We start from the raw sequence: 57671 nt of genomic DNA, 5'->3' as shown, positions 1-57671 counted from the left end.
GCGGCCCCGGCGCCACCAATGCGTCGGCCGGCATTCACATTGCCATGCAGGATTCGATACCCGTCATCCTGTTCATCGGCCAGGTCGCCAGCCACGCCAAGGAGCGCGAGGCTTTCCAGGAGGTCGACTACAAGCGCTTCTTCGGCGACATCGCCAAATGGGTGGTGGAGATCGACGATGCCGCGCGCATCCCCGAACTCGTCACCCGCGCCTTTGCTGTCGCGACATCGGGCCGCCCCGGCCCCGTCGTCGTCTCGCTGCCGGAGGACATGCTGACCAGTCTTGTCGACGCGCCCGCGGCCTTGCCGCACACGCCGGTCGAAACCCGGCCCGGCGAAGCCGAACTCGATGCTTTGGAAAAGCTTCTGGCCAAAGCCAAGCGTCCCTTCGTCATCCTCGGCGGCACACGCTGGGACGAGGAAGCGGTGGCACGTATGCGCACCATTGCCGAGGCCTGGTCGCTGCCGGTCGGCTGCTCCTTCCGCCGCCAGATGCTGTTCGACCATCTGCACCCGAACTATGCCGGCGATGTCGGCATCGGCATCAACCCGAAGCTGGCCACCGCCATCAAGCAGGCCGACCTGGTGCTGCTGATCGGCGGCCGCATGGGCGAGATGCCGTCCTCCGACTATACGCTGCTGAAGAGCCCTTACCCCGACCAGACGCTGGTCCATGTCCATGCCGATGCCGGCGAACTCGGCCGTGTCTACCGGCCGGCCCTGGCGATCAACGCTGCGCCGTCAGCCTTCGTCGAAGCCTTCGCCAAGCGCAAGCCAACCTCCACGCCAGCCTGGGCGGATGAGACAGCGAAAGCACACGCTGCCTACCTCGACTGGTCGACGCCTCCTGAGACCGGCCCCGGCACGGTCCAGATGGGGCCGATCATGAACTATCTGGAAAAGATCTTGCCCGATGACGCCATTTTCACCAACGGCGCCGGCAATTACGCCACCTGGGTGCACCGCTTCCACCGCTTCCGCCGCTTCGCCACCCAAGGCGCGCCGACCTCCGGTTCGATGGGTTACGGCACCCCGGCCGCGGTCGCCGCCAAGGCGCTCCATCCCGACCGCACCGTGATCGCCTTTGCCGGCGACGGCTGCTTCCTGATGAACGGACAGGAATTCGCCACCGCCGTGCAATACGACCTACCGATCATCGTCATCGTCGTCAACAACGGCATCTACGGCACCATCCGCATGCACCAGGAGCGCGACTATCCCGGCCGCGTCGTCGCCACCGATCTGAAGAACCCTGACTTTGCCGCTCTTGCCCGCGCCCATGGCGGCCACGGCGAGACGGTCGAGAACACGGCAGATTTTGCCCCTGCCTTCGAGCGGGCCCGCGCCAGCGGCAAGCCGGCGATCGTCGAAATCAGGCTCGATCCCGAGGCGATCACGCCGACGCGGACGATGACGCAGATCCGCGACAAGAGCTGAGTGCCGACAAAAGGTATAGGCCGAGTTGTCCGGCAGGACAGAGGGGGGTGCTGTCCCGCCGACTTTCGTCAGCAGTCAGACCGCTGCCAGCGCCTGCGTCAGGTCGGCGATAAGATCGTCCGGATGCTCGACGCCGATCGACAGCCTGACCGTGGTCTCCAGCACGCCGATGCGCTGGCGCACGTCGAAGGGAATGCCGGAGTGCGTCATCGCCGCCGGGTGGCTGGCGAGTGACTCCGTGCCGCCAAGGCTCACCGCCAGCTTGAATATTTGCAGCCCGTTGAGAAAGGCGAAGGCCGCCTTCTCTCCGCCCTTGATATCGAAAGAAAATGTCGAGCCGGCGCCGCTGCATTGCGCTTTGTAGGCCCGTCCCGCTGCCGTGTCCTCGCCCAGGAACGGCAGGTAATGCACCTTTCCCACCTTGGCGTGATCGCGCAGGAATTCAGCCACGAGCCGCGCATTGTCGTTGGCGCGCTCCATGCGGATCGACAGCGTTTCCAGCGAGCGGCCGAGCATCCAGCAGGAATGCGGATCGAGCTGCGTGCCGATTGCGCCGCGCAGCGCCTTGATTGGCTTGGTCACCGCCTTGCTGCCCATCGCCGCACCGGCGATCAGGTCGGAATGGCCGCCGACATATTTGGTCAGCGAATAGACGGAGACATCGGCGCCATGTTCGATCGGCCGCTGGAACACCGGGCCGAGCAGCGTGTTGTCGCAGACGATGATCGGCGTTGATCCTTGGCTTGCGCCGATCTCGTCGGCAAACTTCCGGATCAGTGCGATGTCGACCAGGCTGTTGGTCGGATTTGACGGCGTTTCGATGAGAATGACCGAGACACGCCCCTTCGCCACCGCTGCATCAGCAGCGGCCCGCACCGCCTTCTCGTCGACGCCGTCGGCGAAGCCGACAGCGCCGATGCCGAAGCCGGACAGCGTGCGCGTCAAAAGCGTCTCAGTGCCGCCGTAAAGCGGCTGCGAATGCAAGATGACATCGCCCGGACGGGCATAGGCGAGCAGCGTGGTGGCGATCGCCGACATGCCGGACGAGAACAGGATGCAGGCGTCCGTTCCCTCATAGACCGCCAGCCGGTCCTCGACGATCTCGGAGTTGGGATGATTGAAGCGCGAATAGACCAGGCCGGACGCCGTGCCGCTCGGCGGCTCCTTGCGGCCGGATGTGTAGTCGAAGAAGTCGCGCCCCTCCTCCGCCGATTTGAACACGAAGGTCGAGGTCAGGAACACCGGCGGCTTGACGGCGCCTTCCGACAGTTGCGGATCGAAGCCATAGCTCAACATCAACGTTTCCGGATGGAGCTTGTGGTTGCCGATGTGGGTTTTCGACGGGCGCGGCGCGGTCATGGCTTTTCCTGCGTTCTGGAGGAGTCTCGTCCAGCAATTTATGCGATCCCGGTCCACCAGTCCTTGCTATTTTCGGCCTCGCATGGCTGCATCCCGGCAACAAATTGCCGAGCGAGAGCAAAAGTGCAACAGAAGATAGCCGACGATTTCGACCGCAAGATCCTGCGCGAGCTGCAGGCCGACGCCCGCATCACCAACAATGAGCTTGCGGAGCGCATCGGCCTGTCGCCGTCGCCATGTTTGAGGAGGGTACGCCGGCTGGAGGAGGCCGGCATTATCCGGGGCTATACCACGCTGGTCGACCCGGCCGCCTTCGGCTGGAACATGGTCGCCATCGCCACCGTCCGGCTCAGCCGCCAGAACGAGGACGAGATCGTCATGTTCGAAGACGCCATCCGCGGTTGGGAAGAGGTACTGGAATGCCACCTCGTCACCGGGTCACGCGATTATGTGTTGAAAGTGGTGACCGGCAGCCTCGAACAGTACGAGCGCTTCATCAAGGAAAAGATCGCGCGGCTGAAATGCGTCGCGTCGATCGAGACCAGCTTCGTCATGAACACCATAAAGGAACGGCGCCTCTGACATTTGGTCAAAGGCGCCGCTCTCGAGGTCGAAATTGCCTGGCCAGGCTTATTTGATCGCCTTGTCGGTGATGGCTGTGGTGTAGGCGCCGGTCGGCGCCTTGGTGATGATCTTCTGGTCGAGCAGCGCCTTGGCGGTGCGCTCGTAGGTCGCCGGGTCGAGCTTGCCGTCGGCATTGTCGATCAGCTTGGCGACTTCGCTCATCATCCGCTTCTGGTGGTTTTCGTCCTGGCCACCGCCGTCCATGACAATGCCCGCGGCCTCGTCATTGTTGTCGATGGCATATTTCCAGCCCTTCATCGAGGCGCGCACGAAACGCACCATCTTGTCTTCGAAAGCCGGATCCTTGAGCTTGTCTTCCGAGGCATAGAGCCCGTCCTCAAGCAGGTCGTTGCCCATCGCCGAGTAGTTGAACACGGTGAGCTGGTCCGGCTTGTAGCCGGCATCGATCAGCTGCCAGTACTCGTTGTAGGTCATGACCGAAATGCAATCCGCCTGCTTCTGGATCAGCGGCTGCACGTCGAAGCTCTGCTTCAAAACCGTGACGCCGTCCGGGCCGCCTTCGGTCTTCAGGCCGAGCTTGTTCATCCAGGCGTAGAATGGATATTCGTTACCGAAGAACCAGACGCCCAGCGTGTGACCCTTGAAATCGGCTTCGGTCTTGATCGGGCCGTCCTTCGGGCAGACCAGCTCCATACCGGCCTTCTTGAACGGCTGGGCGATGTTGACCAGCGGCACGCCCTTTTCGCGCGCGGCGAGCGCCCCGCCCATCCAGTCGACGATGACGTCGGCGCCACCGCCGGCGATCACCTGCTCGGGTGCGATATCGGGACCGCCCGGCTTGATGTCGACGTCGAGGCCTTCTGCTTCATAAAAACCCTTGGCCTTGGCGACATAGTAGCCGGCAAACTGCGCCTGCGTGACCCATTTCAGCTGCAAGGTCACCTTGTCGGCGGCCATTGCCTGGAACGCGGCCAGCGACATCGCGCCGGCCAGCATCGGAATGATCAGTCTTTTCATGTTTTTACCCTCTGAAGTTAACACCCGAACCCACCGCCCTATCCACCACGGACAGAGGGATGCCAAAACGTGACGGCTCTCTCGACGAGAGCGACCACGCCATAAAAGACCGAACCCGCCAGTGCTGCAACTGCGATTTCGGCCCAGACCATGTCGATGTTCATCCGCCCGACCTCGGTCGAGATGCGAAAGCCCATGCCGACCACAGGCGTGCCGAAGAACTCGGCGACGATGGCGCCGATCAGCGCCAGCGTCGAGTTGATCTTGAGCGCGTTGAAGATGAAGGGCGCTGCCGCCGGCAGTCTGAGCTTCAAGAGTGTTGGCCAGTAGCCCGACGCATACGTGCGCATCAAATCGCGCTCCATATGGCCGGAGGCGGCAAGACCGGCAACCGTGTTCACCAGCATTGGGAAGAAGGTCATGATGATGACGACCGCGGCCTTGGACGGCCAGTCGAAGCCGAACCACATCACCATGATCGGCGCCACACCGATGATCGGCAGCGCCGAGACCATATTGCCGATCGGCAGCAGACCGCGGCGCAGGAACGGCACCCGGTCCGCGGCGATGGCCACCAGGAAGCCGGCGCCGCTCCCGACGATGTAGCCGAAGATCACCGCCTTGAAGATGGTCTGCCTGATATCGGCGCCGAGCACCGGCAGGGAACTGGCGATGCGCACACCGATGGCGCTCGGCGGCGGCAAAAGGATGAAGGGAATGCCGGCGCCACGCGTCACCGCTTCCCATATGATCAGGATCCAGGCGCCGAAGATCGCCGGGATGATGAGGCGCAGCGCCATCCGCGCCCCTTTTGCCATAGGCCGAAGCCCTGACAGCACCGCCACGCAGCGCCAGGCCAGCAGCCAGGCAGCGGCGAGCAGCAGGAAATACGGCGCCAATGCCTTGCCTTCGAAACCTGTAATGCCCGAGATCAGCATCCAGGCGACGAGATGAGCGCCGATGAACAGCACCGCAGCCTCGGCCAGCGGCGAAATTCTGATCATCGAGATCAGCCCTGCCAGCACGGCCAGGCCGATCATCGGGGTCTTTATTCCGAAATAGGGGTAGTCGAAGCTTGCCGTCGGGTCTGCAAGGGCGGCCGCTTCCGGCTTCGACATCGCACCGAGCGCGACGGCGACGAGGCACAGCGCAACGGCCAGCACGGCTTGCCAGGAGGGCTTCAGCCAGTTCATGCCGGCCTCCCGCCCATGGCGCGGTCAACGAGGCGCCCGGCTATGCCGACCACCATGACCAGAAGGGCCGCCACCACCGAGCCCGCCACAAGGGCGGACCAGATGTCGATGGACTGGCTGTAATAGGCACCTGCCAAAAGCTTGGCGCCGATGCCGGCGACAGCACCGGTCGGCAGTTCGCCGACAATGGCGCCGACCAGGCTCGCCGCCACCGCCACCTTCATCGAGGTGAACAGGAACGGCACCGAGGCCGGCACCCGCAGCTTCCAGAAGGTCTGCGAGACACTGGCATTGTAGGTGTGCATCAGGTCGAGATGCATGAGTTCGGGCGAGCGCAGGCCCTTCACCATGCCCACCGTCACCGGGAAGAACGACAGGTAGGTCGAGATCATCGCCTTTGGGATCAGACCGCTGATGCCGATCGCCCCCAGCACGACGATGATCATCGGCGCCACGGCCAGAATGGGAATCGTCTGGGAGGCGATGATCCACGGCATCAGGCTGCGGTCGAGCGTCGCCACATGCACGATGCCGACCGCGATGACCATGCCGAGCGCCGTGCCGAAGGCAAAGCCGAGCAACGTCGACGACAGGGTCACCCAGGCATTGTAGACGAGGCTTCGGCTCGATGTGATGGGCCGCAGGAAGGTGTTCTCGAAGAAGTTCACCGCCACCTGATGCGGCGCCGGCAGCGTCGGCTTGGGCTGCGACAGCGTCTTGCCGATGAATTCGACGGTGCCGTGGGTTTCCCCGGCGCGCCGGTCGAGGTCGCGCTGGAACGGCGCGTTGAGGATGACGGCGAAGACATACCAGAGCACCACCACGCCCAGGAGGATGGAGGTCACGGGGATGAGTTTTTCGCGGAAGGTGTCCATCAGGCGCGCTCCCCTTCTCCTCTCCCCGCCGGGAAGAGGGTGGCCGGAGCGAAGCGGAGGCCGACCACCTCCGCGTTCGTCATCCTAGGGCGGAGCGACACGAAGCGTCGTGCAGACCCTAGGATCCATTCCGTGACGTTGGCCGAGGGGTATAAGCGGTTGAGAATGTTCGCCTTCGCGGGCGCAGCGGCGTGTGCACCGTTTTGCACCGTTGCGGACCGTATAGGTAACGGTATGGATCCTAGGGTCTGCCCCGCGTCGCTTCGCTCCTTGCTTCGCCCTAGGATGACGAAGGCGTGGCGGCGACGTCCGCACTCATTCGCTACCCCCTCAATCATCATAGCTGTGCCCTGCCCGCAACCCATCGCGCACCCTGGCCGCGATCGCCAAAAATTCCGGCGTCTCGCGGATATCCAGTGGCCGCTCTTTTGGCAGCGTCGATTCGATGATGTCGGTAACCCGACCTGGGCGCGGCGACATGACGACGATGCGCGTCGACAGATACACCGCCTCGGGGATGGAATGGGTGACGAAGCAGATCGTCTTGTTGGTGCGCGCCCACAATTCCAGAAGCTGTTCATTGAGATGGTCGCGCACGATCTCGTCCAGCGCGCCGAAGGGCTCGTCCATCAGCAACAGGTCGGCGTCGAAGGCGAGCGCGCGGGCGATCGAAGCGCGCTGCTGCATGCCGCCGGAAAGCTGCCAAGGGTATTTCTTCTCGAAGCCGGAGAGGTTGACGAGCTCCATCGTGCGCTTGATGCGCTCGGCCTGCTCCGCTCTCGAAAGGCCGATGATCTCCAGCGGCAGCGCCACGTTACGCTCGATCGTGCGCCACGGGAAAAGGGCTGCCGCCTGGAAGACGTAGCCATAAGCGCGTTTCTCGCGCGCCTGTTCCGGCGTCATGCCGTTGACCGAGATCATGCCCGATGTCGGTTTTTCCAGATCGGCGATGACGCGCAGCAAGGTGGTCTTGCCGCAGCCCGATGGGCCGATGAAGGAGACGAACTCGCCCTTGCCGATGGTCAGGTCGACATTGGAGAGCGCCTCTACCGGACCGTCATTGGTCTGAAAGGTAAGGCCAAGTCTGCTTGCCGAGACGACGGCTGGCGATTGTCCCGTCATCGCTTGCTGCCTGCCTCTCGCAGCCGCCCAGGATGAAATGCCGTTGCATTCGCGTTGATGTTGCTTTCCACTCGTCCAATCCCACCCACTCGACGCCCGGAGCCTTGCCGATGTCGCCCAAACCCACTTGTCACCTTATCCGTCCTGAAAGCACTTATGAAGGCAAGCAGGGATTGACCTATTTTGCCGGCATTGCAGCCGAGACGGTCGGCTCGTCCGGCATCTGCATGCATCTGCTCACCCTGCCGCCCGGCGCCCGCGCCAAGGCGCATCTGCATGAAAGCCATGAGACGGCGATCTATGTGCTCTCGGGCGAGGTCCACACATGGTATGGCGACAGGCTCGAGAACCACATCGTCGTCAAGGCCGGCGACCTCTTCTACATCCCGGCCGGCGTACCGCATCTGCCGGCCAATATGAGCAACGCCCCGTCCTCGGCCGTCATCGCCCGCACCGATCCCAATGAACAGGAAAGCGTCGTCCTGTTGCCGGAGCTGGATGCGCTGGTGGCCTGACGCTGACGGGACTGCCGTCATTTGCACCGCGCCACTTCGCCCATGACATTGCCGTCCTCGTCGGCGACCGTCAGCTTCTTGGCGTTCTTGGCGCTGCGCTTGATGGTGAATTTGGTCGGCTCCTGTCCGTCTTCACCTTCGGCCTCGCATGTCGCCGTCACCACCAGCGAACCATCAGCCTGCGCTTGCTTCTCCGTGAAGGTGCAGGCGCTGGCGGCGGTGACCAATGCCTCGTCGGTCAAAAGCAGCATCCGATCGGCGGCGACTTCCTGGCCGTTGCGGTTGATGCAGCCATATTTGTCCCCATAGGGTTTCGTCAGGTCGATGCCTGCCGCAAGGGCCTGACCCGCAGCCAGAACGACTACCATCGCAACAGACGGCCCCAAACCGCGCGCGCTCATTCCCCCAGCTCCAACGTCACGAACACGGTTGCAACGGCCCCATTTCTTCAAGACCGGGAATGGTCACGAAGAACCCACCCTCGCCCTTGTTGGTGACCACAACGGTTTCAGCCGTCGTCCCCGCCTCGCCTTCGGCGGAACAGGTCGCATCAAGTGATTGCGTGCCCGGCGCCCACGTCAATTGCTGCGCGAACCGGCAGCCGCTGCCATAGGTCTCGATGCCCTCGGCGGTCAGCACGATATAATCGTCGCGGCCCTGAAAGCCGGCCTTTGCAAAGACACAACCGGCATCGTTGCCCCAGAAGCCCACCAGCCTCTCGGCCCCTGTTGCCGGACCAGCGACCACCATCGCCACGACCAGTGAAATGAGCGCCCCCGGGCTCCGCAACGTCAAACGCCTGTCGCCGGAATGCCGGTGCGTTCGACCTTGCGCGGCGCGGTGATGTCCTTCCAGGTCGATAGAGCCCGGTTGACCGCCGCGTTCGGCTCGCGGGCGACGAATTCGCCATGGCCGGGCTTGGCCTTGACCTCCGCTTCCTCGACCGACAATTCGCCGCGCGAAAAGACGAAGCGCGGCAGGCCGGTCACCTCAAAACCTTCGAAGACGTTGTAGTCGATCACCGATTGCTGCTTCTTCGAGGTGATGGTCTTCTTGGCGCTGGGGTCCCACACCACGATGTCGGCGTCCGCGCCTTCGACGATGGCGCCCTTCCTAGGATACATGTTGAGGATCTTGGCGATGTTGGTCGAAGTCACCGCGACGAACTCGTTCATCGTCAGCCGCCCGGTGTTGACGCCCGTCGTCCACAGCACGGGCAAGCGGTCTTCAAGCCCGCCAGTGCCGTTCGGGATCTTGGTGAAATCGCCGACGCCGTTGCGCTTCTGCTTGGTGGTGAAGGCGCAGTGGTCGGTCGCCACCACCTGCAGCGATCCCGCCTGCAGGCCGGCCCACAGCGAATCCTGGTGCAGCTTGTTGCGGAAGGGCGGACTCATGACGCGGCGCGCCGCATGGTCCCAATCCTTGTCGAAATACTCGCTTTCATCCAGCGTCAGATGCTGGATCAGCGGCTCGCCGAAAACCCGAATGCCCTTCTGGCGGGCGCGGCGGATGGCTTCGTGGCTCTGCTCGCAGGACACATGCACGACATAGAGCGGCACGCCGGCCATGTCGGCGATCATGATGGCGCGGTTGGTCGCCTCGCCCTCCACTTCCGGCGGCCGCGAATAGGCGTGTCCCTCGGGGCCATTATTGCCGGCGGCGAGCAGCTTTTGCGACAGCGCCGCAACCACGTCGCCATTCTCGGCATGAACAAGCGGCAGCGCGCCGAGATCGGCGCAGCGCTGGAACGACGCGTACATCTCGTCGTCGTCCACCATCAGCGCGCCCTTGTAGGCCATGAAATGCTTGAACGAGGTAATGCCTCTGTCGACGACGGTGGCCATCTCGTCGAACACCTGCTTGCCCCACCAGGTGATCGCCATGTGGAAGGAGTAGTCGCAGGCAGCCTTCGAGGTCTTGTTGTCCCACATCTGCAACGCTTCCAGCAGCGACTGCTGCGGCGCCGGCAGGCAGAAATCGACCACCATCGTGGTGCCACCGGAAAGGGCCGCACGCGTCCCGGACTCGAAATCGTCGGCCGAATAGGTGCCCATGAACGGCATTTCGAGATGGGTGTGCGGATCGATGCCGCCCGGCATGACGTAACAGCCGCTGGCGTCGAACTCATGGTCGCCATGCAGGTTCGAGCCGATGGCGACGATCTTGCCGTGCTGCATCAGCACATCGGCCTTCCAGGTGCGGTCGGCGGTGACGATGGTGCCGTTTCGGATGACTTTGGTCATTGTCGTGTTCCCTTGTTCTCTTCGCGCTTCTTGTGAGCGTCGTTTTGAATACAGATCTTAGTTCACGCCACGATCCCCGCTGTCTCTACCACCGCATGGAACAGCACGTCGGCGCCGGCGCCGGCCCATTCCTTGGTGATTTCCTCAGCCTCGTTGTGTGACAACCCGTCAACGCAGGGGCACATCACCATGGCGGTCGGCGCAACGCGGTTGATCCAGCAGGCGTCGTGGCCGGCGCCGGAGACGATGTTGCGGTGGGAATAGCCGAGCCGATCGGCGGCGTCGCGGATCGCCTTGACGCAGCCGGCATCGAAGGTGACCGGATCGAAAGCGCCGACCTGCTCGACCTTGTACTTGATGTCGAGCGCCTCACAGATTGTGTAGATGCCTTCGCGTATGCGCCCATCCATCGCGTCCAGCACTTCCTTCTCGGGCGAGCGGATGTCGATGGTGAAGACGGTGCGCCCGGCGATGATGTTGCGCGAGTTCGGAAACACCTCCATGTGGCCGACCGCGCCGACGGCGTCGGGCTGGTAGTCCATGGCGATCTCGTGCACCAGTTCGATGACCCGAGCCATGCCGAGCCCGGCATTACGGCGCTTGGGCATCGGGGTCGAGCCGGTATGCGCCTCCTTGCCGGTCAGCGTTACCTGCAGCCATTTCAGGCCCTGGCCGTGGGTGACGACGCCAATGTCGATGCCTTCGTCCTCGAGGATCGGCCCCTGCTCAATATGCAGTTCGAAGAAGGCGTGGATCTTGCGATCACCGACTTTCTCGGTGCCTTTCCAGCCGATGCGCTCCAGCTCCTCGCCAAATTTCCTGCCCTGTTTATCAGTGTGCTGATACACGTCCGCCTGATCGAGCACACCGGCGAACACGCCGGACGCCATCATAGCCGGGGCAAAGCGCGAGCCTTCCTCATTGGTCCAGTTGGTAACGACGATCGGATGCCTGGTCTGGATGCCGAGATCGTTAAGCGAGCGAATAATCTCCAGCCCGCCGAGCACGCCGAGCACGCCGTCATATTTGCCGCCGGTCGGCTGCGTGTCGAGATGGCTGCCGACATAAACCGGCGGCAGGCTGGGATCAGCGCCTTCCCGGCGGGCAAACATGGTGCCCATTTCGTCAAGCCCCATTTCGAGCCCGGCCGCCTCGCACCAGCGCTTGAACAGATGCCGTCCCTCGCCGTCCTCGTCGGTCACGGTCTGGCGATTGTTGCCGCCGGCAATACCGGGGCCGATCTTCGCCATCTGCATGATGGAATCCCACAAACGGTCTGAATTGATTCGCAGATTCTCGCCTGGGGCGGCCATGCTCTAAAACCTCATCGGTTGCGGGGCGGCGGCGTCCCCCTCCCCCTCGAGGGGAGGGTGGCCGCGAAGCGGTCGGGTGGGGTCGCCCGCGACGCGCGCGACCTTCTCTTTGACCACCTGCGCGACGTGCCAAGCGCTGTTTATGACATCGGGCTCGTCAACACGGAAGACTTCAAATCCGAGCGATCGCAGATAAGCATCGCGAACGGCATCGTGCCGACTACCCCTGTCGTGTTCGTGCATGTCGCCATCGACCTCAACGATCAGCTTCACCGCCAAGCAGGCAAAATCCACGATGTACGGGCCAATCGGGCACTGACGGCGAAACTTGATGCCGGCTGATTTCAGGTCCCGCAGTTCATACCACAGCAGCGATTCTCCCTTGGTCGCGTGAATTCGAAGCGCTCGCGCCTTTTGGCGCATTTCGAAGCTCACGCGGGTACGGGGCATCAGGAGCGGCCTCGGAACAAAAGAGCAGGTCGGCGTCCGGTCGCACCGACCCCACCCGACCGCTTCGCGGCCACCCTCCCCTCGAGGGGGAGGGCTATCCGCGCCCGGTTTGTCAATCGATCGCCCTCAGCACTTCTCTGACATGGTCGATCAATTCGTTGATCTGGCCCTTGGTGATGATCAGTGGCGGCGACAGCGCGATGATGTCGCCGGTGGTGCGGATCAGCGCGCCGCGCTCGAACGCCTTGACGAAGGCCGAGAAGGCCCGCTTGGTCGGGCTGCCGGCGATCGGCGCCAGTTCGATCGCGCCGATCAGGCCGATATTCCTGATGTCGATGACATGCGGCTCGTCCTTCAGCGAATGCAGCGCATCTTCCCAGTAGGGCGCCAGTTCCTCGCCGCGGGTCAGCAGGCCCTCTTCCTTGTAGGTGTCGAGCGTGCCGAGTGCCGCGGCGCACGCAATCGGATTGCCCGAATAGGTGTAGCCGTGGAAGAACTCGATCATGTGCTCGGGGCCGGTCATGAAGGCGTCGTGGATTTCCTTCTTCACGAACACCGCGCCCATCGGGATGACGCCGTTGGAGACGCCCTTGGCGGTGGTCATGATGTCGGGCGTGACGCCGAAATAATCCGCTGCGAACGGCGCGCCGAGACGGCCGAAACCGGTGATGACCTCGTCGAAGATCAGCAAAATGCCGTGCTTGGTGCAGATCTCGCGCAGTTTCTGCAGATAGCCCTTCGGCGGCAGGATGACGCCGGTGGAGCCGGCGACCGGTTCGACGATGACGGCGGCGATGGTCGAGGCGTCATGCAGGGCAACGATGCGCTCCAGCTCGTTGGCGAGTTCCGCGCCATATTCCGGCACGCCCTTGGAGAAGGCGTTCTTTTCCGGCAGATGCGTGTGCGGCATGTGGTCGACGCCGCCGAGCAGCGTGCCGAACATCTTGCGGTTGGTGACGATGCCGCCGACCGAGATGCCGCCGAAATTGACGCCGTGATAGCCGCGTTCGCGGCCGATCAGGCGGGTGCGCGCGCCCTCGCCCTTCACACGGTGATAGGCGATCGCCATCTTCAGCGCCGTTTCGACCGATTCCGAACCGGAATTGGTAAAGAAGACATGGTCCATGCCCTTGGGCGCGAGATCGACCAGGCGGTTGGCCAGCTCGAACACGATGGGGTGGCCCATCTGGAAGGCCGGCGCATAGTCGAGTTCGGCCGCCTGGTGCTGGATCGCCTCGGTGATCTTGGGACGGCAATGGCCGGCATTGACGCACCAGAGGCCGGCGGTGCCGTCGAGCACCTTGCGGCCGTCGCTGGTGGTGTAGTGCATGTCCTTGGCGGACACGAACATGCGCGGCGCCTGTTTGAACTGCCGGTTTGCCGTGAACGGCATCCAGAATGCGCTGAGATCGTTCGGCGTGACTTTCAGCCGGTTGGACATGACCAAGACTTCCCCTTGTAACCTGTTTCGGTGCGGCTAACGCTTGGTCTTTCCAAAGCTTGGTCTTTGCTGCGTTTTCATGCTACGCAAATTTTTGACCGATTGGACAAACGTTAGCACCGCCCTGTCGGCGGTCAAGGGATTACTAGCGGAAATGCGGCCTGCGAAGTGCGCTCCACGGGTAAGAGAAAAACTGGTCCAGAGAATTGGTCCAGATGAACCCTGCGGCCAAGGCTTGCAGGGGTGAGCGGCGCCATGGAAGGCTCAGCCCCTCGCCGCACCCGCATCCAGCAGGAAAAGCGCGAACTGATCCTGGAGGCAGCCCTCGAAGTCTTCTCCGCCAACGGCTTTCGCGGTTCGACCATCGACCAGATCGCCGAGGCCGCCGGGATGTCGAAGCCGAACCTGCTCTACTATTTCCGCCGCAAGGAAGACATCCACGAAACGCTGATGGAGCGGCTGCTGGCGACGTGGCTGGCGCCGCTACGTGAACTCGACGACATCGGCGACCCCCTGACCGAGCTCAGGAGCTACATCCGGCGCAAGCTCGAAATGGCGCGTGATTTTCCCAGGGAAAGCCGGCTGTTCGCCAACGAGATCCTGCAAGGCGCGCCGCGCATCATGCCGCTGCTGGCGGGTGAGCTGAAAACGCTGGTCGACGAGAAGGCCAACGTCATCAAGGGCTGGATGCGCGCAGGAAAAATCGCCCGCACCGATCCCTGGCACCTGATCTTTTCGATCTGGGCGACGACGCAGCACTATGCCGATTTCGATGTCCAGGTCCGCGCGGTGCTTGGGCCCGATCGCGGCGGCGACGGCCGCTTCGAGGATGCGGCGCGGTTTCTGGAGCAGTTGTTCATTGATGGGCTGAAGCCGAAGGGCTGACCTTGGGCGTCAGGCGCTGCGGCGCTCCGCCGACATCGCCTCAAGCAAATTCTGCAGCTTCTCGATCGAATTCTGTTCGGCCAGCGGCGTGTAGACGATCAGCTTCATGTCCGAGCCGTCGTCGATCGACAGGCTCATATGCTCGAACGTCATGGCGCCGGCGCTCGGATGTCGGACATGTTTCACCCCCGACAATCGGCGTGCCACGTCGCGTTGCGGCCACCAGTCGCGAAACTCCGGACTTGAGCGCGTCATAAGCACGATCAGCCGCTCGAAATCCGCATCGCCCACATAGCGGGCGCTTTCCGCCCGGAACGAGGCCAGCACGGTGCGCGCCAATTGCTCCCAGTCAACCAGCAGGCGCCGGTGATGCGGATTGGTGAACACCATGTGGACGATGTTGCGGGCGTCGCCCTCTAGCAGGCCATAATCACCGAACACCGCTACCGCCGCCGGATTCCAGGCCAGCACATCCCAGCGCCGCCCGACGACATAGGCCGGCTGCAGCACCAGGCTCTCCAGCATATGCATTAGCGGGCCATCGACCTTTTCCGGCGCAGCCACGCGGTTCTCCGGTTGCTGGCGGCCTGCCAGGATGAACAGATGCCGCCTTTCAACGGCGTCGAGGCGCAGCGCTTCGCTGAGCGCCGCTAGCACCTCCACCGAGGGTCTGACCTCGCGCCCCTGCTCTAGCCATGTGTACCAGGTGGTGCCGACGCCGGCGATCATCGCCACTTCCTCGCGACGCAAGCCTGGCGTGCGTCTCCGCAGGCCGGTCGCGATGCCGGTGGCGGACGGCGTCAATCTTTCGCGGCGCGAGCGCAGGAAGGCGCCAAGCTCGCGCCGGCGGCTGTCTTCAGCGGAGTGCGTGGGGGCATCCATGAGAGCTATTATAGCAGTATTGATACCAGGATAAAGTTTGAACTGTTTGGGCTGGGTCAGGCGCCCCATCTTCCATCCAGAGAGATGGAGGCTCTGAATATGGATCTGAAAGACAAGACAATCCTCATCACCGGTTCGACCGACGGCGTCGGCCGTGTCGTCGCGCAAAGGCTGGGCGCCGGCGGCGCGCGCGTGCTGGTGCATGGCCGTGACGCGGCTCGCGGCAAGGCAACCGTCGCAGAAATCGAATCCGCCGGCGGCAAGGCCGAGTTCCTCGCCGCCAACCTCGCCTCGCTAGCCGAGGTCCGCCGCCTTGCCGAGGCCGTACGCGCAAAAACCGACCGGCTCGACATCCTCATCAACAATGCCGGCATCGGCACGGCCGGCGCCAAGCGACAGCTCAGCGCCGACGGCTTCGAACTGCGCTTTGCGGTCAACTATCTCGCCGGTTTCCTGCTGACCTCGGAACTGCTGCCGCTGCTCAAGGCGAGTTCGCCGGCGCGCATCATCAACGTCGCTTCGGCCGGCCAGCAGGCGATCGATTTCGGCGATGTCATGCTGACACGTTCCTATGACGGCGTGCGCGCCTATTGCCAGAGCAAGCTGGCGCAGATCCTGTTCACCATCGACCTGGCCGGAGAGTTGAAAGGCAGCGGCGTCACCGTCAACGCTCTGCATCCAGCGAGCTACATGAACACCACCATGGTCCGCCAAGCCGGCGTGACGCCATGGAGCTCGGTCGAGACCGGCGCCGACGCCATTCTCAACCTCGCGACATCGCCCGCCCTGGAGGGCCGCAGTGGCCTCTATTTCGATGGCCTAAAGGAATCCCGCGCCGAAGCACAAGCCTATGACGCCAAGGCCAGACAGCAATTGCGAACCCTGAGCCTCGACTTCGTCGGCCAAGTCTCCGCAAAATCGAAGGAACAGCATTCATGACCGGCAAGATCGAACACACGGTCGTCATCGGCGGCTCATCCGGCATCGGCCTCGCAACGGCGCGAAAACTGCTGGGCCCAGGCATGAAGGTGACCATCACCGGACGAAGCCAGGACAAGCTCACCAGCGCCTGGAAGAGCCTCGGCGGCGCCGCCGAAAAAGCTGCCTTCGATGCTTCGAAGCCGGATGAAGTCCGCCATTTCTTTGGGGAACTCGGACCGTTCGATCACCTCGTGCTGGCTGCCAGCGGCGGCAAGGGACTTGGGCCGTTCGAAACCCTCGATCTCTCAGACATCGCCGGCGGCGTCGACGAGAAAGTCAGGCCGCAGCTGTCCTGCCTGCAGGCTGCCTTGCCGACGCTCAACAGATCGGGATCGGTCACTTTCATCTCGGCGGTGTCGGCACAATTGTCGGCGCCCGGCGTGGCTGGCATTGCCGCCGTCAACGGCATGCTGTTGACGGTGGTGCCGATCCTGGCGGTCGAACTGAAGCCGCTGCGCGTCAATGTCGTGGCGCCCGGCGTCATCGACACGCCGTGGTGGGATTTCCTGGCCGAAGACCAGCGGCAGGCGGTGTTCAGCGAATATGCCGGCAAAACCCCGGTGGGCAGGATCGGCCGCGCCGAAGACGTCGCCGGCGCAATCGCCTTTCTAGTCTCCAACGGCTTCATGACCGGCCAGGTGCTGACCTGCGACGGCGGCCTGCGCTACGCGGCGTGACCTTACAGCGACTGCGCGATCAGCGTGAGAAGGCCTCCGGCCAGTGCGACGTTGCCTACGAAACCGTTGATGCGCGACGCCCGGTCCGGGCCCTGATGGTCCCAGAAATTGTGGAACATCGGCGTGGCGACGATGAGAAACAGCAGCAGCACGGCGCAGGCGGTCGCAGTCCACAGGCCGGCCATCAACAGCGCGCCGGCAATGGTCTGCAGGACGATGCCGGCCCACAACGCCAATCTCGCCTGCGGCACGCCGCGCGCGGTCATCAGCCCTGTCAGGAAGGTCTCGTTCTGAACATTGCGCAGGCCGGCGCAAACGAAGGCGCCGCCGAGCAACAGGCGGCCGAGAAACAAAAAGGTCGAAGGCAAATCGACAGGCATGAAATCTTCCCCGTACTTAAGCATGAAACAGGTGGAGCGCCGCCCTTTCCACGGCGCTCCATGACTAACCGGACGGTCAGGCTGCTTTGGCAGCCGGCATCGGGTGAATGGCGTGGAACGGGATGCAGAGCCGGTTCCAGGTGTTGATCATGCCGATCGCGACCGACAGCTTGACCAGTTCCTCTTCCGAGAAGTGCTCTAGCGTGCGGGCATAGAGTTCGTCCGAAACGCCATTGTTGGCGATCAGGGTCGTTGCCTCGGTCCAAGCAAGCGCCGCGCGTTCGCGCTCGGAAAACAGCGGCGATTCCTTCCAGGCCGAAACCAGATAGAGCCGTGTCTCGGTTTCGCCATCGCGCCTCGCCTCGCGGCTATGCATCTCGACGCAGTAGGAGCAGCCATTGATCTGCGAGGCGCGGAGCTTGATCAAATGCAGCAGGCTCACTTCAAGCCCGCATTCGTCGACCGCCTTGTTGAGCGCCGACACGGCTTTCATGATCTCAGGCGCCTTGGCGAAGAATTGCAGTCTCTGTTTCATCGTCTTTCCTTTCACATCTGTTTGCGGGGGATTAAATCTGTTTGGTCGAAGCGGGTTTCTGCGGCCGCTGATGGCGCGCCACAAAGGCACAGCTGGCGGCAAACGATCGCGGATCGCCTTCGGCCTTGTAGTCAGCCACGATGTCGGACAACCGGGTTTCCGCGAGAGCGGCACGATAGGCACGCTCGGCTTTCAGCATCGCGGCATTGATGCCGCACGGCTTCACATAGGCCGAAGCATCGATCTTGACCGGGCCGCGCTGGCGGATCTCGCCGCAGCGGAAGGCCGGCTCGCGACCCTCGACCGCAAGCACGATATCGAGCAGCGTGATGCGCTCGGCCGGACGCGCCAGCCGGTAGCCGCCCGCCGGTCCCGGCACCGATTCCAGGATGCGCGCAGCAGTCAGCTGGTTCAGATGTTTCAGCAGATAGCTCGGCGACAGGCCGAAGGACTCTGCCAAAGCAGCACCCGGTATCGTGCTGTTGCCCTCCACGCTGGCCAGTGTGGCCGCGCAATGGATGGCCGCTTCTACACCCTCGCCCAGTTTCACGATGTTGCGCTCCTATTCATGGATATCTTTTATCCTAGATAAATTTTATCTGCAATTGGAAAATGAAAAACGGCGCTCGAAAGCGCCGCTTTTTTCTTCGACCCGTTCCCTACTCCGCAGCCACCTTGGCCATCGGGTTGTTCGGGTGCGTCGTCCAGTTGGCATAGACCGGCGACACCGGCTTGCCGGTGCGCTGGTCCATCACGCCGGCGGCCAGCGGCTCCATGGTGATGCAGTTCTCGACCGGGCAGACATTGACGCACAGATTGCAGCCGACGCATTCGGCCTCGATCACCTCGAAATGCCTGACGCCGTCGACCATGTTGGTGATTGCCTGGTGCGAAGTGTCCTCGCAGGCGATGTGGCAGCGGCCGCATTTGATGCAGGCGTCCTGGTCGATACGCGCCTTGGCGATGTAATTGAGGTTGAGATACTGCCAGTCGGTAACGTTGGGCGTGGCGCGGCCGACAATGTCGTTGAGCGAGGCGTGGCCTTTCTCGTCCATCCAGTTTTCGAGACCGGCGATCATCTCCTGCACGATCTTGAAGCCGTATGTCATCGCCGCCGTGCACACCTGCACATTGCCGGCGCCGAGCGCCATGAATTCAGCCGCATCGCGCCAGGTGGTGATGCCGCCAATGCCGGAGATCGGCAGGCCGCGCGTTTCCGGATCGCGGGCGATCTCGGCCACCATGTTCATGGCGATCGGCTTCACCGCCGGGCCGCAATAGCCGCCATGCGAGCCCTTGCCGTCGATGGTCGGCTGCGGCGCGAAACTGTCGAGGTCGACGCCGGTGATCGAGTTGATGGTGTTGATCAGCGACACCGCGTCGGTTCCGCCGGAGAGTGCGGCGCGCGCCGGCTTGCGCACATCTGTGATATTCGGCGTCAGCTTGGTGATGACAGGCATGCGGGTGTTGGCCTTGCACCAGCGCACTACCATTTCGATGTATTCAGGCACCTGGCCGACAGCCGCGCCCATGCCGCGTTCCGACATGCCGTGCGGGCAGCCGAAATTGAGCTCGATGCCGTCGGCTTCGGTCTCCTCGACCACCGGCAGGATCGCCTTCCAGCTTTCCTCGACGCATGGCACCATCAGTGAGACGACGATGGCGCGGTCGGGCCAGTCCTTCTTGACCTGTTTGATCTCGCGCAGATTGACCTGCAAATCGCGGTCGGTGATCAGCTCGATATTGTTGAGGCCGAGCAGGCGCCGGTCGGCCCCCCAAATCGCGCCATAACGCGGGCCGTTGACGTTGACCACCGGCGGACCTTCTTCGCCCAGCGTCTTCCACACGACGCCGCCCCAGCCCGCCTTGAAGGCGCGGATGACATTGTAGGCCTTGTCGGTCGGCGGCGCCGAAGCCAGCCAGAACGGATTGGGCGATTTGATGCCGACGAAATTGTTGCGGATGTCTGCCATGGGTCTTTCTCCTCTGGCCGTGGCGGGCTTACCGCCACCTTAAAGCGTTGCCTATCGGATCATTCCTCGCATCGAAGAAAAACCGATGGCGGTTCACCTTCGACCGTTACCGTGATCTGGTCCGGATCGCCCTTGCGCGCTTCCAGCCCGACCATTTTTTCATCCATGCGCACGGTCTCGTCCCCGTTGAGATAGACGCTGGCGCATGAAATCCTTGTCTCAACATGATCGCCGCTTGGCGGCCCGGATGTCCATTGGCAGATCGTGTGCTCGCTGAAGCCGACACCGGATGCCTCGACGGACATCCGCTCTTCACCCTTCGCGTCACACCATTGCGTATAGAGCCAATAGTCCGGTGAAGCCGCCGGCATTGCCGCGGTGCCGATGACGGCAGCGAGGATCGGCGCGATCATCGCAGTGCCCGGTTGATCAAGCGGGTCGGCTTTACCGAGGCCAACCAGAACGGATTGGGCGATTTGATGCCGACGAAATTGTTGCGGATGTCGGTCATAACTCTCTCCGCTAGCTACAGATCACAACAAGAGTCATCTGAACTGCTACAGGCTCACTCGAATCGTTTCGGACGACGACCTGCCACACATGGTCGCTAAACGGATAACTTGCCGATACAACCAACGCAGTAGGGTTGGCCGGCGGGATATCAAGCGCGTAACCTCCAGAGATGAGCTCCTCGTTCCCGCACCCAAGCATAGGAGAGAACGCCTCCCCTGCGCGAACGTCCGGTTGATCAAAATATCTGGTCACACGATGAGCCGCCGAGGCGTTGGCAGAAAACAGCAACAGGCTCGTGCTTAAAGCTCCAACGAACTTGACGACGTTAGGCATTCCAGCTTCCTCCAGCCAGTGCCCGGTTGATGCTCTCCGCCGCGTCGCGGCCTTGCGCGACGGCCGAGACCGTCAAATCGTCGCCGCCGAAGATGCAGTCGCCGCCGGCCCAGACATTGGCGAGCGAGGTGCGGCCTTCCGCATCGACCTTGATGCGGCCGGCTTCAAGATCGATCGAGGCGCCGCTTCCATTAAGCGCGGCCGGCACAAAGCTCTGGCCGATGGCCTTGAACACCTGGTCGGCGGTAAGCGTCAGCGTCTCGCCCGTGCCGGCAAGCCTGTCCCCGTTCATAGCGGTGTATTCGAGCTCGATGCCCGACACTTTGCCAGCCTCGGCGATGACCCGCTTCGGCTGCAGCCAGTGGCGGATGGTGACGCCGTTGGCCGCGGCCAGATCCTGCTCGAACTCGGAGGCGTTCATGTGCTCCTGGCCGCGCCGGTAGCAGATCGTCACCTCCTCGGCGCCGAGCAGCTTCGACTGCACCGCGGCATCGATCGCCGTCATGCCGCCGCCGATGACGACGACGCGCCGGCCGACCGGCAGGCTCGCGAGATCGCTGGCCTGGCGTAGCCCGGCGATGAACTCGACCGCATTGACAACGCCATCGGCGTCCTCGCCATCCGCGCGCAACGCATTCACGCCGCCTAGCCCCATGCCGAGGAAGACGGCATCGTAATTCAGGATCAGGTCCGACAGCTGGTAGTCGCGGCCGAGCGCCTTGCCGTTATGGATATCGATGCCGCCGATCCCCATGACATAGTCGACCTCGGCCTGGGCGAAATTGTCGATGCTCTTGTAGGCGGCGATGCCATATTCATTGAGGCCGCCGGCCTTCGGGCGGGCTTCCAGAATGGTGACGTCATGGCCCTGGCGGGCGAGCCGGTGGGCCGCGGCAAGACCGGCCGGTCCGGCGCCCACGACGGCGACCGACTTGCCGGTCGATTCAGCGCGCGGATAAAACTGCTTGTGCTCGGCCATGGCGACATCGGTGGCGTAGCGTTGCAGGCGGCCGATCTGCACCGGCTTGCCTTCCGCCACCTCGCGCACGCAGACCTCTTCGCAAAGCGTCTCGGTCGGGCAGACGCGGGCGCACATGCCACCCAGTATGTTCTGGTCGAAAATCGTCTTGGCCGAACCGATCGGGTTGCCGGTCGATATCTGGCGGATGAACAGCGGAATGTCGATCGAGGTCGGGCATGCATTCATGCACGGCGCGTCGTAGCAGAAATAGCAGCGATCGGATTCGACCAGCGCTTCGTGGTGATCGAGCGGCGGATGCAGATCGGAAAAATTCTCGGCGTACTGGTCGGCGGCAAGCCGGCCGCCGGCAATGCCGTCCTTGAACTGGCCTTCTGGCATCGTCAGTTCCCCATGTTTTCGTTTTGGGGAAGGCTAGCACGTTTTATTTTTTTATCAATTGGTCAATTTTCGACCCAAGTTGCTGAAAAGCCTAGCTGATAATATGATTTAGTTGCTCATGTTATGAGTGACGGTTGCGTCCTCAAAGAGGGGAGCGCGACAAGCTCCAAGTCGCGGCAAGCTGTTCCAGGCCAGCGCGAAATGATAGGGCGCTTGAGCACGATGCGCGGCTTTCATTCAACGGAGAAGGCGATGACCGATGATAGGGAGACGGCTCACCGGTGGGAGCCCGTGGGAGATTTACCTCCGGCTGCCTGTCAGGTGTGGCGTCTGCGAACCGACAATTACTTTGTGAAAAGGCCTTGGAGAGCGGCCCCGGAGAAGCGAGAATACTCAACCGGAGGAAGCGATGTCCAAGTTCCAAATGCAGATCGAGACCACGCACCCGATCCTGTTTCTCTCCGACGCATCGCCGAACGTGAGATTTCCCGACAACACAGGCCAGTCCTTTGCGACAGCGACGGCTAATTGCTTGTGTTTCTATGTGCTCTCCTATGTCGACGGAGCCTCGCTCGTCACCGTCAGTGACGAGAAATGTGATGCCCGGGGAAAAGAAATGTTCACCGGTGTTATCGAGGCTGCGACTGGCGTGCTAACCGTGAGCGACAGCGCTTCGTTCCACTATCTAAATATACCCGTTCCACCCGGTCCTGTGTCGGTCGAAATCTGGGCCGACGACGACAGGAACCCCGAATGGGTTTGGATCAAGCTCGGAGCAATCCAAAATCACTGAGCATCCGCCACCGTCGTTTATGGGTTCACGACCTAGTAGTGGACCTCAGGGAGTACCCCTGTGGATCGACCTGATCTCGTCGGCAACCAGTTGCTGCAGCCGCCACAGATTGCGGTCGCGGATGCCGAATTCCTCGAGGTGGCTGACGGTGTTGTAGAGATATTCCGCGCCCGAGCCGACATGGCCGCAGGCTCTGGCAAGCACCCCCGCCACCTTGTCCAGCGGCTGCCCGAGCGACGTTCCCCTGCCGGTCACCCCGACCCAGAAGCCGAGCGCCCGTATCCGGCCCTGCTCCGTGCGCACGGGAACCCACCGGACCGAGCTGACACTCTCATGGTCGTCGATCTCGCGCCGCAGCAGTCTTTCGATCTGCTGCGGCTTGTCGCCGTCGGGCAGGCGGTAGATGACGCCGTCGCATCGGCCGCCGCGTTCGAGCGCCATCATCAGCCCCGGCTGCGCGACGCTGCCGCGCCAGCGCACCATGTCGAGGCAGAAGGAGCGATGCCAGCCAAACGCAGTGGCGCGCTGGCGTTCGACGGACTCGAAAGCCGGCTTCCAGATCAGCGAGCCATAGGCGAACACCCATAACGGCCCCGCATCGGCTTCGTCGGAGAGCTGTAAGGCAAGCGTGCGAAAATCCTCGTCGTTCAGCTGCGTCCAGCTGCCGTCCGGCCCGGGATCGACCTCTTCGCGATGACACAGTGACACAAGCTCAGGCGTGAGCGACATAAGGCGCATGAAACGACTACCCCTCGTTTGCCCAAGGAAAGTCGAAAACCGCCGCACGTGCAAGGCGTCGAGCGGGACGAAGTGCGGAACGATGTGTCAACGCAGCCGTTGAACTTTCTCCGCTTCGCTGTCGGATTCGCGTCGCTGAAACGTCCTTTGATGGATCGGACGACGATCTATGCATGAAGGTGAGGAGACCGAGAATGCCGAAATCCCCAATGCCCTTCTTCTGGTACGAGTTGATGACCAGCGACCTCGATGCGGCGCAAGCGTTCTACACCACCGTGGTCGGCTGGCGGGCCGAGCCCTTCGACAAGGCGCCCGGCATGCCGCGCTATATCGTGGTGAACTCCGCCGAGCGTGGCGTCGGCGGGCTGATGACCCTGCCCGAGGAAGCAGCCAGGACGGGTCTGAAGCCGGCCTGGTTCGGCTATATCCACACCAGCGATACCGATGTCTCGACCGAGGCACTGAAAGCCGCCGGCGGGGCTGTTCACCGCGAACCCGACGACATTCCCGGCGTCGGCCGCTTCTCCGTCCTCGCCGACCCGCAAGGCGCCGCCTTCATGTTCCTGCAGCCCAATGGCCCCGACCAGCCCGTCCTTCCGGCAACGACGCCGGGCCATGTCGGCTGGCACGAGCTTTATGCGGCCGACCGCCAGAAGGCCTTCGATTTCTATTCAAGCCAGTTCGGCTGGACCGATGCCGGTAGCATGGACGTCGGCGAGATGGGCATCTATCAGACCTTCTCGGCCGGCCCTGAATCTGGCGGCGGCATCATGAACAAGCCGCAACAGCTGCCGGTGCCGGTCTGGCTGTTCTACTTCAATGTCGGCGCCATCGACGCAGCCGCCAAACGCGTCACCGACAATGGCGGCAAAATTGTCATGGGTCCGATGCCGGTGCCGACCGGCCAATGGATTGCCCAGTTCACCGATCCGCAAGGCGCTTATTTCGCGCTGATCGCGCCGGGCCGCTGATCCCCTCCGGTACTCGCCTGCACGGAACTGCTCTCATCGCGCCGCCGGTGCGATGAGAGGCGCGTCCGGGCGCGGTCACTCTGGCGCCAGCACCGCAACCTTGAGGTTCTCTTTCCTGGCGCCGCTGAGCTGGATCGTGGCTGCGCCAGGCGTCAGCTTGAAGCGCACGCTCTTGCGGATGCCGGGGCAGGTCTTCACGCCGCTGAAACCGGCTGATTTCACGGCCTGGCCATCCTGAATGACGTCGACCCAGGCCTCATCGGACAGGCTGATCTGGAGCTCTCCTTCCGTTGGCACGGCCACGTTTGCCGTCGCGCCGAACGTGCCGGCTGCCGGCGCGCGTTGCGGTGAGACCGTGAAGCTGACCGCATCGACCGGCTCCAGCGCCATATCCGCGGCTTCGCCGAAAGCAAGAGAGGCACCGGACTGCGCGGCGGGCGCTGCCGGAAACAGTTCCTGCTCGCGTGTCACCGGCCATTTGAAGGCATCGCAGCCAGCATCAGCGGCCATGGCGAAACTGGTGCTTGCGAGGATTGCGAACAGGCTGATGGCGACTTTTTTCATGGCGAAGGAACCCGTCTGGTTTGGAGTGTCTACACGCAGATATACAACCTTAACGAGATGTATGCAACCATAACGAGAGCAAATTTCGAAGTCAGACTGGAAATAATTGCAATCACCGATTGTTGATGACAGGCCATGGGAAGTGAATGGTCCAGCGTCGGGTGATGATTTATGGCCGGGCCACATGGTTGGAAAAATGGAGTTTAGATGAAGCTTTTTGACGGTCTCGCCAGATTTCAGCCGCAGGCACTCGGCGTCCTGCGCATCATCACAGCCCTGCAGTTCATCGAGCATGGCTCGCAGAAACTGTTCAATTTTCCGGTCAGCGCCGAGCCACACGCTCTTACCGGCCTGACGGCGACGGCAGGCATCCTGGAATTCGCCGGTGGCATCCTGCTGGCGCTCGGTCTGTTCACCCGCCCGGTCGCGTTCCTGCTGGCCGGCGAGATGGCCATCGCCTATTTCATGGCGCACTACCCGCGCGACTTCTTCCCGGTCAACAACAGCGGCGATGCCGCGATCTCCTTCTGCTTCATCTTCCTCTATCTGGTGTTTGCCGGCGCCGGCGCCTTCGCGCTCGACAACCGCCGCAGCACCTGACGCGCCTGATGCATGTCGCCCAAAAGTGCGCAGCGGTTTTGGGGTAACGACTTGCACAAAAAACGACTTGCACAAAACAAGAATCTGAAGCGCCTCGGCGAAGCCGAAGCGCCTCAGGCGCGCATTCGCTCGAAGTTCGCGTCAAAGAGCGGCGCTGCCTGAACGCGCGCCGCGTGGCGCTTGCCCAAAAGTTCGATTTCGAAGCCGTCGCTCTTGTCTGCGATCTCCTTCGGCACATAGCCGATGGCGACGGATTTCTTCGAGTGATGCGCATAGCCGCCCGACGTCACCCAGCCGCGCACCGCGCCATCGTACCAGATCGGCTCGTCGCCGATGACATCGGCATCGTCGGCATCGAGGATAAATGTGCGCAGCCTGAGCTTGCCGCCCTGCTTGCGCTCGGCAAGAGCGCCGGCCTTGCCGACGAAATCGGCATCCTTGCCATAGGCGACGAAACGGTCGAGCCCGGCCTCCAGCGGCCCGTAGATCGGCCGGTATTCGCGCGCCCATGAGCCGTAGTTTTTCTCCAGCCGCAGCGCATTGAGCGCGCGCGAGCCGAACAGGCCGAGGCCGAATTCCTCGCCTGCCGCCATCAACGCCTGGAAGGCAGCGCGCTGATATTCCGGCGCCACCCAGATCTCGTAGCCGAGATCGCCGGTGTAGCTGAGGCGGCCGACCAGGCACGGCGCCGTGCCGATGTCCATTTTCGCGACCGCCATGAAGGGGAATGCGGTGTTGGCGACATCCGCGCGGCTGACCTTCGCCAGCACCTCCCTCGCCTTGGGTCCGGCGATCGCCAGACCGGTCAGTTTCTGCCCCAGCGCCTCCATGCGCACTGAGCTATCCGCAGGTAAATGCGCCTCGAACCAGCGCATATGATACTGCTCGGCGATACCGGAGCCGGCGATGAACCACTCGGTCCCGTTGGAATTGGGGGCACCGATATTGGCCAGCGTGAAATCGCCGATGAGCTTGCCGTCATCCTTCAGCATCGGCGCCAGCGTCATGCGGCCTGGCTTGGGCAACTTGCAGGCGAAGATCCGGTCGAGCCAAGCGGCCGCCCCTTCTCCCGTCACCTTGTATTTGGCGAAGTTCGAAATCTCCGCCAGGCCGACGCTCTCACGAACCGTCGCGACCTCATTGGCGACATGGGAAAAATCGCTGGACCGCCGCCACGAGAACTCGTCCTTGACACCCTCGGGCGCAAACCAGAGCGGCACTTCCAGCCCATAGGACACGCCCCATTGCGCGCCCTTGGCCGACAGCAAATCGTAGATCGGCGTCGTCTTCAGCTGCCGCCCGGCGGGCAGCTCCTCATTGGGGAAACGGATCGAGAAGCGGCGCGAGTAGTTCTCGCGCACCTTGGCGTTGGTGTAGGCCATCGTCGCCCAGTCGCCGTAGCGCGCGACATCCATCGCCCAGATGTCGGCGCCGGGATCGCCCTCGATCATCCAGTTGGACAGCGCCAGGCCGACGCCGCCGCCTTGTGAAAAGCCCGCCATGACGCCGCAGGCGACCCAGAAGCCGGGAAGGCCACGCACCGGCCCAACCAGCGGATTGCCGTCCGGCGCGAAGGTGAAGGGCCCGTTGATGATCTGCTTGATGCCGGTCCTCTCGAAGGCCGGGAAATGCCTGAAGCCGACTTCGAGCGACGGCGCGATGCGGTCAATGTCCGGCTCCAGCAATTCATGGCCGAAATTCCATGGCGTCTGGAATTCGGACCAGACCTTATTGGCCTTCTCGTACGTGCCCATCAGCATGCCGCCGCGCTCCTGGCGCAGGTACAGCTCACCATCGAAATCGACGGCATGGATGATCTCGGTCCCGGTCTTGGCGTTCCACGCCGCCACCTCGGGCATATCCTCGGTGATCAGGTACATGTGCTCCATTGCCAGCACCGGCAGCTCCAGCCCGACCATGCGGCCGACCTCGCGCGCCCATAACCCGCCGGCATTGACGACATGCTCGGCCACCACTTCGCCCTTGTTGGTGACGACGCGCCACATGCCGTCGGGCCGGCGCACAATGTCCTCGACCTTGGTGAAGCGCTCGACCTCGGCGCCCAGTTTCCGCGCGGCCTTGGCATAGGCATGGGTCACGCCGGAGGGATCGAGATGGCCGTCCTCCTTGTTGCGGACGGCGCCGACGAATTGTTTCGGGTCGAGCAGCGGCATCAGCTCGGCCGCTTCATTGGCCGATATTTCTTCGAGCTCGATGCCGAGGTAACGCCCTTTGGCGACGACGCCGCGCAGCCAGTCGAGCCGCGCCTCGGTCGCCGCCAGAAGCACGCCGCCCGTCAGATGTACGCCGGTCGCCTGTCCCGACAGCTCCTCGATGTCCTTGTAGAGCGAGATCGTGTATTTCTGCAGCTTGGCGACGTTGGGGTCGCCATTGATCGTGTGCATGCCGCCGGCCGCATGCCAGGTCGAGCCCGAGGTCAGCTCGTCGCGCTCCAGCAGCACGACATCGGTCCAGCCATGGCGGGCCAGATGGAACAGCACCGAACACCCGACGACGCCACCGCCAATGACCACGACCTTTGCATGCGATTTCATGAGTTTTGCTCTGTTATCAATGAGTTGAGGAGATAAGGTGAATCAGAAAGGCAGCGCCGCGCGCCGACGCTGAAAAAGTCACGGCTCGCCCTGCCCGATCGCTTCCTTGCGCCTGGCCACATACGCCTCCAGCGCCTCGCGCACGGCGATATCCATTACCGGCTCGACATAATCTTCCAGCGCCTTCTTCCACAGCCGCGTCGCGCGCGCCGTGGTGTCGAGGCCGCCGGCTTCCTGCCAGGCCTCGTAATTCTGCCAGTTGGACAGCATCGGCTGGTAGAAGGCGGTGGCATAGCGTTCCAGCGTGTGCGGTTCGCCGAAGAAATGGCCGCCGGTCGGCACCGCGCCCAGCGCCTCGACAGCAAGCTCCGCCTCGTCGACGACGATCGGGCGCAGGAATTCCATCATGTGCTGGATCATCTCGACATCGATGATGAGCTTTTCGAACGATACCGTCAGCCCGCCCTCCTGCCAGCCGGCGGCGTGGTAGACGAGGTTGCCGTGGCCGAGCACAGCGCCCCACAGCGCCATCAGCGTCTCGTAGGCGCCTTGCGCGTCCGCCGCATTCGATGCCGACCCCGGTGTCGTGCGGTAGGGCAGATTGTAGCGCCGCGCCAATTGCCCCGAGGCGATATTGGCCTTGGTGTTCTCCGGCGTGCCGAAGGCCGGCGCGCCCGACTTCATGTCGACGTTGGAGGTGAAGGCGCCGTACATCACCGGCGCACCGGGGCGCACCAGTTGCGTCAGCACCACGCCGAACAGCGCCTCGGCGTTCTGCTGCGCCAGGGCGCCGGCGAGCGTCACCGGGCTCATCGCGCCCATCAACGTGAACGGCGTCACCGCCACCGACTGGCCGAACTCGGCCATGGTCATCAGCCCTTCGGCCATCATTTCGTCGAAACGCCGCGGCGAGTTGACCGAGATGATGGTGGCAATGCCGGGATCATCGCGCATCTCGTCCAGCGTCAGCCCGCGCGCGATTGCCATCATCTCGATGCCGTCCAGCGCCCGGCCTCGTCCGATCGCCGAGACATGGAAGGATTTGTCGGTCAGCGTCAGATTGGTGAAATAGGTATCCATGTGCCTGGTGTTCGCCGGCAGTTCCACCGGCGCGCAGACCTGGTTGCCGAGCATGTGGATGCAGTTGAAATGCTGAGCCAGCCGGGTCAGATCGGCATAGTCGTGCAAGTTTCCAGCGCGCCGGCCGCGCTCCGTGTCGTGCACATTGGGCGGCCCGGCGACGAGGGTGAAATTGATCGTGTTGCCGCCGAGATGAATGGTGTTGGCGGGGTTGCGCGGCGTCAGCCGGTAGCTGGACTGCGTGGTCTTCAGCGCCTCGGCGACAAGGCCCCGGTCGATGCGGACGTTCGCCGTTGCATGGTCGACCTTTGCGCCCGCCTTCTCGAACAGCGCCAGCGCCCGCTGAGACATCACCTCGATGCCGAAATTTTCCAGAATATGCATCGACGCCTGGTGGATCGTTTCGACCTGGTCGACTGAGAGCATCGCCATCGGCGGATAGGGATTGGTCACCCGCCGCAGTGGAAGTTGCGGGATGGCGGCGGGCCCCCGGTTGCTGGTTCGCTCCGCGCCGCGCTTTCGTCTTGGTTCATTCATGCCTGGCATCAGAGCGCCGGCATCCGGACATCGCTGTCAGAAATCCGCCCTTGGCGGACGCGATTTTAGCCAAGGCGGCATTTTTGAATTCTGACGGAGATAAAGGCGACGCGAAAGGTCGGAATAATGATACAGGCCCACTGAGCGCAGCCAGGCCGGCAAGCCGTTAAGAAACGCCGAAAGATTCCCTTTATGATTTCGGCCTATTCGTTTTCCAATGCGTAGTTCGAGTTTGAGTAAAATTGTAGCGGTTGGCGTGCTGCTGGCTTTGTCGGCCTGCGCGACGCCGCCCAACCATATCAACAATGTCTGCGCCGTCTTCGACCAGAACGACGGCTGGTTCGACAACTGGCAGTCGGCCGCCGAGCGCGCCTCGCAGAAATACGGCGTCCCCGTCCCCGTGCTGATGGCGACGGTGCGCAAGGAATCCGGCTTCAAGAGCAATGCCAGGCCGCCGCGTACCAAACTGCTCGGCTTCATTCCGTGGAAACATGTCTCGTCGGCCACCGGTTTCTCGCAGGCACTCGACGGCACCTGGTCGCAATATCAGAGCGAGACCGGCAGCTGGGCGGCGCGGCGGACCAAATTTGCCGATGCCGTCGATTTCGTCGGCTGGTATCATTCCAAGACATCAGACACGTTCGGCGTCGCCCGCAACGACACCTACAATCTCTACCTCGCCTATTATCTCGGCTGGACCGCCTACGGCCGTGGCAACCGTGGCGACGCCGGCGTGCAGGGCTACGCCAGGGCGACCGAAAAGATGGCCCGCGACTATGCCGAACAGCTGCGGCAATGCGGCAGCTGACGTTGCCAAGCGGTCTTGCAGCCACGCAGTTTGCGCTCGAAGCGGAACTCAGCCATTCATTCGCTTGGGATCAGGTGGAGGATCGACCTCCCTCCCCTTACCGCTGCCGTCGACAGCTTTCGGTCAAACGTCGCCAATTGGCCGTCACGCGCCTTGGCGAGTCCCAACAGATAGCTATCCGTTACCTGTGCCGGGGTGAGGATCCTGGCTGCATCGATGTCGTTGGAACCGACAAGGCTGATCTCGTCAGGCCAGAACTGATGTCCTGAAAGGGCATGCAGCTTGCCGACAATCTGCGCCACCACGGCGGGCGAACCCGGAGAATTGGGGTATTTCGGGTTGCTTACAATCCTGATGACGCCATTCTCGGTAATGGGACATGTTGCCCATGATAAATGCCCGGTGGATTGGAACCACCGATGGGCATCTTCATGCGCGACGTGAGCCGGATCGATCAACGCAATCAACACATTGACGTCGAGCAGGAAGGTCACGGCAATTCGTCGCGAAGCGCATTGACCATTTCGAGATCGACCATCGGGCCGTCGGGCCGCGATGCAAGCAAGGGGATGCCGTTGCGTTCACCGCCGGTCGGGGGCCTGCGCAGTGAGCGGCGAGCCAGATCGGAAATGACGTCGCCAACGCTGCGATCCTGCTGTCGCGCCATGGCCTTGGCCGCAAGTAGGACATCGTCATCGATTGCAAGTGTGGTTCTCACAACATGCTCCCTATCGCGCATCAAACATCACGCATCACATAAAGCAATGGACAGCAATATTCAAGCGAACGTAGCTGTCGTTCCTTGAGCTATGGCGACGCTGCGGCAATGCGCCAACGAGCGGCATTGCCTCTATGGCTGGTCAGCTCGGCTTCTTGCCATGCGGGCGCTTCGGCGGTTCGCCGGCGAAACCGGGGCCGATCCCATCCGGTGCGTCTTCCGGCACGCCCTCATGCGCTGCGTGTTCCCTGTCGAACTTGATCACCGGCTCCATCGTCGCCAGCACATCGTCCGACAGCCAGCACAGGCTCATATGGCCATCGCCGAAATGCTTCACCGGCGGCACCTTGGTCTCGCACAGATTGTCCGGCACCAGCCTCTTGTAGCCGCAGCGCGTCTGGAACGGGCAGCCGCTCGGCGGGTTCATCGCCGACGGGATATCGCCTTCAAGCACGATGTGCCGTTTGACCACGCNGATCTGGTCGGTCGTGCCCTGCTCGACGATGTAGCCGAGATACATGACGACGACGCGGTCGGCGATGTAGCGCACGACGGACAGATCGTGGCTGATGAACAGCATCGTCGTCTTGTTCTTGCGCTGGATGTCCATCAGCAGCTCGGTCACGGCCGCCTGCACCGAGACGTCGAGTGCCGACACCGGCTCGTCGGCCACCACCACCTTGGCATCGCCGGCAAAGGCACGCGCCACGCCGATGCGCTGCTTCTGGCCGCCCGACAACTGGCGCGGCTTGCGCGTCTCGAAGGCCCGCGGCAGCTTCACCAGGTCGAGCAGCTCCAGCATGCGCTTGCGCCGCTCGGCGACATTGTTGCCGACTTTGAATTTTTCCAGCGTGCGGATGATCTGCGAACCGACGGAGTGGCTGGGATTGAGTGTATCGAACGGGTTCTGGAACACCATCTGGATCGACGACACCGTTTCGACGCTGCGCTTCTCGATGCCGGTCGACTGGATCTCCTTGTTGCCCAGCGTCACTGTGCCGGCACTTGCCGTCTCCAGCCCCAGCAGGACCTTGGCCAGTGTCGACTTTCCACAGCCGGACTCGCCGACGATGGCGACGGTCTCGGATTCGCGCGCCATGAACGAGATCGTCTCATTGGCCTTGACCACGCGGCCTTCGCTGGAGCCGAACACTTCGCTGCCGCCGACCTTGTAGTATTTTCTCAAATCCTCGATCTTGAGCACCGGCGCGCCGGGCACGACCTTCTCATTGACCTTCTTGGCGCCGGGAGGCAGCGCTTCCCAGTCGATCTCGTTGAAGCGCACGCAGCGCGAGAAATGCCCTTCGTGACCGGCGACCTCGATCATCGGGATTTCGGCGGCATTGCAGACGCCCTCAACGAAATGGTGGCAGCGCGGGCCGAAATTGCAGCCCTTGGGCCGCTCATGCGGCAGCGGCAACTGGCCGGGGATAGAGATCAGCGGCCGCGAATTCTTGTCGGCGCCCGGCAGCGGAATCGAGCGGAACAGCCCTTGCGTATAGGGATGGCGCATCCGGTCGAACACGTCCTTGATCTTGCCGGTCTCGACCGCTTCGCCCGAATACATCACCGTGATGCGGTCGCAGGTCTCGAGGATGAGGCCCAGATTGTGCGACACGAAGATCATCGACGTGCCGAACTTCTCGCCCAGCCCCTTGACCAGTTCGACGATGCCGGCCTCCACCGTCACGTCGAGCGCCGTCGTCGGTTCATCGAGCAGAAGCAGCGCCGGCTTCGACAGCAGCGCCATGGCAATGACGATGCGCTGCTGCTGGCCGCCGGACAGCTGGTGCGGATAGGAACGCATCATGCGTTCGGGATCGGGCAATCTCACCGAGCGCACCATTTCGAGCGCCCTTTTGTAAGCCTCTTCCTTCGACACCTTGTCGTGGATCAGCGGCACTTCCATCAATTGCTGGCCGACCTTCATCGCCGGATTGAGGCTCGCCATCGGCTCCTGGTAGATCATGGCGATCTTGTTGCCGCGGATGGAGCGCAACTCCTCGTCGGACAGCTCGCCCATGTCCTTGCCCTGGAACTTGATCTTGCCGCCGACGATCTTTCCGATGTTGGAGAGGTCGCGCATGATGCCGAGCGACACGGTCGACTTGCCGCAGCCGGACTCGCCGACGATGCCCATGGCTTCGCCCGGCATCACCGTGCAGGAAAAGTCCATGACGGCGGGGATCTCGCCCTTGCGGGTGAAGAAGGAGATCGACAGGTTCTCGATCTCGATGATCGGCGCAGCGCTTGGCCCAAGGGTCGGGTTGCCGGGATTTCGAACTGCCTCATTCATGGGTCGCTCCAATCCTATTTTCATGCTCGCGGGCCGAAACCCGCAGATCAGTCTTTCATCGATTGTTCGCGCAGCGAGTCGGCAAGCAGGTTCAAGCCCAGCACGAACGACATCAGCGCGATCGTCGGCGGCAGCGCCGGGTGGATGAAGGAGCGCAGCAGGCGGCTGGCGTCCTTGATTGCGGTGCCCCAGTCCGGGCTCTCCGGCGCCAGGCCCAGCCCGAAATAGCCGAGCGTGCCGAGCAGGATCGTGGTGTAGCCGATGCGCAGGCAGGCATCGACGATCAGCGGCCCGCGCGCATTGGGCAGGATCTCCCACAGCATGATGTACCAGGGCGATTCACCGCGCGTCTGCGCCGCCGCCACATAGTCGCGCGTCTTGATGTCCATCACCAGGCCGCGCACGATGCGGAATACGCCGGGGCTGGAGGCGAACACCACCGCCACGAAGATGTTGAGCTGGTTGGGATCGATGTGGATGATCTTGAACGGATCGGCGTCGAACACCAGGCCGGCATAGACCCAGCCGCCGATGATCAGCGTCAGCCCGAGCAATATATAGAGGCGGTCCGGCCGGTTCTTGTAGCGGGTCCAGAACAGCACCGAAAAGAAGATGATCGGGAACAGGAAGAACAGCCCGGCCATGGCGTATGGGATCGGCGTATCCATGATGCCCGGCGTCACCAGCAGGTAGAACAGCAGGATCACCGGGAAGGCCAGCACCAGATTGGCCAGGAAGGACAGCACGGTGTCGATCCGGCCGCCATAGTAGCCGGCGGGCAGACCGAGCGTAATGCCGACCATCAGCGCGAAACCGGTCGCAGCCGGTGCGATGATCAGCACGATCTGGCTGCCATAGACCATGCGCGAAAAGACATCGCGGGCGAGCTTGTCGCCGCCGAAATAGTAGATGAGTTTCGATACCGGCTCGAGCGCGCCCGGCAGCGCATCCTTCATGATCGGCACCTGGGCGAGCGGATCGAAGGGCGCGACGGTCGACGCGAAGATTGCCGTGAACAGCCAGAACAGGCAGATGCCGACACCCACTATGCCGACGCCGCTATCGAACAGCTGGCCGTAGAGGCCGAGCCTTTTCTTGTAGGCGAAGCTCGCTCCCATCACCAGGGCAAGCCCTAACCAGACCGGCCAGAAACGCCCAATCACGCCGAGCACGACATTGAAGGCACCGATATATTCGACCTGCATCTGCCCCAGCCCCCTATTGAACTCTGATACGCGGATTGAGGAACGCGTAGCCGACATCCGAGATGAGCTGCGTGATCAGCACGATGAACACCGAGACCAGTGAACAGCCAAGCAGCAGATCGATGTCGTTGTTGCCGGCGGCTTCGACCAGCGTGTAGCCAAAGCCCTGGTAGCGGAACATCACCTCGACGATGACGACGCCGGTAAGCAGCCAGGGAAATTGCAGCATGATGACGGTGAACGGCGCGATCAGCGCATTACGCAGCGCGTGCTTGACGACGACGCTGCCGAAGGAAAGCCCCTTCAGCCGGGCGGTGCGGATATATTGCTGCGTCATCACCTCGACCATCGAGGCGCGCGTCATGCGGGCGATGTAGCCGATGCCGTAGATCGCCAGCGTCATCACCGGCAGGGTGAAATTGTAGAAGGTGATGCCCTGGCTTGCCGAGGCGGCCGAACCGTTCAGCCAGCCGAGCCAGGAGGCGAAGATGACGGTGAAGATGACGCCGGACACATATTCGGGCGTCGCCGTCGACGCGATCGAGGCGACGGACAGCGTTCGGTCCGTTCGCGAGCCCTCGCGCATGCCGGCCAGGATGCCGATCAGCAGCGAAATCGGTACCATCACCAACAGCACGCAGAGCATCAGAATGCCGGTGGCGGCGAGTGCGGGGAAGAGCTTTGACGCAACGGAGGTTTTGAACTTCGTCGAGCAGCCGAAATCACCTTCCAGGATGCCGGAGAATTTCGGCTCCAGCGGATCGTTGCAGAAGGAGAAACGCTGCGTCGGCTTGCCGGTCGCCGGATCGGTCACCGGTTGCTTCGGGACGACGCCCAGCCATTGCCCGTAGCGCACGAAGAAGTTCTGCCGGTAGCCATGGTTGACCAGCCAGCTTTCGAGCTGTTCGGCCGATGTGTGCATTTCGGTCTGGCTGATCGCCAGCTTCTTCAAATTCGGCTCGAGGTTGATCAGGAAGAAGACGATCATCGTCAGGCACAGCATCGTCAATGCCATGGTGCCGAGACGCCGGATTACGAAAGAAAGCATGGCGGTCCCCTGCCGGTCTGGTTGGGGTTGGAGCCAGTTCGAAAAACCAGCTTTGCCGTTGCCGGCAGAGTTGGCCGTCAAATCGGCACTCGGATGCAATCAACCCAGTTTTATTGAACGGTCTTTCAGGAGAGTCCGCAACTTTTTGCTGCGGCGGCTTCCGGTTCTGGACCAAGCGAGGCGTGACGGGAAGGAGCGAAGCGCCCCTTCCCTGACGTTCCGATCACGCCTGGTCGAGCCAGACCTTGCCGTAGTCGCGCTCGAAGGTCGGATGCATCTTGTAATTCTGCACCGCCTTGACCGAGTGGCTGTAGAGCTTGCGCCAGTATGGCTGGATCATGATGCCGGAATCCTGCAGGATCTGCTCGATGTCCTTCATCATCTCCTTGCGCTTGGCCGCATCGGCAACGGCCAATGCTGCATTGAGCTTGGCATCCCATTCGGGGTTGGAATAGGCCGACTCGTTCCACGCCTCGCCGGTGCGGTAGCCGATCGCCAGAACCTGAACGCCGAGCGGGCGCATGTTCCAGTTGGTCATCGACAGCGGATACTTGGTCCAGTCGTTCCAGAACGTCGAGCCCGGCAGCACCGTGCGCTTTACCTTGAGGCCGGCGTCGCGCATCTGCGCGGCGATGGCGTCGCCGGTATTCTTGTGCCAGTCTTCGTCGACCGTGATCAGCTCATGCTCGAAGTCGGCCTGGCCGGCTTCCGCCATCAGCGCCTTGGCCTTGGCCGGATCGCGAGCGACTTTGGGCAGCTCGTAATATTCCGGGTGGATTTGGCAGACATGGTGGTTTTCAGCCACCGTGCCGGCATTTCCGTAGCCAAGCTGCAGGACGACATTGTTGTCGACCGCGAGTTGCAGCGCGTTGCGTACCTTCTGGTCGCCGTAAGGCTTGTTGTTGATGTTGGTGCGGCACACGATGGTCGACGCGGTGACGATTTCGGACTTGACCAGGTCCAGTCCGTCGAGGATTGACACATAGTCGGCCGAGGTCTCGAAATTGGTATGGACTTCGCCGGCCTCGAAGGCACTGACCATGGCTGCCGGATCGGTGCCGTAGTCGACGAATTCGATGCCGTCGAGGAACACCTCGCCGTCCCACCACTTGTTGTCCTCGCGGCGCTTGTAGACCACCTTCTGGCCGACATCGTAGGAGACGAGCTCGAACGGGCCGGTACCGATCGGGCAGGCTTTGAAGTCGCCGCCCTTCTCGTCGAAGCTCTTGTGCACGATGAGGCCGGGATAGTCGCACATGTTCGGAATGAGCGCGATGTCAGCCTTGCCGAGCTTCAGCTTGACGGTGTGGTCGTCAACCTTGGTCACGGCGCTTTCGTCGAGCTTGTCGTCCTTGACCAGCGTGCCGAGACGGCCAGGCATGGAATTGCCCTCGGCCTTCTTGTCGGCCCAGCGCTTGAGGTTGAAGATGACGTCATCGGCGGTGAAGGCATCGCCATTCGACCAGGTCACACCCTTGCGCACATGCAGCGTGTACTCGGTGGCGTCGTCGTTGACCTCCCAGCTCTCCAGAAGGTACGGGCGGAACGTGTATTCGCTGGTGTACTTGACCAGCGGCTCAAGCGCCTGACGCTCGGCATTGGCGATTTCCGACCAGTCGGCCTTGCGCGGATCCTTGGGATCCTTGACCCATTGCGCGACTTTAAGGATGCCGCCCTTCTTGCCCTGCACCTCTTCGGCCCTGGCTTGGGTCGGCACGGCTACGCCGAGCATGCCGTAGGCCATCGCGGTCGACGCGCCGAACACGCTCGCCATGGCGAGGAACTCGCGGCGATCGACTTTGCCTGCCTTGGCTTCTTCGGCCATGGCCAGGATGTGATCGGGAACGCGATCGCCATTACTCTTGTAATTTGTCATACCTTAACTCCCATTGTTGGCTTTCCGCCTTTTAACATTCCGCATCCCTGCCGTGATGTCAAAGACGGCATGGCTACGGAACCTGTTAGGGAATGTGCAACTTTGAAAAGGGAGCGGTTCGCGTGATAACGACAGACTTGGCGCAAAAGTGCTAGCGCGCCCAGATTCCGCCGGAATCTGCTTAGGCGAGTAAATTGATACATTTTGGGCGGGTTGAGACAGCGCCAGTTCCGGCGGCGGTAAGGGCCAGGAACTCAATATTCCTTTTCGTAGAAGATGCCGCCCTTGGCCTCGCCGCCATCGTTGGCCTCGCCGCGCAGCTTGACGCCGCGTCCCACATTGAGGTCGATCGTCGCCTTGCCCGATCCTGGCCTGTCGCCTTTCTGGATCGTCACATAGGTGCGGTCATTGAGGTACTTGCCCGCCGACACGGCGGTGCCGCCCTGGTCATCGGTGGTCACATCCAGGTCGTCGACGCCGATTGCACTGCGCAGGTTTTCGAGCAGCGAGGTCGAGCCGCCGACGCCGGCCAGTTGGCCGGCGGCCTCGGCCAGCTGCGCGATCTGAAGCGGCGACAGGTTCGACATAGAGCGGCCGAAAATCAGCTGCGCCAGCACCTCGTCCTCGGGCAGCGCCGGCACCGAGGAGAAGTCGAATTTCGGATTGGTCGCTTCGCCCGAGACGACGATGGTGACGGTGGCGCTGGTCGTGGCCGATGTCGCGGTCAAGTTGAGGTAGGGCACCAGCGAGCCCGAAAAGCCGACCGTGCCTTCGGTAAAGGTCAGCCGCTTGCCGAGGATCGACAGCCGCCCACGCTGCAAGGTGAAGGTGCCGACCGCCTGCGGCGAAGCCGCCGGGCCGGTCAGCCTCAGCGAACCACCGAACTCGGCATCGACGCCCCTGCCCTGGATGAAGATCTGGTTCGGCGCATTGACCGTGACGTCGAGGACAAGCCCACTGCCGCCACCCCCGCTGGCCGCCGCCGGTCGCAAGGCCTTGTCCTGCGCCCGCACGGAGGCGGGCGCGTTCTTGTGCTTGACACCGAGCGCTGCCAGCGAGCCCGGCAGCTTATCCGGAACGGTGATGACGGTCTTGGCCAGATTGACGGTGCCCGAAATCACCGGCGCCGAGGTGAGCGGCCCCTTGATGGTCAGGTCGCCGCCGAGATTGGCTGTCACCACCCTGCCGTCGGTATAGCGGCCGTCGACCAGCTTGATAGACAAATCGGCTGGGAAACCTTGCGCCGGATTGATGCCGAGTGTGCCGGAGGCCGACAGGCTGCCGCGTGTCGACAGCGTGCCGGTCAGCCGGTTGATCCGGGCAACGCCGTTGCCGATCGAAATGTCGGCGGCAATGTCGTTGACGGCAAGGCCGGAGCGCGCGTCGACCAGGCGGGCGCCCGACGTGCTGACCGTGCCGCCGATCACCGGCGACGCCGCCGGGCCGCGCATCTGGATATTGACGTTAGCGGTGCCGCTGAGCGACAGCCCTTGCGCCGCAAGCTTGGCGGCCAGGAAGGAAAATGGCACCTTGCCGTTGAAGTCGAGCACCAGCGCTGGTGTGCCGGCCGTCGTCACCGTACCGCCGCCCTTGAGCCCAAGCCCGGCGCCGTCGCTGATGTCGGCGTTGAAGGTGAGCTTCTTGCCGGCGAATGTTCCCGACGAGGAGATATTCATGCCGCCAAGACCGGCGCTGCGCGTCTGCGAGGTCTGCACCCCACCAGCATCGATATCGAAAGCGACAGTCGGATTGCCCGGCGCGCCGGTTACCTTGACTGTTCCCGAAATCGAACCGGCGGCCTGGAGGCCCGGCGAAAAACTGTTGGCGAGTGAGGCCGGCACCTTCGACAGCGCGGCGCTGATGTCGAGTGCCTGCCCGACCTTGCCGGTCACCGTCGCCGTGCCGCCACCGAGATTGAGCACCAGCTTGTCCAGCGTCGTGGTGCCGTTCGCGATGCTGACGGTCGAGGCCTGGGCGATGGCCGCCTTGATGCCCTGCACCGTGGCCTGGCCGGAAGCGAGTTCGATGGTGGTGGTGCCGCCAGCCACCTTTACCCTGCCCGCAGCCTTCGCCGGAATGCCCTTGACGGTGGCGCCGCCGGAAAACCCGGTCCAGTCGCCGTCGCGCTTCAAATCGACATCGATGCCGCTGATGGCGGTGCCGCCGGAAATGACGCTGTCGGCGCGAATTTTGCCCGAGATGACCGGCGCGGCGAGATAGTTGGCGACCAGCGCATCGATCGACACCGTCTTCGCCTGCAGGTCGCCGCGCGTAATCGAAGCGGTCGCAGCCTTGACGGCGACGTTCGGGCCATCCGCGGTCTTTGAGAAGGCGATGGTGCCGCGCACGTCGCCTTCGGCCTTTTCCAGCGCCAGCGCCGCCAGGGGCCCGATATCCGGCAGGTCGAGCGCGATGGTGCCGACCGGCACGAAAGCCTCGTCGAGCGCAAGGTCGCCGGAGATCTTGTTGTTGCCGAGCGACAGCAGCAGGCCGTTGATGGCGCTCTTGCCGTCGGCCGTCGCCAGCACCGCGCTGCCTTGCAGCGCCTGCCCTGCGACATTGCCGGTCAGTTGCACATTGGCCGCCGGATTGGCGGCGTCGGCCTTGCCGGTTGCGGTCAGCTTCAACCCGGTGATTTCGCGTTCCGCCACCAGCAGCCGGTCGCTGTTGACTGTCAGCGACAGGTCCGGCGCCAGGCTAGGCCCCTGCGCGCTGAGTGCGAAGCTGATCGCGCCTTTGGCATCTTTCGACAACAGTGAGATGTCGGCCAGTGCACCCTTGATATCTGCGCTGAGCTTATTGTCGGCGAGACTGGCCTGACCGTCCGCGGTCAGTGCGCCCGACGCCAGCTTGACCGGATTGGCGCTGACATTGCCATTGCCATCCCGCTTCAGCGTGGCGCTGAGCTGCGTGCGCTCTGCCAGCACGCTGCGCGCCGCCGCCGGCAACGCCGCCGACAGCACGTCGGCGTTGAGGTTGAGGTCGATTGCTCCCTCGGCAAAGCCGACACGGCCATTGAAGGCGCTGCCCAGCGCATCGGCCTGCACCGAGCCGCTGTCGATGGTGATCGCGTCCGCCGCCAGGGTGCCGGCGATCTTGGCGGTGATCTTGCCGGCGATCAGCGGCGCGATGGTCGGATTGTCCAGACCGATCTTGTCCGCCGTCACCGTGCCCGAGATCGGACCGGTTCGGCTTTTCATATCAAATGCATCGGAATGCAGCGCAAGCGCAATGCCCTCGACCTTGGCGTCATCCGTCGCCACCGAAGGCAGTACCGCCGAGATGTCGAGCTTGGCTTGCGCAGCCTGCCCGGCCGCCTTCACCGACAGCGCCTGCAATTCGAGCTTGATCGGGCTTTCCGCGCTGCCCAGCGTCAACGGCAGGCTCGGACCGGACGATGTCAGATCGAGCGCGAAATCGCTGGCGCCGTTCGGGTTGAGGGTGCCGGCCGCCTTGCCGGAGATTTTCTCACCCGAAAGCGTCGCCTGGTCGAGCACGACGCCGCCGGCCGCGGAATAGCTGCCGGCCGCATCGACATCGAGCGGCCCGAGCCCGGCCTGACGGGTCTGGCTCGTCTCGGCGCCGGCCAGCTTTGCATTAAAGCGAATGTCGGGATTTGCTGATGGCCCGGTGATTTGCGCCGTGCCGTCGAGCGTGCCCGCGGCATCGAGGCGGGGCGAAAAGCCATTGGCAAGCGCAGCCGGCAGCGCCGAGAAGGTCGCCGCCAGATCGAGCGTCTGGCCCGCCGTGCCCGACAGCGTCACCGAGCCGCCGCCGAGATCGACTACCAGCCTTTGAATGTTGGTTATGCCATCGGCAATGGTCAGGCTCGACGGCTCGGCGATCGCCACCTTGATGCCGCGCACCGTCGCCTCGCCGGACGCGATCTCGACGCTGGTCGCGCCGCCAGCAATCTTCGCCCGCCCGGCAGCTGTCGCCGGAATGCCTGATATGGTTGCTCCGCCGGTGAAATTCGTCCAGTCGCCGTCACGCTTGAGGTCGACGCCGATGCCACTGACGACGGTCGTTCCCGAGGTCACGCTCTCGGCCTTGATCGTGCCGGAGATCGCAGGGCTGTTGAGATAGTTGGCGATCAGTGCGCTGACGGTGACTGCCTTGGCTGCCACATCACCGCGCGCGATCGACACGCTGGCTGCATTGATGGTGACAGTGGGAGCCTCGCCGTCTTTGGCGAACACCACGGTGCCGCCGATATCGCCGGCCGCCGTCTGCCCGGCCAGCGACGCCAGCGGCGCGATATCGGGCGCGGAGATCGTCAGCGTCCCCAGCGGCAGGAATTTTTCATCGAGCGTGAGGTCGCCCGACACCTTGTTGTCGCCCAGCGCTACGCTGAGCCCCTTGATGGAGCGCTTGCCATCGCTCGTCACCAGCGCCGCCTTGATGGCGAGCGGCTGTTCGTCGACCGCGCCGGTCAGCGAGACATCTGCGGCCGGGCTCACAATGTCGGCCTTGCCCGATGCGGTCAGCTTGATGTCCTTGACGGTGCGGCCGGAGGCCGTCAGGCTGGCACTGTCGGCCGAAACCGAGAAATCCGGTGCGTTGCGCGCGCCGCTTGCCGTCAGCGCGAAATCGACCCCGCCGGCGATCGGCACGCCGACCAGCGAAGACAGCACCGAGACGTCGCCGAGCTTGCCCTTGATGTCGGCCTGGATATCGCTGCCTTGCGCGCTGGCGGTGCCGCTGGCGCTCAGCGAACCGGAAGTGAGTTCGATCGAGTTGGCGGCGAAAGAGCCCTGCGGATCGCGCGTCGCGGTCGCCGAGAATTTGACCCGTTCGCCAAGCAGTGAACTGATCTGCGGCGGCAGCGCCGTCGACACCGCATCGGCATTCATCTTGAGCGTCATGGCGAGGTCGGCCAGCGCCACCTTGGCCGTCAGCCCGGCATTGAGCGCATCGCTGCGCAGCGTACCCTCATCGAGCGAGATCTCATCCTTGCTGATCGAGCCGGAAAGAGAGGCCGTCAGCTTGCCGGTGACCAGCGGGGCCAGCGTCGCGACGTCGGTCTTCAGCCCGGCCGCCGCCAGCGACACGCTGACCGGGCCGCTGCGGTTCTCGATGTCGAAACCGTCGGAATGGATCCGCGCATCGAGATTGTTCACCTGAGAACCGCCCGCAACCACCGAGACGAGCGAAGCGCTGGCGTCAATCATCGGCGCCTTGCCGTCACCGAAGGCGCGCGCGGTCACATTGTTGATGGCCACCATGATCGGCTGCGCCTGGGTACCGGCATTGACCGTGACCGGCTTGGCTTTGACCACGAGTTCGACCGAAAGGTCGCTGGCGCCGTTGGGGTCGACCATGCCGGCAGCGGTACCATGAACTGCGTCGCTCTCGATCGCAGCGCGCTCGATGTCGACGCCGCCGGCCGCGGTCGCGGTGCCGGCTAGGTCGAAGCTGGTCTTGCCGGCAAACAGCGACTTGAACCGTTCCGGCAGGAAGCCTTCGAACGAACCGTCGCCCTTGGCCTCGATCCGGTTGCCCTTGTCGGTGAGCTGGTGCCGGCCGGTGAGCTGGGTAACGATCTGACCGTCGACCATGAAGGTGCCGATGCCGCTCCAGTTGGCCAGCGGCCCGGTGCCCGAGACGACGATGTTGACCGGCGGCGCGCCGGGTAGCTTGAGCAGGTTGGCGATGATGCCGCCGGCCGGCTCGGAAGCCTTGAGATCGAGGTCGAGCTTGTTTTCATCCGGCGCGAAGTGGATGTTGGCGTCGACATTGCCTTGCTTGCCGTCATGGCGGGTAACGTTGAGCACCGTCTGGATCGCCAGTGGCGACGCATCGACCTTGGCCGATCCCTTGGCCGCAAGTTCGGCAATGCCGCTGCCGGCAAGTTGCTGGCCGAGCGCGATCTCCGGCAAATCGATCGCTCTGATATCAAGCGAAACCGGCAGGCCGCCCGACCCGCTCTTGCTCGGCTCGGTGCTCGCCACAGGCAGCCGTGCCAATTCTATCCGTTCGGCCGCTATGCGGTCGGCGCTGAAATTCTTCGACAGCAGCGCCAGCGGCGACCAGTCGATGGCCACCTTGCGGGCCACCAGCCAGGCGCCCTCGCGGTCTTCCAGCACGACATGGTCGACCGTCAGCGCGCCGGACCAGATACCGTTAATGCCGCTGACCGTGACTTTGCTGTCCCTTGACGAGGCCATGTCAGAGATGATGCCGGCGAGATTTTCGCGGCCGCGCTCGGTCTTGGTCAGCACGACCAGCGCGCCGATGCCCGCCGCCGCCACGATCAGCAGCGTGTAGAAAAACAGGCGAAGGATGCGTTTCAAAATCTTCATCGTCAGAACGCCTGTCCGATCCCGGCATAGATGCCGAAACGCGGGTCGCCACGGTCGCGGTTGAGCGGCACGGCGGCGTCGATGCGCAGCGGCCCGAACGGCGTGATGTAGCGCAGGCCAACGCCCGCGCCGACCTTCACGTCGGAAAAGTCCGGCGTCGCTGTGGTCGAGACAGTGCCGGCGTCGACGAACGGCACGATGCCGATCGTGTCGGTCAGCGCCATGCGCATCTCGACCGATGTCTCGAAGAAGGAAAGCCCGCCGATCGGCTGATTGTCGATGTCCTTCGGTCCGATGCCCTGATAGGCATAACCCCGCACCGAGCCGCCACCGCCGGAATAGAAGCGCCTGTCGGCTGGAACGTTCTGAAGGCCGGTGCCGACGATCGAACCCAGCGCGACGCGTTCGGCAAGCACGAATTTCGAGGCCGTGTCGAGCGATTGATAGGCCGACCCCTCGCCCCTGAGCTTGAGGAAGGCGGCGCCGCTCAGAATGTCGTAGCTTGGTTCGGCATAGGCCAGAACCCTGAAGCCGCTGGTCGGATTGAGCCGGTTGTCCCTGTTGTCGTAGACATATTGCAGCGGAATGCTGGCGATCAGGTATTTGTGCTTGCCGAAAGCGTCGGTGATCCTGGAGTAGTCGAGCGCGATTTCAGCCGACACCGTCTGCTTCTTGTCGATCTCATAGGACAGGCCGGTGCTGCCCTTGACCGAGAAATGGTCGTAGGCGTCTGGATGTTCGAGCACGGTCTTGACGCTGGCGATGAATTTCGAGGCCGGCCCGACCACGCCCGGCTTCTCGAACATGATGCCGGCATTGTAGTTGAGCTCGCTGAGATCGTTGCTGCCGATGCCGCTGATCTTGCCCTCGATGCGCAGCTTTTCGGCCCGGCCGAACAGATTTCGGTGGCCCCAATAGCCTTCCAGGCCTAGCCCTTCGGTGGAGAAAGTGCCGCCGACGCCGAAATAGCGTGGTTTGCGCTCGCTGACCTGAACGCCGATCGGAATGTTGCCGTCGGCGTCGAGACTGTCGGCTTCCTTCAGCGTCACGCTGTTGAACACTTCGAGCCTCAGCAGCCGGTCGCGGGCATCGTCGATCTCGTCGGGCGAATATTGCCGGCCGCGTTTCAGCCCGGTCATATATTCGGTGAACTCGCGATCGACCTTCTCGGTGCCATCGACGGTGGTGTCGCCATAACCGGCAACCGGCCCGGCGGCCACCGTCAGCGTCACGTCGAGCGTTGAGGTGGTGTGCTCGGCCACGACCTGCCTGTCGGTGATCCGGGCCAGCGGCCGGCCCTCCTGCTTCAGCGCCCGCACGATCAGCGCCTCGGCCTTGAGCACGGCGCCCGAGCCGGCATCGCCGCCGGCTATCAGGCCGAAATCGGCGCTCGCCAGCCCGGCGGCATCGCCCTCCAGCCTGATATTGCCAAGTATGAATTTGGGCCCGCTCGAAATGCTGACCACCACCGGGATCGGCTGCGGACCAGTGAATTCGGCATCGGGCGGCAAATCGTCGAGCGCCTTGCCCTGGATGGTGATGGTGACGACGCCTTCATAGCGGGCGTCGGCATAAAGCGCGGCGACCAGCTGTTCGCGGTCGCTACGCGCCTTGGCCAAAAGGCCGAGCGAGCCGGAAACCGGGCGGTCCTCGTCGGATTTCAGCGACGAGGCGTTTTCGAGCTTCTTGACCAGGTCCTTGTCGGCATCGGGCGCTTCGATGGTCACCGCATAGCGCAGCGGGTCGACGATATCGGCGTCCTCGTCATTCGAAGAGCCCCACAATTTGATGCCGAAGAGCTCGAAGGCGGCCGCCGACCCCGATTCGGCAACGAGCACGCTCGAGCACGCCAACGCCACAATCAGCGCGCGCGAAAGCGTGCGCCGTGGCGCACTTACCTTCCACATCTGCGCTTCATACGCCGGCATCAGGACAACCTAGGTTACAAAACTAAAATTGGAATGAAGTTTGAAGCGCTCGTAAAGGGGCCACAATCCAATTGTCTGAAATAGGCAGGGCTTGGAATTCACACCTTCTGCGTTTTCGCAAGAAAGCGTGATCCCTTTCCCGTGGATGAACTATCGGCATACCGGTCATTGGCCGGTTTGGGAACCGTTGGCCGGCGGAAACCTGCCCGTCCTCGTGTTGACAAGCTTGACTGAAGCTTGAACATGCCGCGGACGTAGCAGTGTCTGGAGGGTGTTATGGCGATGCGCGCGGCGGCTCGTGGTCTGTCGATCTTGATTCTTCTCATTTTCGGCTGGGGGTCTGTAGCGCAAGCGGCCGAAGCCCGCCGGGTGGTGACCTCAAATAATTCCGACTATTTCGGCTTCGATCTCAGATCGGACCAGAATGTCAGCCTCGATCAGTGCAAGACGACATGCCTCGGCGACCCCGCCTGCCGCGCCTTTACTTACAACAACAAGGCCAAATGGTGCTTCCTAAAATCCGACTATAACCAGTTGAAACCCTTCAGCGGCGCGGTCGCGGGCAAGGTCGTCAATGTCGATGGCGACCCCGATATCGGCGCCCCGCCGGAACTCGCCTTCTTCCCCAACTGGATGGCCGACCAGGCCCAGCAATACCGCAACAAGCTGACCGATCCGGCCTATGACAAGCCGACCGACGGGCTGGAATCACTCCGCGCCGCCGCCGAACAGGCTGCACTGACCGGCGACCATGGGCAGGCCATGAACAAATACGAGGCCGCGGTCTCGGTCCTGCCTGACGACGGCCAGCTTTGGCTCGGTCTGGCGCGTGAAACGCTTGCCATACAGCCGGCCAGCGGCACCTCCGAATCCTACAATCTGCCGGTCAAAGGCACCTCCGCCGCCATCAACGCCTACAAGTTGCTGCGCACCACCAAGACCCGCGCCGAAGTGCTGGCGCTGCTCGGCAACGGCCTCGACCGCCGCGATCTCTACCGTCCGGCCCTGCAGGCTTATGAAGCCAGCCTCGCGCTGGTCAGTTCGCCGGCGGTCAAGGCCGAATATGAGGATCTCAAGGCCCGCAAGGGCTTCCGCGTCATCGATCACTCGATCGACGCCGACACCAGCGCGCCGCGCATTTGCGCGCAGTTTTCCGAGGAGCTGGTCAAGACCGGCGTCGACTACGCCCAGTTCGTCACCGTCGACAACCAGCCGCCCAAGGGCGTCGAGGCCAAGGACAAGCAGATCTGCGTCGAAGGCCTGGAGCACGGCCAACATTACGAAGTGACCTTCCGCGCCGGTCTGCCGGCCGCCATTGGCGAGGTCACCGCCGCTCCGGTCGTGCTGTCGATCTATGTGCAGGATCGCGCGCCGTCCGCCCGCTTCACCGGCGACAGCTTCGTGCTGCCCGCCGGCGCCCGCCGTGGCATCCCCATCGTCACCGTCAACATGAACACCGCGCAGATGAAGCTCTACCGTATCGGCGATCGTTCGCTCGCGCAGCTTCTGTCCGGCTATCAGTTCCTGAAGCAGCTCGACGGCTATGATATCTCCAGCATTTCCGACCAGATGGGTGAGCCGGTCTGGCAGGGGCAGCTCGATATCGCCAACGACCTCAACAAGGACGTCACGACTTCGTTCCCGGTCGACGAAGCCTTGCCGCAGCGCAAGCCCGGCGTCTACGTGCTGACCGCGCAAGCGGTAAATGAAAATCACGAGGACAATTACAATTCGCTTGCCACGCAGTGGTTCGTCGTCTCCGACATCGGCCTGTCGACCTATACCGGCCAGGATGGCCTCAATGTCTTTGCCCGCTCGCTCGGAACCGCCAAGCCGATCGCCGGCGCCGAACTGACGCTGCTGGCCAGGAACAATGAAATCCTCGGCACAGCCACGTCGGACGCCGAAGGCCATGCTGTCTTCAACCCCGGCCTGACGCGCGGCGACGGCGGCATGGTGCCGGCCGTTCTGATGGCCAAGCGGGGCGACAACGATTTCGTCTTCCTCGACATGGGCCGCGCCGGCTTCGATCTGTCCGATCGCGGCGTCGCCGGACGTGCCGCACCGGGCGCGCTCGATGTCTATGCCTGGACCGAACGCGGCATCTACCGCGCCGGCGAGGATGTGCATGTCGCAGCTCTTGCCCGCGACGGCGCCTCCAAAGCGGTGGAAAACCTGCCGCTGACCTTCATCTTCACCCGTCCCGACAGCGTCGAGAACCGCCGCATCGTTGCCGATGGCGTCTCGGCCGGCGGCTATGCCGTCGACCTGCCGCTGGAAGCCAACGCCATGCGCGGCACCTGGACGGTGTCGATCTATACCGATCCCAAGCAGGCGGCCGTTTCCAGCCAGATGTTCCTGGTCGAAGACTTCGTGCCGGATCGCATCGAGTTCGACATGAAGTCCGACAAGCAGGAGATCGCACAGGGCGAAACTGCCAACATCGACATCGACGGCCGCTTCCTCTATGGCGCGCCGGCCGCCGGCCTTGCGCTCGAAGGCGAACTGACGCTGTCGACGGCGCGCGACTGGGACCGTTTCGCCGGCTATTCGTTCGGCCTTGCCGACGAGCAGTCGGCCGAGCCTTCGGTCACCCCGTTCACCGGTCTGCCGGTGGTCGGCGACGACGGCAAGGCGACCTTCCCGGTTACGGTCGACCAGTTGCCCGCGACCACCAAGCTGGTCGACGCCAAGGTCACGGTTCGCATGCGCGAAACCGGCGGCCGCGCCATCGAGCGCTCGCTCAACATCGGCATCCACCCACAAGGCCACATGATCGGCATTCGTCCGGATTTCGCCGACAATGAGGTGCCGCAGGGCGGCACCGCCAAATTCAGCCTTATCGCGGTCGATCCCGGCGGCAAGCGCGAGACGCTGAAGGGCGCGCAGTGGTCGCTGGTCAAGGTCGAACGCAATTACCAGTGGTATCGCAACAACAACTCGTGGAACTACGAACCGGTCACCTTCACCAAGTCGATCGCCAACGGCCAGGTCGATCTCAGCGCCGATGCCGAGGCGACCGTGACGATGCCGGTCGACTGGGGCCAGTACCGGCTCGAGATCGAGACTGCCGACCCCGAGGGACCGGCGACCAGCTATGAGTTCGACGCCGGCTGGTATGTCTCCTCGACCTCCACCGAAACGCCTGACGGGCTCGAGATCGCTCTCGACAAGGACAGCTATGCCGCCGGCGACGTGGCCAAGCTGAAAGTGTCGCCGCATTTTGCCGGCGAACTGCTGGTCACCATCGGCGCCGACAAGCTGCTCAAGACCGTCACGGCAACCGTGCCGGCCGGCGGCAGCACGGTCGAGATCCCGGTCGGTGACGACTGGGGCGCCGGCGCCTACATCACCGCAACCCTGTTCCGGCCCGGCGATGCGCAGGAAACCCGCATGCCGGCGCGTGCCATCGGCGTAAAATGGCTGACGGTCGACCCAGGCTCGAAAAAGCTCGCCGTCACCCTGACGCCGCCGGACAAGACGATGCCGCGCCAGCAGCTGTCGATCCCGGTTTCGGTCGCTGGCGTAGCGCCGGGCAGCAATGCCTATGTCACGGTCGCTGCCGTCGATGTCGGCATTTTGAACCTCACCAACTACAAGGCGCCGGATCCGGAGGGCTGGTATTTCGGCCAGCGCATGCTCGGGCTCGAAGTCCGCGACATCTATGGCCGTCTCATCGACGGCTCGCTCGGCACCAGCGGCAAGCTCAGGACCGGCGGCGACGGCGCCTCGATGCAGCCGCAAGGCAGTCCCCCGACCGAAAAGCTGGTCGCCTTCTTCTCCGGCCCGGTCCAGCTCGACGCCGACGGCAAGGCCAGGATCGACTTCGACATCCCGCAGTTCAACGGCACCGTGCGCGTCATGGCCGTCGCCTGGACCAAGGAGGCCGTCGGCCATGCCACGACCGATGTCATCGTGCGCGATCCGGTGGTGATCACCGCCGGCCTGCCCCGCTTCCTGGCGCCTGGAGATGCAGCTATCATGCGGCTCGACGTCGCCGACACCGACGGTCCGGAGGGCGACTATGCCCTGTCGATCGCCACGACCGGCGACCTCTCGACCGGCGACAAGCCCTTGCCCGAAAAGCTGACGCTGGCCAAGGGCAAGCGCCAGACGCTGACCGTGCCGCTGATTGCACAGACGGCGGGCAATGCCTCGATCACCATCAAGCTCGCCCATGGCGACGGCACCGCCGTCGAGCAGACGCTGTATGTTCCGGTGCGTCCGGCGCAATTGCCGGTCACCACCCGTCTGGTCGTCGACCTCAAGGGCAATGGCGGCTCGCTGCGCGTCGACAAGGAGCTGCTCGCGGCAAGCCTGCTCGACGGCGCCTCGATCAGCGTCGGCGTTTCGCAGGCTGCGGCCTTCGACGTGCCGTCACTGCTGATGACGCTCGACCGCTACCCCTATGGCTGCGCCGAGCAGACCCCCAGCCGCGCCATGCCGCTTCTCTACGTCAACGATCTGGCGTCCGGCGTTGGCATGCAAAGCGATCCCGAACTGCACGGCCGCGTGCAGGCCGCCATCTACAAGGTGCTGAGCTACCAGGCTTCGGCCGGCAGCTTCGGCCTGTGGGGTCCGGGCTCCGGCGATCTGTGGCTCGACTCTTACGTCACCGACTTCCTGACCCGGGCGCGCGAGCAGAACTACGACGTGCCGGCCCTGGCGATGAGCCAGGCGCTGAGCAATCTGCAAAACTCGGTCGGTTACGACCAGGACGTCCAGGATCGCGGCAGCGAAATCGCCTACGCGCTCTATGTTCTGGCCCGCAACAAGAAGGCCTCGGTCGGCGATCTGCGCTACTACGCCGACACCAAGCTCGAAGCCTTCTCGAGCCCGATGGCCGTCGCCCAGTTGGCGGCGAGCCTGGCGCTCTACGGCGACGCGCAGCGTTCGGAAGCAACCTTCCAGACGGCGCTGCAGCTGGCCAAGTCGACCACCGAATACGACTACTACCGGTCCGACTATGGCTCGCGGCTGCGTGATGGCGCCGCGATCCTGGCGCTCGCCGCCGAATCGAAGCCGGTGCCGACCATCGTGCCGGAGCTGATCCGGCTGGTGGCAAGGGAACGCGCCGATGCCCGCTGGACCAGCACGCAGGACGAGTCCTGGATGCTTCTGGCGGCCCGCGCGCTGAAGTCGGGCAACGACTCGATCACGCTCTCGGTCAACGGCGCGCCGCATGCAGGTGGATATTCCAACCACCTCAGCGGCACCGACATTGCCGACAGCCCGCTGACCATCGCCAACACCGGCGCCACGCCGCTGCAGGCGGTCGTCACCACGGTCGCCTCGCCGGTAGAGCCCTTGCCGGCCGGCGGCGACGGCTTCACCATCGACCGCACCTACTACAAGCTCGATGGCACCGAAGCCAACGTCACCGAGGCGACGCAGAACGAACGCTACGTGGTCGTGCTCAAGGTTTACGAGCAGAACCGCTGGCCTTCGCGCCTGCTGATCACCGACCTGTTGCCGGCCGGCTTCGAGATCGACAATCCGGGCCTTGTCTCCAGCGCCCAATTGTCGAACTTCACCTGGCTGGCGCAAACGGATGCAGCCCATCTCGAATTCCGCGACGACCGTTTCGTCGCGGCATTCAATCCCAATGACGGCGATGGCGACCGCAACATCATGCTGGCCTACGTCGTGCGTGCGGTAACGCCGGGCACCTATGCCCATCCGGCAGCCACGGTGGAGAACATGTACCGGCCGCAATATTCGGCCCGCACCGCCACCGGCATGATGGAGATCAAGGCGCCGTAAGGCGCCTTGACGAAGATGAACACGCCGATGTCCGCGACCATCTCCCTCTCCCCGCTATGCGGAGAGAAGGAGCCGGCAGGCGGATGAAGGGCACCACCATGCTCTCCAGAAAATTTCTCCGTCGAACAGGCATCGCCGCCGCCTCCCTCGTCGGCTTTGCGGCGATCGCTGCCGCTTCTCTCTGGGAGCTCGACCGCGCCTTCCCGCCACCCCTGCCCGAAAAACTCACCGTCTCCACCGAGGTCCAGGACCGCGACGGCCAGCTGTTGCGCGCCTTCGCCACGCCGGACGGTTACTGGCGGCTCGACACTGATCTCGACCAGGTCGACAAGCAGTTCGTCGACATGCTGGTCACCTATGAAGACAAGCGCTTCTGGGACCATGATGGCGTCGATGTGCTGGCGCTCGCGCGCGCCGCCGGCCAGTTCGCCACCAGCGGCCATATCGTCTCCGGCGGCTCGACTTTGTCGATGCAGCTTGCCCGACTGATCGAGCCGCGCGAAAGCCGCAGCCTCGGCTCCAAGATCAAACAGATGCTGCGTGCCATCCAGATCGAGCGGCGCCTGTCCAAGCAGGAGATCCTCGAACGCTACCTGACCTTGGCGCCCTATGGCGGCAATCTCGAAGGCGTGCGCGCCGCCTCGCTCGCCTATTTCGGCAAGGAGCCGAAGCGGCTGACGGTCTCGGAAGCCGCCCTGCTGGTTGCGCTGCCGCAATTGCCGGAAAAGCGCCGGCCCGACCGCAATCTCACCATCGCTCATGCCGCCCGCGACCGCGTGCTGACCCGCATGGTGTCGGCTGACCTGCTTGGCGAGCGCGAGGCCGCGCGCGCAGCGCTCGATGATGTCTCGGGCTTGCGCCGCAAACTGCCGGCGCTGGCGCCGCATGCCGCCTATGCCATGCTTCCCAAGGCCGTACCCGGCAAGCCATTGCAGCTGACGATCCGCAAAAGCGTCCAGCAAGGGCTGGAGCAGGTGGCGCGCGATGCCGCGATCAAGCTTGGTCCGCGCCTCTCCGTCGCCATGGTGATGGCCGATGCCCGCACCGGTGACATCCTCGGCGAAGTCGGCTCTGCCGATTTCTTCGACGCCAGCCGTTCCGGCTGGATCGACATGACCAAGATCGTGCGGTCGCCCGGCTCTACGCTTAAGCCGTTCATCTATGGCCTCGCCTTCGAGCAGGGGCTGGTGGCGCAGGAAATGCTGATCGAGGACAGACCGGTCGATTTCGGCGGCTACCGGCCAAAGAATTTCGACATGGGCTATCAGGGGGATGTCTCGATCCGCCAGGCGCTGCAGCTGTCGCTCAACGTGCCGGCAATCCGCGTGCTCGACTCTGTCGGCCCGGCACGGCTGATGGCGCGCTTCCGCCAGGCCGGCGTCAGCCCGGTGCTACCGGTCAACGAGGCGCCGGGCCTCGCCATCGGCCTCGGAGGCGTCGGCGTAACGCTGCGCGATCTCGTCCAGCTCTATACCGGCCTCGCCAATGGCGGCAAGGCAAACACGCTCCATGACGGCACCGAGCCGGCCAACGACGAGCGCTCCACCGCCACCATCCTCGACGCCCAGGCGAACTGGCAGATCACCGACATATTGTCGGGCGTAAAGCCGCCCGAGGGCGCCTTGCAGCGCGGCATCGCCTACAAGACCGGCACGTCCTACGGCTATCGCGATGCCTGGTCGGTCGGCTTCGACGGCCGCTACGTGCTGGGTGTGTGGGTCGGCCGCGCCGATGCCGGTGCGGTGCCCGGCCTGTCCGGCTATGTCTCAGCCGCCCCCATCCTGTTCGAGGGCTTCGTCCGCTCCGGCCTCACCGCCGTCCCGTTGCCCAGCCAGCCGGCCGGTGTCCTCAAGGCCAGGCGCGAAGACCTGCCGGTGACATTGGGGCGCTTCGGCGCCGGCGCCGACGGACTGGTGCAGGCAGGCCCGACGGAACCGGCGCCAACGATCATTTTCCCGCCCAACGGCGCCCGCGTCGATCTCGCCACCAATTCCGCCGAGGCCTCGCCGCTGGTGCTGAAACTGCAAGGCGGCCGCGCGCCGTTCCGCTGGCTGGCCAATGGCAAGCCGCTCGTCGGCATCGACCGCCGCCGCACTGCGACCTGGCTGCCCGACGGCGCCGGCTATTCGACGCTCACCGTCATCGACGCCGTGGGACGCGCGGCAAGCGTGAAGGTGTTCGTTGAATAGATGGCGCCAAGCGATTCAGGGGATTGGGCTTCTTCGCCCGAGACCCGGCGCGAGGCACCCCCCTCTGGCCTGCCGGCCATCTCCCCCGCAAGGAGGGAGATTGGCAGCTTCGGCGCCGCGCTCATTCAGCAACGTTGAAAATTGGCGAAAGCCGCAGCGACACCTGATCTCCCCCCTTGCGGGGGAGATGGCCGGCAGGCCAGAGGGGGGTGTGCCGAAGCGCTTGCATCGAGGATTGGCCTTAGCCGTATCCATGTTCGTTTCGACTTGCTCCCCCGCCGCCGCCGATCCCCTGCCCGCCGGCTTCGTCCGCCTGGCCGATGTCGATCCCTCGATCCGCCAGGATATCCGCTATGCCGGCCTGGAAAACTTCCTGCATCGCAAGGCCGACGGCTATGACGCGCCGGTCTGCATACTCACGAAGCAAGCTGCGCAAGCGCTGTCCGGTGTGCAGAAAGCGCTCGCCGCCGATGGCCTGACGCTGGTCGTCTTCGACTGCTACCGCCCGGCCCGCGCCGTTGCCGACATGGGCAAATGGACCAGAGAGGGCGGCCCGCCCGATCCGCAATGGTACCCTCAGGTGCAGCGCGGCGACCTCATCGCCAAGGGCTATATCGGCGAATTGTCCACCCATTCGCGCGGCTCGACCGTCGATGTAGCCATCGCCCGCAGCGACGGCAAGAACAAGTCATCCGCCGCTTGCGGCGCGGCCGGCGCCGGCACGCTCGGTTTCGGCACCAGCTTCGACTGTTTCGACCCGGCAAGCGAAACCGCCCATCGCCCATTGGCGGCAGAAGCGGCGGCAAACCGCAAAAGGCTGCTCGACGCCATGCGCGCCGGCGGCTTCAAGAATTATGCGCGCGAGTGGTGGCACTACACGCTTCGGGATGAGCCGTTTCCAAAGCTGCGCTTCGATTTTCCTATCACTGCGGGCTGAACCGCCCGGTGCTACACCGAGCCTTCCCTCGCTCGGCCTTGCTTCTGCGGTGTCAGCTCCTAGATAGCGGCAAACCGGCCGGATTTGGGTTAGACCAATATGAGGAAAATATTTCCTTCCGAGACCCAATATCGGCGAAAATTTCCTTCGAGCGGACAAAAAAGGCAACGTTGAATGCATCTAATTTCTATCAATTCGATAGAGTTCAGCCGTCATCAACGGAGGCGGGAATGACCAAACCTCATTTCAAGAAACTGCTCGGCGCACTGGTCGCCACATCGATCCAGTTCGGCACGCTCGGTTTCGCGTTTGCCGATACGACCATTCTGAACGTGTCCTACGACCCGACACGCGAACTCTACAAGGCCTATGACGAAGCCTTCGTCGCACACTGGAAGGCCGAGACCGGCGAGACGGTCACCATCCAGCAATCGCATGGCGGCTCCGGCGCCCAGGCCCGCGCCGTGATCGACGGCCTCGATGCCGATGTGGTCACGCTGGCGCTCGAAGGCGACATCAACGCCATCGTCACCAAGTCGAAGAAGATCAACCCGGACTGGCGCAAGAAGTTCGAGAACAATTCGGCGCCTTACACCTCGACCATCATCTTCCTGGTCCGCAAGGGCAACCCGAAGGGCATCCACGACTGGAGCGATCTGGTCAAGGACGGTGTCCAGGTGATCACGCCGAACCCGAAGACGTCGGGTGGCGCCCGCTGGAACTACCTTGCCGCCTGGGCCTATGCCAACGCCAATGATGGCGGCGACGAAGCCAAGAACAAGGAATTCGTCGGCAAGCTCTACGCCAATGCTCCGGTGCTCGACACCGGTGCGCGCGGCTCGACGGTCACCTTCGCGCAAAAAGGCATCGGCGACGTACTGATCGGCTGGGAAAACGACGCCTATCTGGCGCTCAATGAATTCGGCGCCGACAATTTCGAGATCGTCTATCCCCCGACCTCGATCCTGGCCGAGCCGCCGGTGGCGATCGTCGACGCCAATGTCGATGCCAAGGGCACCCGCAAGGTCGCCGAAGCCTATCTCGGCTGGCTCTATTCCAAGGAAGCCCAGACGATCATCGCCAAGAACCACTATCGTCCGGCCAAGCCCGAGCTGGTGGATGCGGCTGACATTCCGAAGACGCCCGAAATCAAGCTGATCTCCATCGACGATCCGCTTTTTGGCGGCTGGAAGAAGGCACAGCCTTATCATTTCGGCGACGGTGGTATATTCGACCAGATCTACAAGCCGGCCCAGTAGGATTTAGATCAGGACGACATGACCATAGCACCCGCCAAGGCGGGGTGGCGATTCAGACAGCCGAGTGTCATTCCGGGTTTCGGATTGACGCTCGGCTTCTCGCTTGCCTACCTCACGCTCATCATCCTCATCCCCCTGTCGGGCCTGATCTGGCGCTCGGCAGCCCTCGGCTGGACCGATTTCTGGGCGATCGCCACCGACCGCCGGACCATCAACGCACTCGAAATCAGCTTCGGCACAGCCTTCATCGCAGCCGCCGTCAACGTCGTCTTCGGCACGCTCATCGCCTGGGTGCTGGTGCGCTACCGCTTCCCCGGCCGCCGCGTCGTCGACGCCATGGTCGACCTGCCCTTCGCGCTGCCGACCGCGGTCGCGGGCATTGCGCTGACCACTCTTTATGCGCCCAATGGCTGGATCGGCCATCTCCTGGCGCCGCTCGGCATCAAGGTCGCCTACACGCCGCTCGGCATTGTCGTGGCGCTTGTCTTCATCGGCCTGCCGTTTGTCGTGCGCACGGTGCAGCCGATCATGGAGGAGATCGACAAGGAAGTGGAGGAAGCCGCCGCGACGCTCGGCGCCAACCGCTTCCAGATCATCACCCGCATCCTGTTTCCCGGCCTGGCGCCGGCCATCATCACCGGCTTCTCACTCGCCTTCGCGCGCGGCGTCGGCGAATACGGCTCGGTCATCTTCATCGCCGGCAACCTTCCCTACAAGTCGGAGATCGCACCGCTTCTGATCGTCATCCGGCTCGAGGAGTACAATTATCCGGCGGCCACCGCGATCGCGGCGATCATGCTTTTGCTGTCGTTCGTGATGCTGCTGGTCATCAACCTGGCGCAGTCATGGAGTCGCAAGCGCTATGGCTGACCCCGAGATCAAATCCTACGAACCGCATCACGAGAGCCGGTCGGCGGCGGTGACCGAAAGCCGGCCGGTGCGGCTGCTGCTGATGGCGGTGGGCTTCGCCTTCCTCGCCATCTTCCTGCTGCTGCCGCTGATCATCGTCTTCCACGAGGCGCTAGCGAAAGGCATTGGCGCCTACACGGAATCGCTCTCCAATCCCGATACGCGCTCGGCGATCCGGCTGACGCTGCTGGTGGCGGTGATCGCCGTGCCGCTTAACGTCGTCTTCGGCATTTCGGCTGCCTGGGCGATCGCCAAGTTCGAGTTCAAGGGCAAGGCTTTTCTGACCACGCTGATCGACCTGCCCTTCTCGGTCTCGCCGGTCATTTCCGGCCTGGTCTATGTGCTTTTGTTTGGCGCTCAGGGACTGTTCGGTGAATGGCTGAAGGCGCACGGCATCCAGATCTTGTTCGCCGTGCCCGGCATCGTGCTCGCGACCATCTTCGTCACCTTCCCCTTCGTTGCCCGCGAACTGATCCCGCTGATGCAGGAACAGGGCAACGGCGACGAGGAAGCCGCGCTCTCTCTCG

At 63.4% G+C, this 57671-nt stretch carries 46 protein-coding genes (2 of these 46 cut by a window edge); 16 read left to right on the top strand and 30 right to left on the bottom strand.

Annotated features, from left to right (window positions below):
* Nucleotides 1-1436 carry the 3' portion of a thiamine pyrophosphate-binding protein gene (locus X730_RS148815; protein WP_023826579.1) on the top strand. It extends 214 nt beyond the left edge of the window, so 1436 of the gene's 1650 nt are visible here — the last part of the coding sequence; the start codon falls outside the window, past its left edge; its stop codon occupies nucleotides 1434-1436.
* 75 nt (nucleotides 1437-1511) lie between these two features.
* On the opposite strand, the gene X730_RS148820 is transcribed toward X730_RS148815, so the two are convergent.
* Entirely contained in the window at nucleotides 1512-2795 is a 1284-nt protein-coding gene (locus X730_RS148820; protein ID WP_023725389.1) for a cystathionine gamma-synthase family protein, read from the bottom strand.
* 123 nt (nucleotides 2796-2918) lie between these two features.
* Between X730_RS148820 and X730_RS148825 the strand changes: the two genes are divergently transcribed.
* A complete protein-coding gene (locus X730_RS148825) occupies nucleotides 2919-3377 on the top strand; it encodes an Lrp/AsnC family transcriptional regulator (RefSeq protein WP_023682177.1) in 459 nt (152 codons plus the stop codon).
* A 48-nt stretch (nucleotides 3378-3425) separates the two neighbouring features.
* On the opposite strand, the gene X730_RS148830 is transcribed toward X730_RS148825, so the two are convergent.
* The 4 genes from X730_RS148830 to X730_RS148845 all read right to left on the bottom strand — a co-directional run bounded on the left by X730_RS148830 (nucleotide 3426) and on the right by X730_RS148845 (nucleotide 7587).
* Nucleotides 3426-4397, bottom strand: coding sequence for an ABC transporter substrate-binding protein (locus tag X730_RS148830; protein WP_023682178.1), 972 nt, complete (start codon nucleotides 4395-4397; stop codon nucleotides 3426-3428).
* A 38-nt stretch (nucleotides 4398-4435) separates the two neighbouring features.
* On the bottom strand, nucleotides 4436-5590 hold the full coding sequence (locus tag X730_RS148835; protein ID WP_023826578.1) for an ABC transporter permease: 1155 nt from the start codon (nucleotides 5588-5590) through the stop codon (nucleotides 4436-4438).
* Complete coding sequence (locus X730_RS148840) at nucleotides 5587-6465, bottom strand: ABC transporter permease (protein ID WP_023826577.1); 879 nt, start codon at nucleotides 6463-6465, stop codon at nucleotides 5587-5589. Before X730_RS148840 ends, X730_RS148835 begins: the two co-directional genes overlap by 4 nt.
* Nucleotides 6466-6795: 330 nt before the next feature.
* Entirely contained in the window at nucleotides 6796-7587 is a 792-nt protein-coding gene (locus tag X730_RS148845; RefSeq protein ID WP_023682182.1) for an ABC transporter ATP-binding protein, read from the bottom strand.
* Between the two features lie 104 nt (nucleotides 7588-7691).
* On the opposite strand from X730_RS148845, the gene X730_RS148850 reads away from it, so the two are divergent.
* Nucleotides 7692-8102, top strand: a complete 411-nt coding sequence (locus X730_RS148850) for a cupin domain-containing protein (protein WP_023682183.1) — start codon at nucleotides 7692-7694, stop codon at nucleotides 8100-8102.
* A 17-nt stretch (nucleotides 8103-8119) separates the two neighbouring features.
* Here the strand turns inward: X730_RS148850 and X730_RS148855 are convergent, their stop codons facing one another.
* The 6 genes from X730_RS148855 to X730_RS148880 form a co-directional block, all read right to left on the bottom strand.
* Nucleotides 8120-8503, bottom strand: coding sequence for a hypothetical protein (locus X730_RS148855; protein WP_031197044.1), 384 nt, complete (start codon nucleotides 8501-8503; stop codon nucleotides 8120-8122).
* Nucleotides 8504-8519: 16 nt separating this feature from the next.
* The gene (locus X730_RS148860; RefSeq protein ID WP_245260000.1) at nucleotides 8520-8813 is read right to left on the bottom strand and encodes a hypothetical protein; all 294 of its coding nucleotides are present in this window, start codon (nucleotides 8811-8813) and stop codon (nucleotides 8520-8522) included.
* A gap of 80 nt (nucleotides 8814-8893) precedes the next feature.
* A complete protein-coding gene (hydA, locus tag X730_RS148865; protein ID WP_023699634.1) occupies nucleotides 8894-10345 on the bottom strand; it encodes a dihydropyrimidinase in 1452 nt (483 codons plus the stop codon).
* A 62-nt stretch (nucleotides 10346-10407) separates the two neighbouring features.
* Nucleotides 10408-11658, bottom strand: a complete 1251-nt coding sequence (locus X730_RS148870) for a Zn-dependent hydrolase (protein ID WP_023826576.1) — start codon at nucleotides 11656-11658, stop codon at nucleotides 10408-10410.
* 3 nt (nucleotides 11659-11661) lie between these two features.
* Complete coding sequence (locus X730_RS148875; protein WP_245261377.1) at nucleotides 11662-12081, bottom strand: DUF559 domain-containing protein; 420 nt, start codon at nucleotides 12079-12081, stop codon at nucleotides 11662-11664.
* Between the two features lie 139 nt (nucleotides 12082-12220).
* Nucleotides 12221-13549 (bottom strand): aspartate aminotransferase family protein, encoded by a 1329-nt coding sequence (locus X730_RS148880; RefSeq protein WP_023705584.1) that lies wholly within the window; start codon nucleotides 13547-13549, stop codon nucleotides 12221-12223.
* A gap of 255 nt (nucleotides 13550-13804) precedes the next feature.
* On the opposite strand from X730_RS148880, the gene X730_RS148885 reads away from it, so the two are divergent.
* A complete protein-coding gene (locus X730_RS148885) occupies nucleotides 13805-14434 on the top strand; it encodes a TetR family transcriptional regulator C-terminal domain-containing protein (RefSeq protein WP_023668211.1) in 630 nt (209 codons plus the stop codon).
* Between the two features lie 9 nt (nucleotides 14435-14443).
* Here X730_RS148885 and X730_RS148890 read toward each other — a convergent pair whose 3' ends face one another.
* Nucleotides 14444-15316 carry a helix-turn-helix transcriptional regulator gene (locus X730_RS148890; protein WP_023668210.1) on the bottom strand — a complete coding sequence of 291 codons (873 nt, stop codon included), beginning with the start codon at nucleotides 15314-15316 and terminating at the stop codon, nucleotides 14444-14446.
* Nucleotides 15317-15415: 99 nt separating this feature from the next.
* Between X730_RS148890 and X730_RS148895 the strand changes: the two genes are divergently transcribed.
* Together X730_RS148895 and X730_RS148900 are read left to right on the top strand one after the other, a co-directional pair.
* Entirely contained in the window at nucleotides 15416-16255 is an 840-nt protein-coding gene (locus X730_RS148895; RefSeq protein WP_023668209.1) for an SDR family oxidoreductase, read from the top strand.
* Nucleotides 16252-16974 carry an SDR family oxidoreductase gene (locus X730_RS148900; protein WP_023668208.1) on the top strand — a complete coding sequence of 241 codons (723 nt, stop codon included), beginning with the start codon at nucleotides 16252-16254 and terminating at the stop codon, nucleotides 16972-16974. The genes X730_RS148895 and X730_RS148900 overlap by 4 nt, the downstream gene beginning before the upstream one ends.
* Before the next feature lie 2 nt (nucleotides 16975-16976).
* Here the strand turns inward: X730_RS148900 and X730_RS148905 are convergent, their stop codons facing one another.
* The 6 genes from X730_RS148905 to X730_RS148930 form a co-directional block, all read right to left on the bottom strand.
* A complete protein-coding gene (locus X730_RS148905; RefSeq protein ID WP_023668207.1) occupies nucleotides 16977-17354 on the bottom strand; it encodes a DoxX family protein in 378 nt (125 codons plus the stop codon).
* Nucleotides 17355-17430: 76 nt separating this feature from the next.
* On the bottom strand, nucleotides 17431-17889 hold the full coding sequence (locus X730_RS148910) for a carboxymuconolactone decarboxylase family protein (RefSeq protein ID WP_023668206.1): 459 nt from the start codon (nucleotides 17887-17889) through the stop codon (nucleotides 17431-17433).
* Between the two features lie 31 nt (nucleotides 17890-17920).
* Nucleotides 17921-18439 (bottom strand): Rrf2 family transcriptional regulator, encoded by a 519-nt coding sequence (locus X730_RS148915; protein WP_023668205.1) that lies wholly within the window; start codon nucleotides 18437-18439, stop codon nucleotides 17921-17923.
* 109 nt (nucleotides 18440-18548) lie between these two features.
* Nucleotides 18549-19862 carry an NAD-dependent dihydropyrimidine dehydrogenase subunit PreA gene (preA, locus tag X730_RS148920; RefSeq protein ID WP_023668204.1) on the bottom strand — a complete coding sequence of 438 codons (1314 nt, stop codon included), beginning with the start codon at nucleotides 19860-19862 and terminating at the stop codon, nucleotides 18549-18551.
* Nucleotides 19863-19921: 59 nt separating this feature from the next.
* Nucleotides 19922-20275: a hypothetical protein gene (locus X730_RS148925; protein WP_023668203.1), complete on the bottom strand. Its 354-nt coding sequence runs from the start codon at nucleotides 20273-20275 to the stop codon at nucleotides 19922-19924.
* A 425-nt stretch (nucleotides 20276-20700) separates the two neighbouring features.
* Nucleotides 20701-22068 (bottom strand): NAD(P)-dependent oxidoreductase, encoded by a 1368-nt coding sequence (locus tag X730_RS148930; RefSeq protein ID WP_023668201.1) that lies wholly within the window; start codon nucleotides 22066-22068, stop codon nucleotides 20701-20703.
* A gap of 409 nt (nucleotides 22069-22477) precedes the next feature.
* On the opposite strand from X730_RS148930, the gene X730_RS148935 reads away from it, so the two are divergent.
* Nucleotides 22478-22861, top strand: a complete 384-nt coding sequence (locus X730_RS148935) for a hypothetical protein (protein ID WP_031197040.1) — start codon at nucleotides 22478-22480, stop codon at nucleotides 22859-22861.
* A 45-nt stretch (nucleotides 22862-22906) separates the two neighbouring features.
* Here the strand turns inward: X730_RS148935 and X730_RS148940 are convergent, their stop codons facing one another.
* The gene (locus X730_RS148940) at nucleotides 22907-23599 is read right to left on the bottom strand and encodes a gamma-glutamylcyclotransferase (protein ID WP_023826574.1); all 693 of its coding nucleotides are present in this window, start codon (nucleotides 23597-23599) and stop codon (nucleotides 22907-22909) included.
* 194 nt (nucleotides 23600-23793) lie between these two features.
* Here X730_RS148940 and X730_RS148945 point away from each other — a divergent pair, with 194 nt between their 5' ends.
* A complete protein-coding gene (locus X730_RS148945; protein ID WP_023826573.1) occupies nucleotides 23794-24570 on the top strand; it encodes a VOC family protein in 777 nt (258 codons plus the stop codon).
* A 75-nt stretch (nucleotides 24571-24645) separates the two neighbouring features.
* Here X730_RS148945 and X730_RS148950 read toward each other — a convergent pair whose 3' ends face one another.
* Nucleotides 24646-25134, bottom strand: coding sequence for a hypothetical protein (locus X730_RS148950; protein ID WP_023746952.1), 489 nt, complete (start codon nucleotides 25132-25134; stop codon nucleotides 24646-24648).
* A 207-nt stretch (nucleotides 25135-25341) separates the two neighbouring features.
* Here X730_RS148950 and X730_RS148955 point away from each other — a divergent pair, with 207 nt between their 5' ends.
* Nucleotides 25342-25734, top strand: a complete 393-nt coding sequence (locus X730_RS148955; protein ID WP_023699646.1) for a DoxX family protein — start codon at nucleotides 25342-25344, stop codon at nucleotides 25732-25734.
* Between the two features lie 113 nt (nucleotides 25735-25847).
* Here X730_RS148955 and X730_RS148960 read toward each other — a convergent pair whose 3' ends face one another.
* Together X730_RS148960 and X730_RS148965 are read right to left on the bottom strand one after the other, a co-directional pair.
* Entirely contained in the window at nucleotides 25848-28289 is a 2442-nt protein-coding gene (locus X730_RS148960) for an FAD-dependent oxidoreductase (protein WP_023826572.1), read from the bottom strand.
* A 78-nt stretch (nucleotides 28290-28367) separates the two neighbouring features.
* Entirely contained in the window at nucleotides 28368-29906 is a 1539-nt protein-coding gene (locus tag X730_RS148965) for a trimethylamine methyltransferase family protein (protein ID WP_023826571.1), read from the bottom strand.
* Between the two features lie 217 nt (nucleotides 29907-30123).
* On the opposite strand from X730_RS148965, the gene X730_RS148970 reads away from it, so the two are divergent.
* Nucleotides 30124-30714, top strand: coding sequence for a transglycosylase SLT domain-containing protein (locus tag X730_RS148970; RefSeq protein ID WP_023826570.1), 591 nt, complete (start codon nucleotides 30124-30126; stop codon nucleotides 30712-30714).
* A 56-nt stretch (nucleotides 30715-30770) separates the two neighbouring features.
* Here the strand turns inward: X730_RS148970 and X730_RS148975 are convergent, their stop codons facing one another.
* From X730_RS148975 to X730_RS149010, 8 genes are all read right to left on the bottom strand, one after another.
* A complete protein-coding gene (locus X730_RS148975; RefSeq protein ID WP_023826569.1) occupies nucleotides 30771-31208 on the bottom strand; it encodes a TA system VapC family ribonuclease toxin in 438 nt (145 codons plus the stop codon).
* Nucleotides 31205-31432: a hypothetical protein gene (locus X730_RS148980; RefSeq protein ID WP_023668191.1), complete on the bottom strand. Its 228-nt coding sequence runs from the start codon at nucleotides 31430-31432 to the stop codon at nucleotides 31205-31207. Before X730_RS148980 ends, X730_RS148975 begins: the two co-directional genes overlap by 4 nt.
* A 142-nt stretch (nucleotides 31433-31574) precedes the next feature.
* Complete coding sequence (locus tag X730_RS148985) at nucleotides 31575-33728, bottom strand: ABC transporter ATP-binding protein (RefSeq protein WP_023826568.1); 2154 nt, start codon at nucleotides 33726-33728, stop codon at nucleotides 31575-31577.
* A 47-nt stretch (nucleotides 33729-33775) separates the two neighbouring features.
* Nucleotides 33776-34933, bottom strand: coding sequence for an ABC transporter permease (locus X730_RS148990; RefSeq protein ID WP_023668189.1), 1158 nt, complete (start codon nucleotides 34931-34933; stop codon nucleotides 33776-33778).
* A gap of 13 nt (nucleotides 34934-34946) precedes the next feature.
* Nucleotides 34947-35981, bottom strand: a complete 1035-nt coding sequence (locus X730_RS148995; protein WP_023668188.1) for an ABC transporter permease — start codon at nucleotides 35979-35981, stop codon at nucleotides 34947-34949.
* A 223-nt stretch (nucleotides 35982-36204) separates the two neighbouring features.
* Nucleotides 36205-37857 (bottom strand): ABC transporter substrate-binding protein, encoded by a 1653-nt coding sequence (locus X730_RS149000; RefSeq protein ID WP_023668187.1) that lies wholly within the window; start codon nucleotides 37855-37857, stop codon nucleotides 36205-36207.
* A gap of 254 nt (nucleotides 37858-38111) precedes the next feature.
* A complete protein-coding gene (locus tag X730_RS149005; protein ID WP_023826567.1) occupies nucleotides 38112-44159 on the bottom strand; it encodes a translocation/assembly module TamB domain-containing protein in 6048 nt (2015 codons plus the stop codon).
* 2 nt (nucleotides 44160-44161) lie between these two features.
* The gene (locus X730_RS149010) at nucleotides 44162-46087 is read right to left on the bottom strand and encodes an autotransporter assembly complex family protein (RefSeq protein ID WP_023826566.1); all 1926 of its coding nucleotides are present in this window, start codon (nucleotides 46085-46087) and stop codon (nucleotides 44162-44164) included.
* A gap of 276 nt (nucleotides 46088-46363) precedes the next feature.
* Here X730_RS149010 and X730_RS149015 point away from each other — a divergent pair, with 276 nt between their 5' ends.
* The 6 genes from X730_RS149015 to cysW all read left to right on the top strand — a co-directional run.
* The gene (locus tag X730_RS149015) at nucleotides 46364-51850 is read left to right on the top strand and encodes an alpha-2-macroglobulin family protein (RefSeq protein ID WP_023826565.1); all 5487 of its coding nucleotides are present in this window, start codon (nucleotides 46364-46366) and stop codon (nucleotides 51848-51850) included.
* An 83-nt stretch (nucleotides 51851-51933) separates the two neighbouring features.
* Nucleotides 51934-54039 (top strand): penicillin-binding protein 1C, encoded by a 2106-nt coding sequence (pbpC, locus tag X730_RS149020; protein WP_031197039.1) that lies wholly within the window; start codon nucleotides 51934-51936, stop codon nucleotides 54037-54039.
* Between the two features lie 253 nt (nucleotides 54040-54292).
* Nucleotides 54293-54976, top strand: a complete 684-nt coding sequence (locus tag X730_RS149025; RefSeq protein ID WP_023826563.1) for a M15 family metallopeptidase — start codon at nucleotides 54293-54295, stop codon at nucleotides 54974-54976.
* Between the two features lie 230 nt (nucleotides 54977-55206).
* Nucleotides 55207-56235: a sulfate ABC transporter substrate-binding protein gene (locus tag X730_RS149030; RefSeq protein WP_023673082.1), complete on the top strand. Its 1029-nt coding sequence runs from the start codon at nucleotides 55207-55209 to the stop codon at nucleotides 56233-56235.
* Nucleotides 56236-56253: 18 nt separating this feature from the next.
* Nucleotides 56254-57105, top strand: a complete 852-nt coding sequence (cysT, locus tag X730_RS149035) for a sulfate ABC transporter permease subunit CysT (RefSeq protein WP_023826562.1) — start codon at nucleotides 56254-56256, stop codon at nucleotides 57103-57105.
* Nucleotides 57098-57671, top strand: partial view of a sulfate ABC transporter permease subunit CysW gene (cysW, locus tag X730_RS149040; protein ID WP_023673080.1) — the 5' portion only. The gene runs 311 nt beyond the window's last position; only the first 574 of its 885 coding nucleotides appear in the window; it begins with the start codon at nucleotides 57098-57100; its stop codon lies beyond the right edge, outside the window. The genes cysT and cysW overlap by 8 nt, the downstream gene beginning before the upstream one ends.

Origin of the sequence: Mesorhizobium sp. L103C131B0 (genome assembly GCF_000502275.1) — a bacterium.
Lineage (GTDB): Bacteria > Pseudomonadota > Alphaproteobacteria > Rhizobiales > Rhizobiaceae > Mesorhizobium.
This window is presented reverse-complemented; position numbering and strand designations above follow the sequence as displayed.

Excerpts from the sequence above, each read along its gene's own strand:
- X730_RS148820 (WP_023725389.1), bottom strand. The coding sequence starts at position 2,795 with ATGACCGCGCCGCGCCCGTCGAAAACCCACATCGGCAACCACAAGCTC.
- X730_RS148830 (WP_023682178.1), bottom strand. The coding sequence starts at position 4,397 with ATGAAAAGACTGATCATTCCGATGCTGGCCGGCGCGATGTCGCTGGCC.
- X730_RS148835 (WP_023826578.1), bottom strand. The coding sequence starts at position 5,590 with ATGAACTGGCTGAAGCCCTCCTGGCAAGCCGTGCTGGCCGTTGCGCTG.
- X730_RS148840 (WP_023826577.1), bottom strand. The coding sequence starts at position 6,465 with ATGGACACCTTCCGCGAAAAACTCATCCCCGTGACCTCCATCCTCCTG.
- X730_RS148845 (WP_023682182.1), bottom strand. The coding sequence starts at position 7,587 with ATGACGGGACAATCGCCAGCCGTCGTCTCGGCAAGCAGACTTGGCCTT.
- X730_RS148855 (WP_031197044.1), bottom strand. The coding sequence starts at position 8,503 with ATGAGCGCGCGCGGTTTGGGGCCGTCTGTTGCGATGGTAGTCGTTCTG.
- hydA (WP_023699634.1), bottom strand. The coding sequence starts at position 10,345 with ATGACCAAAGTCATCCGAAACGGCACCATCGTCACCGCCGACCGCACC.
- X730_RS148870 (WP_023826576.1), bottom strand. The coding sequence starts at position 11,658 with ATGGCCGCCCCAGGCGAGAATCTGCGAATCAATTCAGACCGTTTGTGG.
- X730_RS148875 (WP_245261377.1), bottom strand. The coding sequence starts at position 12,081 with ATGCGCCAAAAGGCGCGAGCGCTTCGAATTCACGCGACCAAGGGAGAA.
- X730_RS148880 (WP_023705584.1), bottom strand. The coding sequence starts at position 13,549 with ATGTCCAACCGGCTGAAAGTCACGCCGAACGATCTCAGCGCATTCTGG.
- X730_RS148885 (WP_023668211.1), top strand. The coding sequence starts at position 13,805 with ATGGAAGGCTCAGCCCCTCGCCGCACCCGCATCCAGCAGGAAAAGCGC.
- X730_RS148890 (WP_023668210.1), bottom strand. The coding sequence starts at position 15,316 with ATGGATGCCCCCACGCACTCCGCTGAAGACAGCCGCCGGCGCGAGCTT.
- X730_RS148895 (WP_023668209.1), top strand. The coding sequence starts at position 15,416 with ATGGATCTGAAAGACAAGACAATCCTCATCACCGGTTCGACCGACGGC.
- X730_RS148900 (WP_023668208.1), top strand. The coding sequence starts at position 16,252 with ATGACCGGCAAGATCGAACACACGGTCGTCATCGGCGGCTCATCCGGC.
- X730_RS148905 (WP_023668207.1), bottom strand. The coding sequence starts at position 17,354 with ATGCCTGTCGATTTGCCTTCGACCTTTTTGTTTCTCGGCCGCCTGTTG.
- X730_RS148910 (WP_023668206.1), bottom strand. The coding sequence starts at position 17,889 with ATGAAACAGAGACTGCAATTCTTCGCCAAGGCGCCTGAGATCATGAAA.
- preA (WP_023668204.1), bottom strand. The coding sequence starts at position 19,862 with ATGGCAGACATCCGCAACAATTTCGTCGGCATCAAATCGCCCAATCCG.
- X730_RS148925 (WP_023668203.1), bottom strand. The coding sequence starts at position 20,275 with ATGATCGCGCCGATCCTCGCTGCCGTCATCGGCACCGCGGCAATGCCG.
- X730_RS148930 (WP_023668201.1), bottom strand. The coding sequence starts at position 22,068 with ATGCCAGAAGGCCAGTTCAAGGACGGCATTGCCGGCGGCCGGCTTGCC.
- X730_RS148935 (WP_031197040.1), top strand. The coding sequence starts at position 22,478 with ATGTCCAAGTTCCAAATGCAGATCGAGACCACGCACCCGATCCTGTTT.
- X730_RS148940 (WP_023826574.1), bottom strand. The coding sequence starts at position 23,599 with ATGCGCCTTATGTCGCTCACGCCTGAGCTTGTGTCACTGTGTCATCGC.
- X730_RS148945 (WP_023826573.1), top strand. The coding sequence starts at position 23,794 with ATGCCGAAATCCCCAATGCCCTTCTTCTGGTACGAGTTGATGACCAGC.
- X730_RS148950 (WP_023746952.1), bottom strand. The coding sequence starts at position 25,134 with ATGAAAAAAGTCGCCATCAGCCTGTTCGCAATCCTCGCAAGCACCAGT.
- X730_RS148955 (WP_023699646.1), top strand. The coding sequence starts at position 25,342 with ATGAAGCTTTTTGACGGTCTCGCCAGATTTCAGCCGCAGGCACTCGGC.
- X730_RS148960 (WP_023826572.1), bottom strand. The coding sequence starts at position 28,289 with ATGAAATCGCATGCAAAGGTCGTGGTCATTGGCGGTGGCGTCGTCGGG.
- X730_RS148965 (WP_023826571.1), bottom strand. The coding sequence starts at position 29,906 with ATGAATGAACCAAGACGAAAGCGCGGCGCGGAGCGAACCAGCAACCGG.
- X730_RS148970 (WP_023826570.1), top strand. The coding sequence starts at position 30,124 with ATGCGTAGTTCGAGTTTGAGTAAAATTGTAGCGGTTGGCGTGCTGCTG.
- X730_RS148990 (WP_023668189.1), bottom strand. The coding sequence starts at position 34,933 with ATGCAGGTCGAATATATCGGTGCCTTCAATGTCGTGCTCGGCGTGATT.
- X730_RS148995 (WP_023668188.1), bottom strand. The coding sequence starts at position 35,981 with ATGCTTTCTTTCGTAATCCGGCGTCTCGGCACCATGGCATTGACGATG.
- X730_RS149000 (WP_023668187.1), bottom strand. The coding sequence starts at position 37,857 with ATGACAAATTACAAGAGTAATGGCGATCGCGTTCCCGATCACATCCTG.
- X730_RS149005 (WP_023826567.1), bottom strand. The coding sequence starts at position 44,159 with ATGAAGATTTTGAAACGCATCCTTCGCCTGTTTTTCTACACGCTGCTG.
- X730_RS149010 (WP_023826566.1), bottom strand. The coding sequence starts at position 46,087 with ATGCCGGCGTATGAAGCGCAGATGTGGAAGGTAAGTGCGCCACGGCGC.
- X730_RS149015 (WP_023826565.1), top strand. The coding sequence starts at position 46,364 with ATGGCGATGCGCGCGGCGGCTCGTGGTCTGTCGATCTTGATTCTTCTC.
- pbpC (WP_031197039.1), top strand. The coding sequence starts at position 51,934 with ATGAAGGGCACCACCATGCTCTCCAGAAAATTTCTCCGTCGAACAGGC.
- X730_RS149025 (WP_023826563.1), top strand. The coding sequence starts at position 54,293 with ATGTTCGTTTCGACTTGCTCCCCCGCCGCCGCCGATCCCCTGCCCGCC.
- X730_RS149030 (WP_023673082.1), top strand. The coding sequence starts at position 55,207 with ATGACCAAACCTCATTTCAAGAAACTGCTCGGCGCACTGGTCGCCACA.
- cysT (WP_023826562.1), top strand. The coding sequence starts at position 56,254 with ATGACCATAGCACCCGCCAAGGCGGGGTGGCGATTCAGACAGCCGAGT.